The sequence below is a fragment of the Salinirubellus salinus genome, assembly GCF_025231485.1.
Classification (GTDB): Archaea; Halobacteriota; Halobacteria; order Halobacteriales; family Haloarculaceae; genus Salinirubellus; species Salinirubellus salinus.
Genome location: NZ_CP104003.1, coordinates 3315998 through 3372610 on the forward strand (window position 1 = coordinate 3315998; position 56613 = coordinate 3372610).

Genomic DNA, 56613 nt, shown 5'->3' on the forward strand with positions numbered 1-56613 from the left:
TGAGTCACCGATACTCGTCGAGCGTCTCGATGGGGACGGTGTTCGGACGCGCCCGCTGGATAGCGGGGGTGAGTCGGTCACGCACCCGTCGGCGTCTCGCGAGGTCCCGGAGGTGAGAGACCGTCGTCCGGGTTAGATATCGCCGGTGACGATGTCTGCGACGCGCTGACGGTCGAACAGCTGTTCGGACTCCGGCGTCTCGCCCAGCCCTCGCCAGGGCCCGAACTCGTCGGGGTAGAGCTGCTTGGCGAGCATCTCGGTCTGGAAGAGGTTGATTATGGGTCCCTGAGAGCCCGTCCCACCGGGGTAGAGCCGGTCGTTCTGAACCGCCGTGAGTCGTTTGCCGACCTCGTCGGTCTGGAGCACGTCGAGCGTCTGCTGGTAGGCGTCGGCGTTCCCGTAGACGTTCTGCCCGCCGAGCGCGTTGACCGCCTCACTGAACACGAGGACGTCGGGGTCGATATCGAGCAGCCCCTCGAAGTCGGTCTTCAGGTCGTAATGCCCACTATCGTCCGGGTAGTGCCCTTCGAAGGCGTCGACAACGCCCAGAGCCCCGTACTGTCTGAGCTCGTGGGTCACGTCCAGTGCGGGAATCGGTTTGTTCACCCCGAAGAAACCCCTGTTCTCCGGGTTCGTGAACGCGCTCAGGAGCCCTACCGTCGGTCGCTCCGACTTCGCGGGCACCCGTGAGGTGATGTCCTCGATCGTCGTCTCGTAGAGGTCGATCATCGCCTCGGCACGAGCCTCCTCGCGGAAGACCCTGCCGTACCGAGCGAGGAACTCGGGGATCCCGTAGTACGAGTACGGCTCCCCGTCGGGCCAGTTGGGCCAGCCCGGTGACCGCTTCGAGCGGCTCTCGTTCCCGAAGAACGGAGCGATGTCCTCGCGGATCCGCTCCACCGTCGCCGGTTCGAGCCGGTACCACGCGATGAACCGGTTGGGGTCGGTCGCGAGCAGGTCCGGATCGAGTTCGTACAGCAACTCCTCTTCGACGGTGTAACTCTTCGAGACGGTGGCTGGAATCTCGCCCGTCTTCCGCATCGATACGCCCGGGAGGAGATCGTAGAACCCCTGGTACCAGAACCCGGGTCGAGCCATCCCGACGATCGAGTCGGCCCGACCGAGGGCCATCAGCACGTCACCGACGAACCCCCACCCGCAAACGACGGTCTCGGGGGGCTCCTCGAACGTGACCTCCCCGGCTGGCTCGATCGTCGCGCTGTGCGGTCCTGGGGTATCCGTTTGTGTCGGTTCGGGCGTCTCGGTCGCAGTGGGCGACGGAGTCGGCGTCGGTGACGCCTCACCTGGGGCCCCTCCGGACCTGCTCCCACCGATACAGCCCGCCAGTGCCAGACTGGTGACGAGCCCGCCGCCGTATTTCACGCACTCACGCCGTGTCGAACGCTTTTGCTGATCTCGGGACACGTGTTTTAGGCCCACCTAAAGATACGAAAGCGTTTCGAATTTTAGGCCGGCCGAAAAATGGTGCAGTGTCTCGATTCGGGTCTCGGTCGGCGCCGAACCCTGTACTGGCCGGTCGGGTACGTTCAGGGACAGCGGACGACCGCTGGTGAGATGGTCTCTGTCCACCGACCAGCCGTTTCGAGCCGTCGTCGCTCGTCGATGCCTCTCCTGTCGCCGACTACCCCCTCCGTAGCTCGCACGGCACTCCCGACTGCCCCCGGTAGTCCGTCGGGTCGGTACTGCGAACCGGGTGCCCATCGCCCACCCGTGTCCGCACCTCCCCGACACTCGCTCTCTCGGTCCGGTCGCGCGGTGTCGTCCGCACCGTCCCGCTGTCACTCGCCGCGAGCCACGGTCGGCGTCACCCGGCGTGCGAGGCCGTCGGGGAGTCAGTCGTGGCCGTCCGCGTCTGCCAGTAGAGATACGCGAGTACCACGACGAGGACGACCTGGACGGCCTTGTCGACGTACCCGATCGTCGTGAACTCGCCGGCCTTGACGACGTACCAGAGGGGAATCTGGATGGCCGTGTAGACGACCCCGACGAGGTAGAGCAGGGGGCGGCGATAGTCCGCCAGATACAGCCCGATCGCGGCGAGGAACCCGACGCCCGCGAGCGCCACCGGGATCCGCCCCTCGACGACCCCTGCGTAGACGTGGATGACACCCGTCACGGCGACGAGGGCCACCGCGAGCCAACCGAGCCGACTGACGGACTGCCCCTCGAGCACGCTCGATTTTGAACTGGACATACAATACTGTGGACGCTCGCTCGACAATAAGTGGGCGCACGAGTCTCGCCGACCGGGATTCAGTGTGGTGAGGAGTGCACTTTAGACACGGATCTGCCTCCGTGGCGCCGAGCAGTTCCGGTCCGAAAGAGTCGGTTACTCCTCTTCCTCCGCTTCCTCGTCGGCGTCCTCGGCGGCCTCCTTGAGCGCCGACCGGAGCTCCGGGACGGTCTTCGCGAGGTCCGAGACCTTCTCGTGGGCCTCGGTGATGGTCGCCATCAGTTCCTCGACCGCCTCGATGGCCTCGGCGAGGTCGTCGGCGTCCTCGAACGCGTCGGCTCGCTCGCCCATCACGTACGTCTTCTTGGCAGCCCGGAGGTGGTCCTCGGCGTCGCCGAGGTCGAGCGCCGAGCGCAGCCCGTTCAGGACCCCGAGCGTGTTGTCCGCCTCGGCGTCCCACACGTCGTCGGCGTCGGGGAGCGCGGCCCGGGCCTCGGCGAGCGACTCCTCGACCTCCGCACGCATCTCGCTGGCCGCCTCGCCGAACAGTTCGTCGTCGTCGAACGTGGACTGACTCATAGCGTGCGATTCAGCCGCACCGTGTATAAAAGCGTGCCCGAAACTGGAAGTGAAATACGTCGGTTCGGGCCCGTTCAGGCCGACTCAGCGCCGGATGCGTCGTCGGGCGTCTCCGGTCCCTCGTCGCTCCCCACCGCCCGGATGCGGCTCCGGCGCTCCGGGATGGGGTCGAGTTCGGTCTCCGTGTCGCCCAGCACCAGCATCGCGTAGTACCGGAAGTAGGTGACGACGGGCACCCGGACGATGGCCGCGACGAACAGCACCGCGAGGCCCGCGACGAGGCCGATACCGACGACGACGGCCAGCAACACCGGCGATCCGGTGACAGCGCTGGCGATGCCGGCGACGACGACCGGGCCGACGAGCAGTAGGCCGACGATGCCGACGACGAACCCGACGGCCGTCGCGGCCACCAGCGTCAACACCGCCGTCAGCACGACGAACACGAGGTACTCCTTCCAGTCGCCCTTCAGGACGCCCCAGAACCGTCCCCACGCCGAGAGGACGCCGCGGTCCTCGACGAGCATCACGGGGACGACGAAGAACGTCGTGAACCCGTCTATCAGACTGAACACCGTCCCGAACACGACGGCCAGGGGGACCGCCACGAGGACGAGGCCGACCACCCGACCGGGACCGAACGTCTCCGGCCCACCGCCGGCGAACAGGAGTGCCAGTATCGGCCCGGCGATGAGCAGGAGCGCCAGCAGGCCCATCGCGAACCGGAAGCCGAACAGCCGCAGGCCGGCCCCGAGGTGCTCGCGGAAGTACCGTCGGACGTGGACCTCCTCCTCGCGGAGCGAGGTTATCAGGACGAACTCCATCACGCTCCCGACGACGCCGAACAGGAGCGCCAGCAGGATGCCCACCGCGACGGCAACGGCGACCAGCGCGAACACGTCACCGGCGTCGGCGAGCGTTATCGGGCCGAGGTCGATGGGGAACGTCGCCCCGTCGGTCGGGAACTGGCCCGCGTCGGTCGAGACGTTGGTCCCGGACGTCGGGAAACTCCCGCCGACGCCACCGACGAACAGTACCACCACCGCGAGCTTCAGCCAGCGGCTGGCGTCGAACGGCCAGAGGAACGCCTTCGTGGCCTCGAACGCCTCTCCGAGGTCGTCGACCGCGTGTAGCGCCATACCGACCCGGTGACCGTCCGTCGGCTTAACCTCACGGTCGGCGTGTGCCCGAGTCACGCACCATCCCCGACTCTCGCGACGCCCGACCCACTCAGCGCTCGGGCCGGCGGACTCGTTCGACCGACATCAGCGGGTAGTCACCCGCCATCGCCATCCGGGTCGAGACCTCACAGCCCTCGTACTCGACCTCCATCTCCACCTCGGCGAACTTCCCGGTCCACTCCGTGTAGTCGGCCGACTGCTCGGCCAGCGCCGCCTCGATGGCGTCGACCCGGGGCCTGACCGTCACCGACTCGCAGTGGGGCTGGTTCTCGATGGCCGCCTCCATCGCGCGGGCCAGCGAGTCGGCGCTCGCCGGCGAGAGCGGCGTCCCCGCGAACTGGTGATAGAGGGTGCCGAACTTCACGCCCGCTTCGAAACAGGCCACCTCGGCGTCGGTCGGCGACTCGTCGCCGTCGCCCGTCGGTCCCCGGTCGGTCGCTCGGTCCGCACCGCTCGCCTCGTCGCTCGACTCGCTCATGGCCCCGCTTCGTCCGCCCACGGGTAAACCGTGCCGGCCACGTCCGTCGGTCTCGCCACACGCGCTCGCCCGCGGCTGGCGCTGTCACACAACGGGGTCGGCCACTCGCGGTAACCGCACTCCCCCGGCGTCGTCGGGGCGACCGGGACGACGCGGACGACGACCGCCGGACCGACCGAGCCCCCGCGAACGGCGCGTAGGCCCGTTCTCACGTGTCAATCCACGTCACGACACCCCTTTACGGTTCCACTTCTTTCGGACGGTATGGATTACGAAGCGAGTCTCACCCGCGCGATGGACGCGCTCCCCGAGCGCTCCACGAGCGGCGAGCGACTCAGCGTGCCCGACGCCACCGCACAGCCCGACGGCGCGTTCACCCGACTCACCAACCTCGACAGCATCGCCGACACCATCTCCCGCGAACCGGACCACGTCCACTCGTTCATCCAGCGAGCCCTCGGTACCGCCGGGAAGCTCGAGGAGGGCGTCGGCCGCTACAACGGCCGCTTCTCGGGGTCGGACTTCGACGCCGTCCTCGAGGACTACATGGAGGAGTACGTCCTCTGTTCGGAGTGTGGCCTGCCGGACACCCGCCTCGTCCGCGAGAACCGCACCCCGATGCTCCGCTGTGACGCCTGTGGTGCGTTCCGTCCGGTGGCCAAGCGCAAGCGCTCGACCACCACCCAGCGCGACCAGGTGAAGAAGGGTTCGACCTACACCGTCGAGATCACCGGCACCGGCCGCAAGGGCGACGGCGTCGCCGAGCGCGGCAAGTACACCATCTTCGTCCCCGGCGCGCAGGAGGGCGAGGTCGTGGACGTCTACATCGAGAACGTCTCCGGGGAGCTGGCGTTCGCCCGGAAGGCGTAAGCGGTCCGTCCGCGGCTCGTCTGGTCCGAAGCACGTCTTCCCGTCGTCTCTCACCGACCGCACTGGCGAGCGCCAGCGCCGCCGCTCTCGGGTGGTAGAGAGACGGGGTAGGCCGCCGGCGTTGACTACGCGTGCAGAGTACGCGCGTCGAAAGGTAGCCACCGACCGTGCCGTCTACCGAACCGTCGTCGGGCACGCTACAAGAGGGCTCCGCTTGGCCGGCGCGGTCCCGGCTCAGTCGGCCGTCGACGCCGGGCGCTCCGGACCGGTCTTCGCGGCCAGCCAGTCACCGACTCTCCCCCCCAGCGCACCCACGAGCCCCAGGAGACAGACCACGATCGCGAGGACGACGACGACGCCGACAGCCTGCACGACGGCGAACCACGCCGGCTGTGACAACCCGGCGATGTACGCGAAGATGTCGTGGGAGGAGAAGGCCGGAATCGCCGCGACGCCGGCGACGAGTCCGGTCCGCAGTCCGACTCGGGTGCTCGCGCCGGTGCCGTGGAACAGGGCGCCACCGAGGAGTCCGGCGAGGAACACGGCGGTGGCGTCGACTGGCTCCGAGGGGGTGGACGACTGCCAGTACCGGGCCGCGATGGACGCGCCGGCGACGAGGCCGGCGAGCAGCGGGTAGCGCCACTCGCGGCTGGTCGGCACTTCACGGAGGGCGTGGAGGGACGGCATACGCGGGACGTGTCGGGTCGGCCACCTAAGCCTGTCGCGCGCCGTCCCGGCACCCTCGCTTCGGGTCGAACGGCCTACGCCGGTGTCCGCACGTCGCGCAGGTCCGCCCGCGTCGGGGCGTTCACCACCGTCACCGTCCGGCCCTCCAGTTCGACCCGGAAGGCGTCGGCGTAGCTCCCCTCGTCTATCACGTAGACGCCGTCGCGCACCTCGCGAGCGTCCCTCGACTCGAGCACCTGCCGGTAGGCCGTGTGGAACTCGCGGGCGTCGGCGGTGGTGTCCCACTCGACGCGCCAGACGTAGCCGTACTGCTCCCCGTCGTCCGTCGCCTTCCGGTAGGGGACCAGCGTGTCGCCGCCCCACCCGTCGCTCGCCTCGAAGTCGTAGCGGTACGGCGAGCGGTTCTCGTCGGGGACGACGCCGTTGGCCCAGAGCATCGCGTAGATGGACGCCTCGCCGACCGTGTCGGCGTCCTGTTCGAGGTCGAACCGCGCCCAGCCGTTCCGGGTCCGGTCCTCGACGCGCACCTCGACCGGCTCCTCGTCCGGGTACGCCTCGGGGTGGATGACCTGCTCGGTCGAGGCGGGGAACGCCTCGTAGGCGTCGTTCACGGCCGACCAGTCGCCGCCGGCGCGCTCGCGGAGGTCGTCGACCAGCCCCGGCCCGGCCGCGTAGGGGGTGAAGATGGTGAGGAACACGCCGTCGAGCGTCCCGCCACCACCGCCGCTCGGGGGGCGCTCCAGACACTCCCACTCGCCACGACAGCGCGCGCCGTACTCGCGTTCGACGTAGTTCGCGTCGCCCTCGACGATGCCGTCGACGGCGAGCTGGGTGTCCTGCGTGTCGGGGCTGCCGCCCAGCGAGAGGTGCTGGTCCTGCAGCGCGTGGACGAGCTCGTGGGCGAGCGTCGCCCGGTCGATCGTCGGCGTCTCGGAGTCGCTGACGATGACGATCTCGTCGCGCCCCGGCGAGTAGAACCCGACCACCGACTCGGAGAAGACGGCGTCGAACCGGTCGGCGATGGACTCGTCCTCGCCGTTCAGGAACAGCGCCTCCCACACCTGCTCGTTCCACCGGTCGTACATCGACGGCTCCCCCGGCGTGTCGGTCCCGTCGCTCTGTCGGCGCTCGCGGTACTCCTCTCGGCTGATGACCTCGACGGGGACCGTCTGCTCGAACTCCAGCCCGCGTATCTCCTCGACGCGGGCCATCGTCCGGGCGACGACGGCCTCGCGCTCGGTCTCGTTCAGGCCGTCCTCGGTCGTCACCGAGAGCGGGTCGTCGTACCAGTAGCCGTCCTCCCAGCCCAGCTGGTCGTCGCCGGGGTCCTCGCGGAACCCCGGCAACAGCCCGGTACAGCCGCTCGTGACGAGGAGCAGCGCCAGCACCACCGCGGCTGCCACGCGTCTCACTCGCCGCCCACCTCCGAGAGCGCCGCCACGTCGGGGGCGTTCACCACGGTCACGGTGTCCCCGTCGAGCGTCACCCGGAAGGCGTCGGCGAACGGGCCGTCGGGCACGACGTAGGTCCGCCCGCCACGACGCTCGGCGTCGAGGCGCAGCCGGAGCATCCGGGTGTACCCCTCGTGGAACTCCGCGGCCTCCGCGGGGGAGTCCCAGACCAGCCGCCAGACGTACGCCGACTCGTTCGTCTCGGCGTGCCGGTAGGCGACGAGACGGTCGTTCCCCCACCCGGCAGAGAGGCGGTGGTCGTAGTTGGTCCGGATGGCGTCGTCCGGCCGTGGGACGAACCGCTGCTTCCAGAACATCACGTGTACCTGCGCCTCGCCGAGCGTGTCGTTCCCGACGGCCTGCCAGTCGGCCGTCGAGCGGTCCTCGACGCGCAGGTTCGTCGGGTCGTCCTCTGGGTACGCATCGGGGTGGATGACCTGCTCGGTGGAGGTCGGGACGTCCCCGAACGCCTCGTTCACGGCGTCCCAGCCGCCGTCGGAGCGGTCGCGGAGCGTCGCGACGAACTGCGGCCCCTCGATGTACGGTTGAATCAGCGTGAGGTAGACGCCGGGGTTCCGGGCGATGGCGCCGGCGGGCGGGGCGCCGCCGCTCGGCCGGTCGATACAGTTCCAGTCCACGCCACAGCGGGCCTGGTACTCGCGCTCGACGGTGACGGCGTCGCCCTCGACGAGTCCTTGCCCGGCCAGTCGCGCGTCGCTGGTCGGCGCCCGGTACGAGAGGGTCAACTGCTGGTCCTGCAGGGCGTGGACGAGTTCGTGGGCCAGCGTCCCGCGGCTCACCTGTGGGGTGGGCGAGTCGCTCACGAGGACGATCCCCTCGCCGGGCGAGTAGTAGCCGACGACGCCCGACCCGGTGAGTTCCGAGAGCACCTCGTCCGTGGTCCGGTCCTCGCCGACGAGGAACAGCGCCTCGTAGGCCTGCTCGGCGACCGGGTCGGTCCCGTCGCTCTCGAAGACACCGCGCTCGCGGTACGCCTCGCGGCTGACGACCTCGACGGGGACCGGCTCCTCGAACTCCAGCCCGCGTATCAGTTCGACGCGAGCCATCGCGCGGGCGACGACGGCCTCACGTTCGCTCTCGTTCAGGCCGTCCGTCGCGTTCACCGCGAGCGTGGCGTTCGCGTCGTAGCCAGCCTCCCAGCCGAGGCGGTCGGGGTCGGGCGTCGGGGACGGGGTCCCGGCATCGTCTGTCGGCGTGGTGCCGGGTGTCACCGGTCCGGTCGTGTCCGTCCCGACCCCCTGGTACCCGACGCTACAGCCGGCGAGGAGGAGCAATCCGACGAGCGCCAACGTGGCCGGCCACCGGCGCACGGCTCAGTTCCCCGCGCTCGGTGGCTCGTAGTCGGCGTACACGTCGCCGAGGTCCGACTCACTCGGCGCGTTCACGATGGTGACGGTGTCGCCCTCGACCTCGATGTAGAAGGCGTCCTGGAACGGGCCACGGGTCACCTCCCAGTGGTTCGGCGAGCCGACGCGCTCGCCGCCCCAGTGGCTCAGCAGGTCGCGGTAGCCGGCGGCGAACTCCTCGGCCTCTGCGGGGGAGTCCCAGACGCTCCGCCAGACGTACGCCGTCTCGTTGTCGTCGCCTGGCGTGTCGTAGATGTGTAGCCGGTCACCGTCCCAGCCGTCCGCGTAGTCGATGGCGTAGTTCAGGGGGTCCGTGCTGTTCACCTGGCCGCCCTCGAGGTTGAGGAACTCGTCCGGCTCGACCACGCGCGAGCGGTTCGCCGAGTCGTAGAGCGTGTAGGCGAACATCGCCACCATCCCCGACTGGCCGAACGAGGCGTAGGCCGGCCGCGTCTGCGAGGGTCGCGGGGCGTCGGGCCGCACGCGCTCCCAGTCGCCGCTGTTCGAGTCGGTCAGCGAGACGTTCGTCGGGGCGTCCTCGCCGTACTTCTCGGGGTGGATGACCTGCTCGGCGGAGGCCGGCGGCGCGTCGTACATCGCGTTCACGGCGTCCCAGCCGCCGCGGTTCTCGTGGTAGCCGACGAAGCCGGGCCCGTCGGCGTACGGGAAGTAGTTGAGGATGTAGACGCCGAAGTGGAGGTCACCGCCGCCGCCGCTCCCCTCGCTCGGGACGGAGAGGCAGTCCCACTCGACCCCGCAGCGCTCCTGGTAGCGAAGTTCGACGTTCCGGGCGTCGCCCTCGATGAGACCGTTGTACGCGTTGTACACCTCGCGGGTGGGCCGGTCGTAGCGCGAGATGTCGAACTGCTGGTCCTGCAGGGCGTGGACGAGTTCGTGGCCGAGGGTCAACTCGTCGTTGAGCACGGGCTGGTCCGACTCCGAGACGACGACGATGGTGTCGTTCGCGGGTGAGTAGAAGCCGAGCACGTTCGAGCCGCGGTTCGTGTTCTGGACCGCCAGCGAGTCCTGTCGCTCGCCGATGAGGAACAGGGTCTCGAACTTCACGTTGTCGAAGGTGCGGAACGACTCGGTGTAGTTCGCGCCGCCGTCGACGTACTGCTCGCGGTACGTCGAGCGGTTGATGACGGTGACCGGCACCGTCTCCTCGAACTCGAGTTGTCGGATGTGCTCGACGCGAGCCATCGCGCGGCCGACGACGGCCGACAGCTCGGACTCGTTCAGCCCGTCGGTCCCGTTCACGGACAGGGTCTCGTTGTACCAGTAGCCGTCCTCCCAGCCCAGCCGGTCGGTCGGCGGGTCCGCGAGGTCGGACTGCATCGTCGCGTTCGGTGCGGCCGTCGGCGTCGACGCGGGCGTCGCGGTCGTCGTCCCGCCGCCGGTCGTCGTGGCGGTCGGCGTGTCCGTGGCGGGCGTCGCTGTCTGTCCCGGGGTGGAGGCGGGTGGGGGCGTGGGCGTGTCGCCCTGCTGGAGCCCGACGCTACACCCGGCGAGGACGAGCATCAGGGCGAGGGCGACGGCCGCGAGGGGTCGCATGCCCGGACCGAGGGGCGGACGGACCAAAAGCCCCGCGGCGGTGGGGCCGTCCGCCGCCTCCGATGCCGGACGAGTTTTCCCGCGTCGGCTCCTCCCTCCGCCATGGGCTACGAGTGTCCCGTCTGTTCCACCCCACAGGCCGACGCCCGCCACCTCGCCAACCACATGGCCATCGTGGCCATGATGGGGCGCGAGGAACACGCCGCGTGGCTCGACGAACACGCCCCCGGCTGGGCGGACGCCGGCGAGGCCGAGCTCGCCCCGCGGGTCGCCGAACACGCCACGGAGAAGGAGTTCCCACAGGTGTTCGAGGACACCGTGGGCGGACTGGAGGAGGGCGAGGACCCGGACGACCCGCTCTCAGAGCGCGGCGGCGCGCTGTTCGACGACGTCCCGCACGACCACGACCACGCGGGGGCCCACGGCCACCAGCACACGCCCCCCGAAGCACACCTCGCGGGGGCGGGCGTGGACAGCGAGAACCTCGACGACGAGACTCGAGCGGCGCTGGAGGAGGCCCGCGAGATGACACGGACGATGTTAGGTGACGAGGCGGACGAGGATGGCGACGCCGACGACGAGGCCACCGACGAGGAACCGGCCGCGAGCGACGGCGATAACAACGCCTAACGGCCGTCGCCGGCTACTCGAGGTATGGACAGCGACGGGAGGTTCGCCCCGGCCTCGGTCGCGGCGGCCCGCGAGCGCTACGCCGACCTCGCCGGGACGGCCAGACAGGTGGTCCGCGAGACGGCCCGTGCGATGGATCTCGACCGCGAGGAGTACCGCGACCGGGTGGACGCCGACGTGGTCGCCACCGCGCGAGACGCCCTCTTCGCCGCCGAACTCGAGGTGCGCGTCGGGACCCGCGAGGAGTTCGACGACTGGTGCGACTCGTTCGACGGCGAGGTCCACGTCGTCGGGAGCGAGCACGTCGACAACGTGGCGTGGCACGCCTTCGACGGCGCGGCCGTCGCCGCGACGTTCCAGAACGAACCCGACGCGGCCGTCTCGACGCTCCGCCGGCAGGCGTTCGGGCGGCTCTACCGCGAGCACCTCTACGAGGAGCGCGAGCCGCCGGAGGTGACCGAGGAGTGAGGCCGGTCACGCGCAACACCATCCTCGCCATCCTCGTCGTGGTGGTGCTGTTGCTCGCACTCGGGGCGTTCCCCTCGCTCCTCCGGAGCGGCGACCCGTACTACGTCACGGCCGAGGCGACGAACGAGACTGGCCCGAGCGTGAACGCCACGGAGCTCCCGCCGCGCCAGTACCGGTACATCGACGCCGCCCTCGCCGACGGCCGCTCGAACGCCTACTACGAGGGGCCGTTCGGCTTCAAGGAGGGGTTCAGCCACTCACCGTTCGACGAGTTCGACGCCATCGGCCAGCGGTACGTGGACGCCACCGCCGAGGACGGGTCGGTGGTGTACGTCAGCGAGAACGGCACTCGCTACCGACTGGAGATAATCAGGGAGGCGAGCGGATGACGGGCGAGGGGTCACCCGACCGTCGCCCGGACGGGACCGACCACGACTGGAACGTCGTCGAGTCCCGGACGGAGTACGAGACCGGCTGGTACACCGGCGGCTACGACCTCGTGGAACTCCCGGACGGTCGGACGAAGAAGTACTACTGGGCGGAGTTGCCGCCCGCGGCCGTCATCGTGGCCGTCGTCGACAGCGCGGAACTCCGTTCTGCGGGCCGTCGGACGCAGTCCGACGACGACCAGGTCCTGATGGTCGAGCAGTTCCGCCCCACCATCCGCGAACTCTGCTACGAACTGCCCGCCGGCATCGTCGAGGACGGCGAGTCGTTCACCACCGCCGGCGCGCGCGAACTCCGCGAGGAGACGGGCTTCGAGCCCAACTCGACCGCGCTACTCGAGGAGTTCTGGTGTTCGACGGGCGTGCTCCGGCACAAGCGGGGCATCGTCTGGGCCGAGGGGCTCGAACCGGCGAAGCGGAAACTCGACGGCAACGAGTTCCTCGCCGTGCGGACGGTGCCCGTGGCGGAGGCGCTCGAACTGGCCCGTCGACCGCCCGCGAACGACGCGACCATCGAGGGGCTGTTGCTGGCCGAGGAGGCCGGCCTTATCTGACCCGGCGGCGAGGAGCCGGTCACGGGAAGACTGTCGTCTCTCGCCCCACGACAGCTCGATGGTTCGGGTCTCGCTCCCCGGCCCCGCCGTCGTCCGTCTCCTCGGCTACCTGCTCGTGCTCTGCCCGAGGGGGCCACTACGGCTGTACGGTATCCACCAGCGTGCTCACCCGCCGTGAGCGGCCGAAGGCCGCGAACGGCGCAGGTTTTTCTCCGTGTTCTCTGCAAGGAGTGGTTCGCGCCGTAGGCGCGGACCCGACGCAGTACAAAAGAGGTGGTGCCGTCTCGCTCTCCGGTACCGCGCGCCTTTTTCAGGTCCACCCCCCAAGCCCGGGTATGGAGGTGTTCGCCGTCCCCGGACTGCCCGAGATACGCGAGGGTGACGACCTCGCGGCGCTCGTCGCCGAGCGCGTCGATCTGCGCCCGGACGACGTGGTCTGCGTGGCGAGCACCGTCGTCTCGAAGGCCGAGGGCCGGGGGGCGGCACTCGACGACTTCCCGGCCTCCGAACGCGCCCACGAGGTCGCCCGGCGACTCTCGGAGCTCGCGGGCGAGGAGAAGGACCCCCGGTTCGCACAGGCCATCCTCGAAGAGAGCGAGGAGGTGATCCTCGACGCGCCGTTCGTCCTCGCAGTGACCCGGTTCGGCCACATCACGGTCAACGCCGGCATCGATCAGTCGAACGTGCCGGACCACGACCTGCTGCTGTTGCCCGAGGACCCGACCGCGAGCGCCGAGGCGCTCTCCGGGTCGCTGGGCTGTCCCGTCGTCGTCACGGACACGTCGGGCCGGCCGTTCCGCCACGGCCAGCGTGGCGTCGCGCTCGGGTGGGCCGGGATGCCCGCCGCCCGCGACTGGCGCGGCGAGTCCGACCGCGACGGGCGCGAACTCGGCGTCACCGTGCAGGCCGTCGTCGACGAGCTCGCGGGTGCCGCCAACCTCGTCACCGGCGAGGGCGACGGCGGCACCCCGGTCGCCGTCGTCCGTGGCTTCGCGTTCGGCGACCACGAGGGAAGCGACCTGCTGTTCCGGAGCACGGACCGCGACGTGGTCCGGTCCGCGCTCCGCGAGTGGACCTGGACCCCGGACCACACGACACACCACGAAGGATGATGCTCGGCATCGAACTCACCCCCGAACACCCCGTCTCCCGTATCGCCGACCTCGGCGCCCGTGCCGAGGAGAGCGGCTTCGACACCGCGTTCGTCTCCTGTCACCACTTCAACCGAGACCCGTGGGTCGCACTGGACCGCATCGCCCAGCGGACCGACGCGATGCGGGTCGGCCCGGGCACGGTCAACCCGCTCGAGACCCACCCCGTCACCCTCGCCGCCCGGACGGCCTCGCTACAGGAGGCCAGCGGCGGCCGCGCGGTCTACGGCATCGGGCCGGGCGACCCATCCTCGCTCGGGACGCTCGGCCTCGCCGAGGACCGTGGCCTCCGGCCGGTGCTGGAGGCGTTCGAGACCGCTCGGCGGCTCTGGGCGGGCGAGACGGTCAGCCACGAGGGCACCTTCGAGGCCGACCGCGCCGAGTTGAAGTTCGACGTCGAGGGCAACATCCCGGTCCACGTGGGCGGCGAGGGCCCGCACATGTGTCGGATGGCGGGCAAGCACGCCGACGGCCTGCTGTTCAACGGCTCGCACCCGGACGACCTCGCGTGGGCTCGCGACCGCGTCGAGGAGGGGAAGGCCGACCGCCCCGACTCGCGTGGGACGTTCACGCTCTCGGCGTACGCCGCCGTCTCGGTGGCGGAGGACGGCGACGCGGCCCGCGAGGCTGCCCGTGCACCCGTCGCGTTCATCGTCAGCGGGGCCGCCCCGCCCGTCCTCGACCGTCACGGCATCGACTCGGCGGCGGTCGAATCGGTCAGGGAGGCGCTCGCGGACAGTCGGTTCGGCGACGCCTACGCCGCGGTGACGCCCGCGATGGTCGAGGCGTTCTGCATCGCGGGGACGCCCGACGCCGTCACCGAGCGGATGGCGGCGCTACGCGAGTACGTCGACGGGCTCGTCGTCGGGTCGCCGCTGGGGCCGTCGCTCGACGAGGCGGTGGAACTGGCCGGCGAGGCGGCGCGAGAAGCGGGGTTCTGAGTCGAAGCCTGGCTACCGCCGGTCGCTCGGCGGCTGTCGGCTGGACGGGACGAGCGAGACGAGCGCGTCGACGACGGCGCCCAGCGTGAGGTAGCCGAACACCGCGACCGAGACGGTGACGAATATCGCGCCGGAGGTGAGCATCGCGGCGACGACGGGGTCGACCATCGCCACCTCGCTGAACCGCTGGACCATCATCTGCAGGCTCTCCAGTATCCCGGCGGGCGTGACTGCCATACCCTCACGTTCGGGCCGTGCCACTTGTGTCTACCCTTCTCCCGTGGGGCGTCACGGCTAAGGGAGCGGCGCCCGGAGACCGGGTATGCCGAACCGCTCGCTCGACGACTTCGTCGGGGGGACCGAGACGGACGAGGACCCGACGAGCGATGCGGACGAGGTGGCCGAGTCCGAGGCCGAGTCCGAACTGGACGCGACCGAGACGGAGGTCGACGAGGGCGACGCCGACGCTGCGGTCGAATCCGACACCGATGCCGAGACGGACACGGGGGACTCGACCGACGACGAACCCACGCTCACCGTCGAGGAAGCCACGCCGACCTACGACTTCTCGCCCGAGGGGGCGACCTGCGAGTCGTGTGGCGAGACGGTCGAGACGCGGTGGCACGACCCCGAGGTGGGGATGGTGTGCGCCGAGTGCAAGGGGTGGTAGCTCCACGCTCGGTCCACGACGCGTCCGGCCAGCGGGAGGACCGCCCCCCCAACGTTATGACAGCCGGGCGCGACACCGCGTGTCATGGGTGTCGATAGCGCGACACGACGTCGGTCGCTGGGGGAGTGGTCACCGCGGTTGTTCCTCGCTGGCGGTCTCCTGCTGGTGGGCCACGCGGCGATGCTGGCCGTCGAGACGTTCGGGGCGGTGGCGGTGCCGCCGGACGTGTTCGCCCCCACCGGCCACCTGCTCGCCGTCCTCGGACTCGTCGGCCTCGCGGGGACCGTCGGCCGCCGCTGGCGTCGCGGACTCCGTGCCCTCGGGTTCGCGTCACTCGCTGGGTGGACCTTCCTCACCGGTACCCAGGCCAGCAAGCTCCTCGGTATCGCACCGGAGACGGGGCCGCTCCCCGATGCCGCGGCGATGGCGCTGCTCGCCCTGACGACGCTCACCTACGGACTCGTCGCGTTCGCGGGGTACCGGGCCGGCACGTACGGGCCGGTGGTGGCCAGCCTGGTCGCCGCACCGGCGGGCATGCTGGTCGCACTGGTGGTCAACGGGGCGGTGTTCGGTGCGCCGCCGGTGGGGACGCTGCTGGTCGCCACCGGGTTGGCGGTGGCGCAACTGGGGCTGGGGACCGCACTTCGACACCGGGAGCCGACGGGCCGTAGGGCCACTGCCCCCGGTGCCGTCCGGGGGTGACTGCTCGTGAGCGACACCGGGTCGGGAGCCCAGCCCCACGCCGCGGCGACCCGCCCCCACGACAGCGCCGTCACCGACGCCTTCGGGCTGCTCGGTGACGGGACGCGACTGGCCGTCCTCCTCGCCATCTGGGAGGCACACGACCCGGCCGACGAGGACAACAGCCTCTCGTTCTCGGAGATATTCGAACGGGTCGACTACGACGACCCCGGCAACCTCCGCTACCACCTCGGGAAACTGGAGGGGCAGTTCATCGAACGGGCGCCTGAGCACGACGGCTACGCACTCCGCGTTCCCGCCCAGAAGCTCGTGCGGGACATCGTCGCGGGCGTCGGCGACCACGACGAACGACTCGAACCGACCCCCATCGACCAGCGGTGTCCGTTCTGTGGTGCGGGGACGAAGGTGAGCTACCGCGAGGGAATCCTGTTCTGGGCCTGTCACGAGTGCGACGGGATGACCCCCGGCCGCGACTTCGCCTCCTTCGACCCGCCCGGACCGCTGGCTGCGGTCTCGTTCGACCCGGCCGGCCTCGACGAGTGGACCGCCGAGGAGCTCCGGGCCGCGCTGGCGGTCCGTGGACGGCGGCGCACCCGAGAACAGTTCGAGGGGCTGTGTCCCACCTGCTCCGGCCAGGTCGACGCCCGCTTCGACTGGTGTGACGACCACGACCCCGACGGTTGTCACGCGTGTGGGCTCCGCTGGCGGGTCGGCGCACGGTTCCGGTGTCGCACCTGCGAGAACTACGGCGGGGCCTCCCCCCGGCGACTCGCCCTGTTTCACCCCGCCGTCGTCTCGTTCTACGACGACCACGGGGTCTCGACCCGGTTCCGGGCCGACGAGTACGAGCGAGCGAAGGCCGTCTACGACCTCGTGCTCGACCACGAGGTCGAACTCGTCGCCGAGGACCCCGTCCGGGTCGCGGTCACCGCCAGACACGACGGCGACGCCATCCGGGTGACGTTCGACGAGGACGTCCAGTTCGTGGACGCGACACGCGGGTGAGCGCGCCGACCAGTCGACTGGCCACCGACTGTCGCCGCCCAGAACGTGTCAACTCGATTGTTGTATTGTCGTACAAATTACACTTATCCCCGGGCCTCTCCACGCTCCCGGTGTCCCGCGCCGGACTGACGCGGGGGACGGTTCGACCCATGACACGCACGACGACACCGACCGACGTATCGACGGACGACCGGCCGACGAGCGGCGCCACCGGGGGTGGTCGCCCGTGACCGCCGGGAGCGCGTTCGCGCGACTCCGACCGTGGAGCCCACGACTGTTCTTGCTGGCGGGTGTCGGCGCGTTCGCCTTCGCGATCGACAACGCCCTCACGGCCTTCACCGGCACGTCGTACCCGCTCGTCGGCATACTCGTCGCGCCCGCCGCGTTCCTGCTCGCTGTGGTCGGCCTGCTCGGGCTCTCGGCCGACCTCGTGGGGCCCGGCGGGACGCTCGCTCGTGTCGCGCGAGGGATTGCGCTGCTCCCCGTCGTGACCTGGACACTCATCATCGTCGGGGGAACCGCCGAGTACGCCGGGCTCCTCTCCGGTGCGGGCGGCCTCCCGCCCCTCCTCTCGCTCGTCACTATCGTGCTGATGATACTCACCTACCTGCTGTTCGGCGCGACGACGCTCCGGACCGACGTACTCCCCACGGCCGTGGGCGTGCTGATGCTGCTGGAGGTCGCCGCCTTCCTGCTCGTCGCCACCCGACTCGTCCCCCCGTACGCCATCGACCTCCTGCACACGGGCATCAATCTCGGCATCGGGGGCCTCCTCGTCTCGCTGGGAACCGACCGGGCGGGAACCGACGTGCCCGCCGACTCCACGGCATGACTCGCCGGCGGACCGAGGAGGGGTGGACAGCGGTCTCCCGGCGTTCCGCACTCGCCACTGCAGTCGGCGTCGTCGGCAGTCTCGCCGGCTGTCTCGGCCAGCCGTCGGTTCCCGACGCCGACGTCGTCGCTGGTCCGGACCGACGGCTCAGGTTCGAGCCGGCTGACCTCACCGCCTCGGTCGGTGACACGGTCCGCTGGGGATTCGAGAGCGCCGGACACAACGTCTGCGGTCGGCCGAGCGACGCCAGTACGGCCTCGGTCCCCGAGGACGGGGCCCCGTTCGCCAGCTACGCTCCCGACGAGTCCCCCGCCCGGCAGCTCGTCCCCCGCGGTGAGACCTACGAACACACGTTCGAGACGCCCGGCGAGTTCGTCTACGTCTGCTACCCGCACCGCCAGTCGGGGATGGAGGGTACGGTTCGGGTGACGGAGTGAGCAGGCGGTCCCACTGCCGCGTGTTCGGAGTCGGTCGGCGTGCCGTGCCGGCCAGTCCACCGTCTCGTGGCCCCTGCCCAACGTACCCGAACGTCCCACTCGATACCGTTCCTGCCCCGCTCACGCTCCCACCCAGCAAACTTACACTCCCCGCGCCCGTACCGAGACGCGTGTCAATCGCTTTCACGCCTCTCCGGGCGCCGGAAAGCACTTGTCCGGGCCGCCGCTCGCTCCGCGTAGCCGCCGCCCTCCCCCACGCCACATGACCGACGCCAACTCTACCTCGGAAGCCGCAGCGTCGCCCGACGACGAGACCGACCTCGACGCCCTCAGCGTCGACGAGGCGGGACGTATCGCCCGCCGCGTCGTCGAGAACACGGAGGAGGTCATCGTCGGGCACCACGACGCTATCGAGCACCTGATCTGTGCCCTGCTCGGCCGTGGCCACGTCCTGCTGGAGGACGTCCCCGGCGTCGGGAAGACGATGCTCGCCCGCTCCATCGCCCAGTCGCTCGAGTGTCAGTTCAAACGCGTCCAGTTCACCCCCGACCTCCTACCGGCGGACATCACCGGGACGAACGTCTACAACCAGGAGACCCGCGAGTTCGAGTTCCGCCCCGGCCCGGTGTTCGGGAACGTCGTCCTCGGCGACGAGATCAACCGCGCCCCGCCGAAGACGCAGGCCGCCCTGCTGGAGGCGATGGAGGAGGAGACGGTGACCGTCGACGGGACCACCCACCGGGTGCCGGACCCGTTCTTCGTCGTGGCGACGCAGAACTCCGTCGAGCGCGACCGGACGTACGAACTCCCGGCCGCCGAACTCGACCGCTTCCAGATGAAACTCGAACTCGGCTACCCGAACGCCGAGGAGGAGTCCCGCGTCCTCGCGAACGTCGTCGGGGACCACCCCATCGACACGCTCGAACCCGTCGCCACCGTCGCGGACCTCCGGGCCGCCCGCCGGACAACCGCGAGCGTCACCGTCGAGGAACCCGTCCGCGACTACGTCACCGCGCTGGCGAACTACACCCGCGAGCGGGCCCAACTGGGCGTCTCGCCCCGTGGCTCCATCTCCCTGCTGCGGGCCGCGCAGGCCCGTGCGGTCCTCGACGGCCGTGACTTCGTCCTCCCCGACGACGTGCAGGCCGAGGCGCTCACCGTCCTCCCCCACCGCGTCCGGACCGCCGCGGGCGCCCAGAGCGCACGGGAACTGGTCGACGCGGCGCTCACCAGCGTCGACGTCCCCTGAGATGCGCCCGACCCGACGCGGCTACGGTCTCGCGCTCGTCACGCTCGTCGCCATCGCGATGGGCGCGCAGTTCGGCGCCCGGTCGCTCGACGCGCTCGTCGTCCCCGCCATCGCGGCGCTCGCGGTCGGGGCCGCACAGGTCTACCGCCGGACCGAGCCCTCCGTGGTCCGGAGCCACCCGCTCCCCGGTTTCCCCGGCGAGACGCGGACGGTGACGCTGACGGTGAAGTCGAACCTCTCGTGCGACGTCCACGAGCGAGTCGGCCCCGGCCTGCGCGCGCCCGACGCCGACGCCCAGCTCCCCGAGGGCACCGAGTACGAGTACGACGTGGAGCTACTCGACCGCGGCGAGCGCACCCTCGGACCGGCGACGGTCAGCCAGCGCGACACGCTGGGGCTGGTGTCCCACGCCACCGACTCGGCCCGCACCACGCCCGTGCTGGTCTACCCCGCAGTCAGGCCCATCACCGACCGGGCGGCGTTCTCGGGACTGGTCGAGCGGGCCGGCAGCCGCGACCGGGACGCGTTCGACCGCCTGCGCGAGTACAGTTCGAGCGACTCGCTGCGCGACATCAACTGGAAAGCCTCGGCCCGCCGCGCCGACGCGGAGTTCGTCGTCACCGAGTTCGCCGCCGAGGACGAGGGCGGTATCAGCGTCGTCTGCGAGGCCGAGCCGGGCCACGGCGACGCGATGGCGAGCGCCGCCGCGAGCGTCGCCGTCTACCTGCTGAACGCCGACCTCGTCGTGGACGTGGCCGCGCCCGACGGCGTCGTCGACGAGGGCCGCGGCGACGAGCAGCGCGACGCGGTGCTCGGGTTGCTCGCCCGGACAGACGCCGGCGAGGTGAGCGACGCCCAGCGTGACCGGGCGGACGTCCACGTCGTCGCCGGCCCCGACGGGACGAGGGTCGCCGTCGACGGCGTCGAGCACCCGTTCGAGGGCCTGGTCGACGCCGAGCGAGCGCCGTACACGACCCCGTCGCGCACGGAGGTGGTCGCGTGAGCACCCTCTCGGGTCGGCTCGGTGGCGGGGAGAGCCGACTCGCGTCGCTCGCCGACCGACTCGGCGTCGACCCGGTCCGGGTGCTGGCGGTGACCGGCGTCGCCGTCGTCCTGCTGGCGCCGCTGTCGGTGCTCTGGTTCGTCTCGAACGTCGCCGGCGACCCGACCGTGTTCGCGGCCATCGTCGTCGCCTCGGTGCTCGGGGCGGTCGTCGTCGCCCGGTTCCTCTCGGTCGTCCCGGCGTTCCTGCTCGCGGCCGGTCTGCTGGTCGGCGGCGGGGTGCTGTACGTCCTGACGCTGCCGGGCGGGTTCGACGTCGTTGCACAGGGCGAGACCGTCGTCGAGGACAGCATCTCGCTGCTGACCGGCCTGTCGGTCATCCGTATCGTCAACGCGGGCGTCTGGGCGCAGGCCGCCGCCCCCGCCCCGACGTTCCTCACGGTCTACCTCGCGCTCCGGCGGCGCTACGTCTTGGCCGTCGCCGTGGCCGGTGCCACGCTGTCGGTGTTCGTCCTCACCGGGGACGCGACCGTCCCGACGGTGCTGTTCGGCGTCCTCGGCGGGGCGGCCGCGGTGGGGCTCGGCGACGCCGAGCACCGCGGCGGTGGTCTGCGGGCCGCCGAGGCCGTCGCCATCGTCCTCGCGGTCGTGGTGGTCGTCTCGCTCACGCTCTCGGTCGTGCCCGTCGTCGCCGGTACGGTCACGGGCGGCGGCGGTGGCAGCAGTCCGCTCCTGGGTGGCGAGGGCGGCGACGGCACCGTCGAGGCGAGCCTCATCAGCGCCGGGTCCAACATCGGCATCCTCGGCTCCATCGAACTCTCGCCGGAGGTGCGGTTCACCGTCACGAGCGAGCGCGAGTCCTACTGGCGCGTCGGGTCCTACGACCGGTTCACCGGGGCGGGGTGGGTACGGACCGGCCCCTCGCGGCCGTACGACGGCACCCTCCAGACCCCGCCGGGGTCCTCGCGCACCGTCGTCCAGACGGTGCGGGCCGAGGGCCCACTCGACGTGATGCCGGCGGCGTGGAAGCCACGGCGGGTCCGCGCCTCGGACGTGCCGGTGAGCGTCACGTCGGCGGGTGGGCTGGAGCCCGCACAGTCGCTCTCGGCCGGTGATACGTTCACCGTCGAGTCGCGCGTCGTCGTCGCCTCGCCGGGCGAACTCCGCACGGCGGGGACGGACTATCCCGGTGGGCTGCAGGAGCGCTACACGCAGTTGCCGGCGAACCAGCCCGATCGGGTGGCCGAACGGACTGCCCGCATCACGGCGAACGCGCAGAATCCCTACGACACCGCCCGCGTCGTCGAGCAGTGGCTGGAGAACAACCGCGAGTACTCGCTCTCCGTGGAACGGCCGTCCGGGAACATCGCCGACGCGTTCCTCTTCGACATGGAGGCGGGCTACTGTACCTACTACGCGACGACGATGGTGTCGATGCTCCGCACGCAGGACATCCCCGCCCGACTGGTCGTGGGGTACACGCCCGGCCAGCAGGTGGCCGAGGACCGCTGGGTCGCTCGCGGACTCGACTCGCACGCGTGGGTCGAGGTGTACTTCCCGGACGTCGGCTGGGTCCGGTTCGACCCGACGCCCGCTGGCCCGCGCGAGGCGGCCGAGCAGTCACGCATCGACACGGCCCGCGACGGGGGCGAGCAGTCGGTCGACATCCCGGACACACAGAACGAGTCGCTCACGCCGACGCCGACGCCGCCGTCGTTCGAGTCGGCCGACGACGTCCAGAACGGCAACGTCACGGTTCAGACGGCGACGCCGGACATCCGTCAGCGGCAGTTGCAGTCGGCCGCCGTCAACGGGACGGCGGCGCCCGCCGGGGGCGACGACGGCGGGTTCAGCCTCCCCGACCTCAGCCGCGAGCAGATGGGGTTCGGCGCCATCGTGCTGTTCGGCGCGGCCGTCGCCGCCCGGCGCTCCGGGCTGACCGGCCGGGCCTACCGCGAGGTGTGGCTCCGCTACCAGCCACGGACCGACCCGACCCGCGACGTGGAACGGGCGTACGAGCGGCTGGTCTACCTGCTCGAACGCGAGGGGCCGTCCAGACAGCCCGGCCAGACCCCCCGAGAGTTCCTCGGGGGCGTGACCGACGAGCGGGCGCGCCGGGTGCTCGAACTCTACGAGCGGAGCCACTACGCCGGCGAGGCGAGCGAGGCGACGGCCGACGAGGCGGTCGACCTCGTCGACGACATCGTGGCCGAGCGCCCGGCGCTCCGGTAGTCCCACCCCACCGCCGGCACTGACTCCGCTTCGGAACCGGCCGTAACGACGCTCTCCTCGTTCGGAACCCCCGATGTGGGTTCCCGACAGGGTTTAATAGGGAGGCCACGGTACCTTCGAATCGTAATGTCGGAAGTCTGCTCGACGTGCGGGCTGCCCGAGGAACTCTGCGTCTGCGAGGACGTCGCGAAGGAGTCCCAGGAGATCAGCATCCGCATCGACGAGCGCCGATACGGTAAGGAGGTAACGGTCATCGAGGGGTTCGACCCCAAGGACGTGGACATGGACAGCCTGTCCAGCGACCTCAAGTCGAAGTTCGCCTGTGGCGGCACCGTGGAGGACGATTCCATCGAACTCCAGGGGAACCACACAGGCCGCGTGGAGGACTTCCTCCGCGACAAGGGGTTCAACGTCGCCTGACCGTCGCGTCGAGCAGTCGCATCCTCACCGTTTCTCACCCGTCGAGCGACCGCTCCGGACCCACGTGGCGGCCTTCGAGGGCCTCGGCCACCAGTCGCGCCTCCGCCCGCCGGAGGAGTCTCGACGCCGTCCCCTCGCCGCAGTCGAGCGCAGCCGCGACGGCCACCAGCCCCGCCTCGCGCGGCACCTCGTAGTAGCCCAGTTCGTGGGCGGCGGCGACGGCCTCGCGCTGGCGGTCGGTGAGCGACCGCCCCGGCTCGCCCGCGTACTCGCCGACGTAGTCGATACGGACGGCGAGTTCGTCGGGGAGCGCCCCGAGCGACGCCTGCAACTGGTCGCCGTGGCCGATGACCGTCAGCCGCATCGTCTGGTCGGGGAGGAACGCGACGGGCGGGACGACCACCACGGTCTCGCGCTGGAACGCCTCGAATATCGCCCGGTCGGTGTCGGCGCTCGCCTCCCGGACGTAGAGGAAGAAGCCGTCGCCGTCGGCCGGTGTGATGTCGTACTCGGCCAGCGCCGGCACCCCGTCCAGCACCGCCTCGTACGCCTCGCAGTCCCCCTCGACGTAGAAGAGGAACGTCTCCGGGTCGTCCGTCGTGTTCCCCTGGAGCAGCAGCTCGCGCTCGACGGCGTCGGACTCGCAGACGAACCGGTGGACCGGGTGGATGGTCTCGGCCGTGTGTTCGACGGTCAGCCGGAGCGACTTCACGGCCGGGCACAGCACACGGCGACTCATAAGTCCCCTAGCCAGTTGGCGACAACCGGCTTCGACGGCCGCGGCGTGGTCCCGTCCATGAGCGACACCGACGACACCGACGCGACGGGCGACGGGCCGACGGGTGCGGTCCCACCGGCCGTGGACGGGTGGCCCGTCGTCGGCAACACCGTCCAGTTCATGCGCGACCCGTTCGGCTTCTACGACCGGGCCGGGACGTACGGCGACGTGGTCCGGATGGAGGCGTTCGGTCGCGAGGTCGTCCAGATACGGCACCCGGAGGCGATACGGCGGATACTCGTCGAGGACCAGGACCGCTACCGGAAGTCCGCGCTGCTCCGGGACGCGACGGGCGAGATCGCCCCGGAGGGGCTGTTCGCCGTCGAGGGCGAGCAGTGGCGCCGCATCCGCGAGGTGGTCCAGCCGGCGTTCACCGCGCGGGCCGTCCAGTCGTACGCCGACGTGGTCGTCGAGGAGGCGGCCACGCTCGCCGACGGCCTCGAGGACGGCCAGCGCATCGACGTGGCGGCGGCCACGAGGTCCCTGACGCTGGACGTGCTCGGCCGGGCGATGTTCGGCCGGGACTTCCGCGACGTGGCCAGCGAGGTGGCCGAGGCGACAGAGGCCATCGACGACCGCCTGGACGTCGGGTCGGTCTCGCGGCTGTTCCCCCCGTGGGTTCCGACGCCGACGAACCGCCGGTTCCGGCGGACGATGGACGCCCTCGACGACGTCATCGCGGACCTCGTGAGGGAGCGCCGCGACCGCGACGCGCCGGGTGAGGACCTGTTCGGCCGCCTCGTCGCGGCCCGCGAGCAGGGGGCGCTGGACGACGCGGAACTCCGCGATCAGGTGTTCACCTTCCTGTTCGCCGGCCACGAGACCACGTCGATGGCGCTCGCGTACACGCTCTGCTCGCTGGCGGGGTCGCCGTCGGCGTACGGCCGACTGCTCGCGGAGGCCGACGCCCTCGACGGTGACCCGACCGTCGCCGACCTCCCCTCGCTCGACCACACCGAGCGCGTCGTCGACGAGGGGATGCGCCTCTACCCACCCGTGTTCGCCCTGTTCCGCGAACCGACCGAGGACGTGCGGATTCGCGGGTACCACCTGCCGGCGGGGACCGAACTCTCGCTCCCGTCGTACTCCGTCCACCGCGACGAGCGGTGGTGGGACGACCCGTCGACGTTCGACCCGGACCGGTGGCGCGACGACGGCGACCGCCCGGAGTACGCCTACTTCCCGTTCGGCGGCGGCCCACGGGCCTGCATCGGGTCCCGGTTCGCCACGCTGGAACTCCGGCTGGCGCTGGCGACGCTCGCCCGCCGGGTCCGGTTCGACCTGCCGGCCGACCAGTCGGCCCACCCGGACCTGCGGATGAGCGTCACGCTCCAGCCCGCCGAGCCCATCGAACTCGTGGCCCGGGATCGCTGACCCGACCGGCCGTCGCGTGGTCGCCACGCTCGGACCGCCCACGGGCCGCCGCAGTCCCCGGATGTCACGGCCACAAGCCGTATCCACACACCCTCTGAGCCTCGGGCATGCCCATCCAACTCGGCCCGGACGGACGAGATGTACCACCCCGTCCGCCGGGCTATCGAGGACGCGGTCTGGAACGTACTGCACACCGTCGCGCACGCCGTGCTGCTCTCGCTGCTGGCCCTCGCGGGTCTCGCGGCCGTCGTCGTCGCCCTCCTCGTCGGTCCCACGCTCCTCGGCCTCTCGGTGGGCGCGGTCGGCACGCTGGTCCTGCTGGTCGCGGTGCGTGAACTCGCGCACTCGTTCGACCTGCGCGGGGTGCTGGTGGGGCCGCGCCGTCGGCAGTGACGCCCGGTCGGTGCCGACTCAGAAGGGGGGTTCCGGTCCCTCGTCGGGCTCGCCCTCACTCCCGCCGTCGGGGGCCGTCGTCTCCGTCCCGACCGCCAGTTCGTACGTCTGCGACCAGCCCTGCAGCCCCGGTTTCAGCGAGACGACCCGCCCGTCGAACCCCTCGTAGGAGCCGATGAGGCGGGCGGCCTGCTGGCTCGCCTGCCCGTGCGGACAGACGGTGACGACGTACTCCGCGCCGTCGAACGACTCGATGCGGCTCGTCAACTCCCCGAACGGCACGTTCTCGCTGCCGGGGATGTGGCCGTGTTCGAACGCGGCGGGCGACCGGATGTCGACGACCCGGACCGGGTCGCCCGAGTCGAGGAGTTCGCGTAACTCCTCGGCGGATATCTCCTCGTCCATATCCGGTTCTGGGGTCTCTCCGGCATAAGGGGTCGGGGTGTGGGCGAGCGCCACACGGCCCCGGGTTGACGGACAGCTATTTCACGGGTCCACCCCCCTCCACGGTATGTTCCGCAGTGGGTCGTTCGTCGCCGAGCACGTCACGCCAGTCACGGACGAGCAGGTCCAGCCGAACGGCGTCGACCTGACGCTGGAGGCGGTGTACGACCAGCGCGACCCCGGCCGCATCGGCATCGACGGCAAGGAGATTGGCGACCGCCAGCACCGGATGGGGAACCCGGTCGTCGAGGACGAACACGACGTCGAGGCCATCGAGGACCTCGAGAAACCGGGTGGCGGGAACGACGTCTACTACCTCCCGCCCGACGCGTACGTCGTCCAGTACGCCGAGATCGTGACCATCCCGGAGGACCACGTCGGGTTCCTCTACCCGCGCTCGTCGCTGTTGCGCAACTCCTGTATGCTGAACACGGCCGTCTGGGACGCCGGCTACTCCGGCAAGGGCGAGGGGCTGTTGCAGGTCGGCCACGACATCGAGATCGAGGCGGGTGCCCGCATCGCCCAGCTGGTGCTCGCGCGCGCCGAGCACGAGGGGACATACGACGGCGACTACCAGAACGAACGGCTCTGAGCGCACCCGCCGGCGGGCCGTGGTGAGCCGTGCGCTCCGTTCGACGAACCGACCGCGAACAAAAACCCCCGCGTTGTGCCTGCAGTACGCCGATTAGGTCGTGGTCCACACGACCGGCCGATGGACGACCACAGCAGGCGGACGTTCGTACGGACCACTGGACTCGCGGGCGCGGCGCTGGCGCTCGGGACCGGGTCGGCAGCCGGCTACGAGGGCGGCGCCATCGACTCGGCGCTCGAGACCACGGGCGACCTCGCCCAGGAGGCCATCCTCGTCGTCGACCCCGACGCGGCCGTCGGGTCGGCGCTCTCCGCGCTGGGCCTCGAGTTCTACACCTACGAGGTCCTGCCGCTCGTCTACCTGTCGCTGCCGGCCTCGCTCGTCGAGGACGTGGCTCGCGTCGACGGCGTCGAGTACGTCGCCGCGAACCGCGACCTGGAGTACTTCAACGCGGACGTGCGTGACGTGACCGGCGTCGACTCGGTCCGCGCGGACACGGGCTACGACGGGAGCGGCGTGCACGTCGCCGTCGTCGACAGCGGCATCGCGGCGACGCACCCGGACATCGACACCGTCGAGCACAACTACCAGTGGGTCGGCAACCCGGTCGGCTCGCCCACCCTCTGGGTCCCGGCGGACGACCTCGACACGGACGAGGTCGGCCACGGCACGCACTGCTCCGGCACCATCGCCGGGCAGGGCGAGACCGACGGCGGGATGGCCCCCGGCGCGACGCTGACGGGCTACTCGACCGGGGCCGCCGTCTCCGTCCTCAAGTCCACGGCCGCCTACGACCACCTGCTCGCCAACCACGTCGACGACGTGGACGTCGTGAGCAACTCCTACGGTGCGGCGAGCGCCGACGACTTCGACCCGAGTCTCCCGCAGAACGTCGCCACCGAGACGGCCTACGAGCAGGGGCTGCTCTCCGTGTTCGCGATGGGCAACAGCGGTCCCGGCCCGGACACGATGAACGACTACGCGAAGGCGCCGTGGGTCCTCGGCGTCGCCGCGACGGACGACGCGACGGCCATCACGGGCTTCTCCTCGCGGGGCCGCCCCGGCGGTGCTCACGACCGGCAGACGGCGCTGGCGAACCGCACCGGCCTCTACCGCCCTGGCGTCGCCGCCCCCGGGAACCAGGTCCGCTCGACGATGTCGCCGGGCGACGTCCTGCAGGCCACCGCACTCGACACCGACCTGTTCTACGCCTCCATCTCGGGGACGTCGATGTCGACGCCGGCCGTCTCCGGCATCGCGGCGCTGCTGTACGAGGCCGCTGGCGGGGACGCCGACCCCCTCGACGTCCTGCTGACCATCGAGGCGACGGCACGGAACGACGGCGACTACGACGCGTTCAACGCGGGTGCGGGCTTCGTCGACGCGGTCGACGCCGTCTCTCGTGCCGAGGCCGGCGACTGGGCCGACTTCGGCGAGGTCTCGCTGAACTAGCCCACCCGTCGTCCGCGCCTCCCGTCCCCTCGTCCGCAGGCCCGTGCGACCCGTCCCCGTGTGACCGACGTTTTGACGAGTTTGCCAGAATCCCATTACGTGCAGGGACGGCAGGCTCTCGCATGGACCTGGACCGCCGAACGATGCTGAAGACGACCGGTGCGGCCGCCGGTGCCTCCCTGCTGCCCACGAGTAGCGCCGGTGCGGCCGCCGCCGGCCCGCTGAGTTACCTCGACGACGCGTTCGACCTCGACGGGGGACCACAGGAGGCGCTCGTCGTGTTCCGCCGGGGGGCGGACATGGCCGGACTGCTCGAGGGGTTCGACCTCGACGCGACGTTCGAGCTGTCGAGCGTCCGCACCACCTACACCGTCGCGCCCCCGGCCGTCCTGAAGCAGCTCGCCTCGCTCGACGCCGTCCAGTTCGTCGAGAAGAACGAGCGACTCGCGTGGGACAACGGCGACGCGGCGACGGCCGCCCGGGTCGAGAACCGGAACGACGCCGACCGGTTCGGCGACGGCGTCCAGGACGACCTCGGGATGGGGTACACCGGCGACGGCGTCCACGTCGCGGTCATCGACAGCGGCATCGACGAGTACCACCCCGACCTGCAGGACCGGGTCGTCCACAACTACCGCTTCGTCGACCCGCTCGATGAGGGGACGATGTGGGTCGACCTCCACCGGGCCGGTGGGGTGGCCGACACCGACGACATCGGCCACGGGACTCACTGTGCCGGCTCGGTCGCCGGCGAGGGGAACCGGAACCCGCAGCACGCGGGGATGGCGCCCGACGCTCGGCTGACCGCCTACTCCACCGGCGCGGCCATCTCCATCCTCCAGGCGGTCGGCGCGTACAACCACCTCCTGGAGAACCACACGCGCGAGACCGCCGTCGACGACGACGAGGTCGTCCACATCACCTCCAACTCCTACGGCGGGGCCGGTGGGAACGACTTCAACCCGGCCGGCGCACAGGAGACGGCGACGTTCGAGGCCTACGACGCGGGCATCCTCGTCGTCTCCTCGGCGGGCAACAGTGGGCCCGGCACGAACACGCTCGGCGGGGCGAAGACGGCCCCACACATCCTCTGCGTGGCCGCGAGCCACGACAGTTTCGGGTCCGAGGGGGCGCCGGTCGAGTCGCCGCTCGAGAGCCGTGCCGAGACGCTGCGGCCGACGAGTTTCTCCTCGCGCGGCCGGACAGCCGTCTACACCGACGGCGAGGGCGCGCGGTGGAATGAGTTCCCCGACGGGAACGGTGGGTTCACTGCCGAGGACCGCGAGAGCGCGCTCCGGAACGTCGAAGCGTTCCACGACCCGGACGACGGGGCCGACTCGTTCGAGCAGGTCGCCGACCCCGAACCCATCTCGTTCACCGCGGGGCCGGGCGTCGACGCGGGCATCGCCGCGGAGGGGCTCTCGGCGGGTGAGCCGACGTACGTCCCCTTCCAGACGCACGCCGACGCGGCGTTCCTCGAGGCGACCATCTCGTGGACGCCGCAGGGGCAGGACCTCGACGTGAACCTCCTGAGAGGCGGCGACGACGGGACGGTGGTCGCCAGCGCCGCGTCGCTGTCGAACCCCGAGGAACTCTCCACGTCGGTCGAGCCGGGGACCGAGTACACGTTCGAGATCGTCCCGTTCGCCGCGGCGCAGGCGACGGGGACCATCGACGTGACGGAGTTCTCCGTCCCCGAGGACGGCCCGTCCGGCCCCTACGGCGTCTACCGGCCGTCGGTCGTCGCGCCGGGGAACGCGGTCGTCTCGACGCAGGGCGCCTCCGCGCTGAAGGCGCTCGAGGCCACCTACGGCCCGACGCCGGCCGAGACCGGCGCGCTCTACGCGGCCGTCTCGGGCACCTCGATGTCCTGTCCGGTCACCTCCGGGAGCTGTGCGGTGGTGATGGAGGCGTTCCTCCAGACGTACGAGCGGTACCCCGAACCAGAGGAGATGATCCGGCTGATGGAGGGTGGCGCGACCCGTAACGCGGAGCCGGCGTACACGCCGTACAACGCCGGTGCCGGGTTCGTGAACGCCCGGCGCTCCGTCGAGTACGTCCAGATGGGCTACGTCCCGCCGTACGACGAGATCGGCCTCGCGACGCTCGGTGACGAACCCGAACTGCTGGACGTGCTCGGGACCCGGACCGACGACGGGCAGGTGTTCACCGCCGGCCAGACCAACGAGGTCACCATCACTATCACCGACCTCTCACACGACGTGACGGCGCTCTACGACGTGATACCGGAGACGTGGGCAGTCGTCGGTGGCGACGGCTCCGTCGCCACCGACGAGGGCGAGGACGGCATCACGGCGGTCTACTACGACGCGAACGGGGACGGCGTGGCCGACCCCATCACCACGGAACAGGTGGCCGGCGAGGGGTCCGTCTCGTTCACCTACTTCGTGGAGGCGCCGGCTGGCAACGGCTCGCACGAGTTCGGCCCCGCCCGGGTCCTCACCGCCGAGACCAACGACGGCGGCACGGACGTCGGCGTGGAGGCGATGGTCCAGGTCGGCGGCACCGCGAGCACCGAGTACGTCGTCGGCGCGAGTCAGTCGGACCTGCCGCTCTGAGTCCGGGCGCGAACACCGGACTCGCTCGGCTGCCCAGTTCCGGGATAAACTGCCGGGCATCGACTGGACAACCGCTTTGGCCGGTCGAACGAAACACGAGTCGACTTCACGGTTCCACTTCGAATGTCAGGACGAACGACGCGTCTCCGGACGGTAGTGCTGGCCACGCTCTGTGTCCTCAGCCTGCTCGCCGCCCCGACGACAGCCGTGGCGACGCCGGAGAACCCGTTCGACGGCGACAGCACCGACGGGACGAGTTCCGAGGGCGGCCTCGGTGACGCGCTGGACGGTTCCGACGACACCTCCTCGAGCGACGGCGGCGGCGCGGGCGACGCCACGTCGGCCGACGGCGACGATGCTACGTCGGACACCGACTCGGACGACGGGACGAGTTCCGACGACGGCGCGGACGGGGACGATGACTCCGCGACGCTCCCCGGAGCCGAGGACGACTCGCTGCTCCGCTCGACGCTGGCGACGAGCGTGAACACGACGGTCGGGACGGCGACCGACACCGTCGCGGCGACGACGGATGCGGGCGACAGGCCGGACTGGTCGTCGCTCGACGACCGGGCCGACGGCTCCGGGACCGACGGGACGACGGCCACCGACCCCACCGGGGCGTCGGCGCTGTCCGACACGGGAGCGTCCCCGGCGCTCGGCACCGACTGGTCCGAGGTCTCGCTCTCCGAGTCGACCGAGCGTAGGACGGACGGGACGCAGACCCTCTCTGGTGCTCTCTCCGGGGCCGTATCCGGCGCTACGGACGGCGTGGTGACCGGGCTGACGGCCGTCGTCGACGCCGAGTCCGTCGCGGTGACCACGACCGGTTCGGTGCCGGCCGGCACCGACGGGGCCGCGCCACCGGTCGACGTCGACGCGCCGTCCGCCGGCCCGGCCGAGGCGCCGGCAGAGACGCCTGTGCGATCCGCACTCGTCCCCGCCGACGGGCTCGTCGACACCGGTGCAGGACTGGGTGCGGCCGGTTCCGGGACGCCGCTTCCGGCCGACTCGAGTCCGGTGACCGGGTTCGCGGTCGGGCTCGGGGGTGTCGCGGCGCTCGCCGCCGTCAGGCAGGGGCTGTTCGCGACGGCCGGCACCGGTGCCGTCACGACGGTCTCGACGGTGGCGGCGAGCGTCGCGCCGGCGCTGCCGGGTCGCTCCACCGCGCTGGAGCGACTGGTCCGGATGCTCACTGCGTTCCGCTACTCGCGCTACGACGACTCCGACCCGCTGGAACACGAGGCTCGCGCCGACGTGTTCGACGTCGTCCAGGAGACGCCCGGCACGTACCTCTCGGAGGTGGCCGAGCGCGCCGACCTCCCGCTGTCGACGGTCCGCCACCACGTCCGCGTGCTGGAGCGCGAGGAACTGCTGATGGGCGCGAAGGTGCGCGGCAAGCGCCGGTTCTACCCAGCCTACTCCAGCGACATCGAACTAGCGGCGGCACTCAACGACGACGCCACGGCCGTCGTCCTCGACGCGCTCTCGCGGCTGGGTGGCGCCTCGGTGTCGGAACTCGCCGACGAGCTGGAGCGGCACCCCTCGACCGTGACCCACCACCTCCAGCGGCTGGAGGAGGACGGCCTCGTCGTCCGCGAGCGCGAGGGACGTGCGGTCGTCAACCGCCTCTCGGCGCAGACACGGGCCGCGCTCGACCCGGAGACGGAGGCCACCGCCACCGCCGAGGCGTCCGGCGTCGTCGCGAGCGACTGACCCGTTCACCGCAAACGCCCCGTTTTTGCGCGGTCGGCCACTACGCTCGGTATGAGTCAGTGGACCGTCGCGGACGCCCCCGACCAGTCCGGCCGGGTCGCCGTCGTCACCGGCGCGAACAGCGGCCTCGGGTACGAGGTGACGAAGGGACTGGCCGACCTCGGCGCCGAGGTGGTCATGGCCTGTCGGAGCATCGACCGCGGTGAGTCGGCGCGACGCGACCTCGAACGCGAGGTGCCGGGCGCCTCGCTCTCCGTGCTCGAACTCGACCTCGCCGACCTCGACTCCGTCGCGGCGTTCGCCGACGCGTTCCGCGAGGCGCACGACGACCTCCACCTGCTGGTGAACAACGCGGGCGTGATGGCGCTCCCGCGGCGTGAGACGGCCGACGGCTTCGAGATGCAGTTCGGCACGAACCACCTCGGCCACTTCGCGCTGACCGGTCACCTCCTGCCGGCCATCGAGGGGGCCGACGAGCCGCGGGTGGCGACGATGTCCTCGGGCATCCACGAACGGGGCCACATCGACTTCGACGACCTGCAGCGCGAACGCGACTACGACAAGTGGGCGGCCTACGGCCAGTCGAAACTGGCGAACCTGCTGTTCGCGTACGAACTCGACCGGCGCGCCGACGCCGTGCTGAGCGTCGGTGCGCACCCCGGGTACGCGGCGACGAACCTCCAGACCGCTGGCCCGGAGATGGCCGGGAGCACCGTCCGGAAGGTGGCGATGGAGGCGGCCAACGCCGTCTTCGCACAGGACGCCGACGACGGGGCACTCCCGATGCTCTACGCGCTGACGATGCCGGACGTCCGCGGCGGCGAGTACTACGGTCCCGGCGGGTTCATGGGGATGCGCGGCGGCCCGGAGCGCCAGCGCTCCAGCGAGCGCTCGTACGACCGCGAGACCGCCCGCAGACTGTGGGCCGTGAGCGAGGACCTGACCGGCGTCTCCTACCTCTCGAGGTAACGTCCACCGCCGATTTCCGGTGGCAGAGGGCCTTTGCACCGCGCGCCGGAACCTCGGGCCATGTCGACCCTGCAGACCGACGCGGACGTCGACGTCCTCGAGGAACTGGCCAGCCTTCCGTCGTTCTTCCACCAGACCGTCTCGCCCGATGGCTCGAAGGTGGCGTACTACTACGACGGCACCGGCCGGAACGAACTCTACGTCCAGGACCTGACGACCGGCGAGCGCGAGCGGTGGAGCGACGGCGACGTCCCCCGGGACGCCACCTGGCACCTGAAGTGGGGCGGGAACGACGAGGTGTTCGTCCACGTGGACGACGACGGCAACGAGCAGAACGACGTCCACGTCCTCACGGCCGACGGCGAGGTCGAACCGGTCGTCGAGATGGACGGACAGGTCGCGCTGGCCGACGTGACCGCCGACGGCGAGCGACTGCTGCTGGCGTCCTCGCGCGACGGCCAGATGAACCTCTACGTCCACGACCGGAACGGGGGCGATGGGGGCGAGACGGAGAAGGTGACCGAGTACGAGCGGGCGGTCGGGGCGGCCTGCTTCTCCCCCGACGGCGAGCGCATCGCCTACGCCACGAACGAGACGGACGTCTACGAGAACACGGACGTCTACGTGGCGAACACCGACGGCTCGGACCCGGAGCGCCTCGACGTCGCGGAGACGGGTGCCGAGACCGCCCCCGTCGAGTTCTCGCCCGAGGGCGACCGCCTCCTGGTTCAGGACAACAGTACGGACCTCGGTCGCTCGGGTGTCTACGACCTCGGAGCGGGCGAGGTGACGTGGTACGCGAGCGACGCCGAGGAGTCACCACGGGCGTTCCTCCCCGACGGCGAGCGGTTCCTCGCCACCCGCGAGCAGGAGATGGCCGTCACCAAGGCCGTCTACGACCTGGAGACGGGCGACAGCGAGGCGTTCGACCTCCCCGACGGGGTGACGGGCTTCTCGATGGCAGGGAACCCTGTCGTCGACGACGAACGCGTCGTCGTCTCGCAGTCGACGCCCTCCACCCGACCATCGCTCCTGACCTACGACCTGACCGACGGGTCGACCGAGACGCTCCACGCCGCCGAGTACGGCCCCTTCTCGTCCGACGCGTTCGCCGACGCCGAGTTCTTCACGTTCGCCTCCGACGGCGTCCCCGAGACGCCCGCTCGGGCGACCGAGGTCGGCCCATCCGACGAACTCGACGTCGAGGCGCTGCTGTACGACCCCGGCGAGGACGTCCGACCGGCCCCGCTCGTCGTCAAGGTCCACGGCGGCCCCCGTGCGGCCGATATGCGGACGTTCGACCTCTACACGCAGTTCCTCGTCTCGCAGGGGTACGCGGTCTTGCTCGTGAACTACCGCGGCTCCTCGGGCCGGGGCCGCGAGTTCGCCCGCGAGATCTACGAGGACTGGGGCGGCGCCGAGCAGGGTGACGTGGCCACCGGCGTCGAACACGTCCTCGACGAGTACGACTGGCTGGACGACGACCGCGTCTGCGTGTTCGGCGGCTCGTACGGCGGCTACAGCGCCTACTGGCAGGCGGTGCAGTACCCGGACCGCTACGACGCGAGCGTGGCGTGGATCGGCCTGACGGACCTCCGCGAGATGTTCGAGACCACGATGCCACACTTCCGGACCGAGTTGATGGAGAAGAACCTCGGGACGCCCGAGACGAATCCAGACCTGTATCGGGAGCGCTCGCCGATAGAGCACGCCGAGAACGTGGATAGCCCGATGCTGATGATCCACGGTGTCAACGACCGCCGGGTGCCGGTCTCGCAGGCGCGGCTGTTCCGTGACGAACTGCTCGAGTTGGCCTACTCCGTCGACGAACGCGACCCGGACGCGGACGGTGACTCGAGCGCCGACGTGGAGTACGTCGAACTCGGGAAGGAGGGCCACGCCTCGACGGACGCGAGCCAGAAGCTACGGATGTTCCGGGTGCTGCAGGGGTTCCTCGACCGGCGGCTGTGAGGTGATCGCCGGCGGCTCCGGTGGGGTTCGATGTGCGGTCGGACGTGCTCGCTTCGCTGCGCCCCCCCCCTGGTTCAAATCCTCCGGCGTGCGGTTGCGGTCACTCCTCGAGCGACACGCAACACGAGCCCGGAGGGGGACAATCATAAGGGTATCTGTGCCCGAATTTAACCCGTTCTGCCATCATGTAACGTGACGCACAGCCGGACTTTGTCCGCCAAGTCGTCACGGACCATGTCCGGCAACCCCCCGCCTTCGGGTCGAACGGGCACCGGACGAGGTCGCAGTGCGCGTGGTTCGAGAACAAACAATGAACCTCGAACCAATCGAACCAGAACACGCCGTAGAACTGTACCTCGACGACCGCCGCGAGGAGCTCGCCGACCTCACTTACAGTACTCACCGCTCTCGACTCAGCCACTTCATCCAGTGGTGCGATGAGCGAGACATCGACAACCTGAACGAACTGACCGGGCGGCTGCTCTACGAGTACCGGGTCTGGCGTCGACGAGACGGTAACCTCTCGAAACCCAGCCTCAAGTCCCAGATGGACACACTCAGAGTATTCATCCGCTGGCTGGAATCCATCGAAGGCGTTGCCCCCGACCTGCATATGAAAGTGCGGGCTGTCACGCTGACCGCCGAGGAGAACAGTCGTGACGTGCTTCTGACGCCGGCCGAAGCAGACGGCATCCTCGAATACCTCGGGAAGTATAGCTACGCCTCACTCCAACACGTTACCATCGCGCTGCTGTGGCACACGATGCTACGGCGCGGGTCCGCCCGAGCCCTCGACCTCTCTGACTACGATGCTGAGGAGCAGTCCATCGCTGTCCAGCACAGACCCGACTCTGACACCCCGCTCAAGAACGGACACAACGGCGAGCGACTTGTCGCCCTCTCAGACTGGATGTGCGACCTGCTTGACGACTGGATAGCGATGCAGAGACCAAACGTCGAAGACGAGTTTGGACGGGAACCCCTACTGGCGACAACCCACGGTAGAATTCATCAGAGTACCATCTCGACCTACGTGTATCGGCTCTCCCGACCGTGCGTGTACTCTGGCGCGTGTCCACACGACCGCGACATCGACAGCTGCGAAGCCACCGGCCCCGACTCGGCCTCCAAGTGTCCGTCGAGCGTGTCCTCGCACGCGATTCGTCGTGGGGCGATTACACACCACCTGAACTCGAATGTCCCGGAGAACGTAGTCGGAGGCCGCGCAGATGTCTCACAGGATGTACTGGAACAGCACTACGACCGTCGGAGCGACCGAGAGAAGATGGAGCAGCGTCGTAAGTTCTTGGACAGTCTCTAGATAGCCAGCCGAGAGCGACTGAGCAGTAAGCGCTGTGGCTATGAACGAGCCACAGACTACTCTTTTGGGTTAGCTACTAACCGAATTAGTAGGCGACGGCTCCGTTGAGACCCTTTGGAATTGATACAACCGGCTTGCGAGATATAGAGGGTGTATACAGCACGGCTCCGCGCTCCCGGAAGCGACGGGCCATCCTGAATCTCCTGCCGTGTTGATTCTCACTGCATAGTCAGTTTCCCGTGAGAAATCATTATACATCTGCATGTCAATCAGGCTATACTCTGGAGAGCGGAAGCGGCCCGCCGCTGGAGGAATCTCATGCAGCCAACTCGAACCGGACCAACAGCCGTATCGCCAGCCACCACCCCACGGTCGAGACCCACTCGGCGCTCGGAGGTGACCAAACAGCGAGGCACCCGCCTCTTCGTGATCGCGCTCGCCGTCGCGCTCGTCCTCACCCCACTCGCCATGGTCACGCCTGTGGCCGCGCAAGTTGGTAACGCTCCAGACATCGAATGGGAAACACTGGAGTCAGGAATTTCCTTCTTCGGAGCGGTTGCGGCGACACAGGACGGCGGCGTCGTTACCGTGAGTCAAACCACGACCCGCACAAGTGATGGACGATTCCTCTATGACGCGCTGGTCGTGAAGTACGCGAGTGACGGGACCGAACTCTGGCGGACCACGCTGTCCGAAAACGACCGGGATATTGTGTGGGACATCACGGAAACGAGTGACGGAGACATCGTCATCACCGGCTATACAGTCGCTCAAACAGCGGATGGAACCAGTACCCAACTTGATGGCTGGGTCGTCCGCCTCGACGCGTCCGGAACTGAACTCTGGAGTCGGACGTACACCGCTGATACCACCGCCGAACGATCAGACGGATTCCGTGGGGTGACTGCCACGAGCGACGGTGGCGTCGTGCTGGCGGGTGTCACTAGAACAGCTACTAACGATGATGATGCGTGGGTGGTCAAACTGGATACATCTGGAGACGTTGTGTGGAGTACCACTGCTGGCGGCGAGGGATTTGACCAAGCCGTTGATGTGGAGGCGCTGAGTGACGATAGCGTCGTCTTCTACGGGTCAAAGCAAGTCGAAACGGACTCGGGACTCTTCCAGACGAAGCCGTGGCTGGTTCGGGTCGATGCGACCGGGAACATCCTCTGGCAACAGACCTATGATTTCCCTCTGGGATTCTTCGCTCCACAGCCGTTGGCCGTGACGAGTGACGACCGCCTTGCAGTGCTATCGTCACAAATCGACCAATCGACCTTCAACAGGGACGTGCGGGTCGTGACGTTCGACAGTGATGGTGTTGTACAGTGGAGCCAGACTTACGGCGACGACTTCGTTGACTCCGCATTCGATATTGGGAGGTCTATCATCGGAACGAGTGACGGTGGGTTCGCGTTTACTGGATCTACACCGGAACCGTTGCCGACCAGCTCCTCCGCAGAGCCCGATATGTGGGTCGTCAAACTCGATTCCACTGGAGGCGTCGAATGGAGTGAAATCTACGGTGACCTGTACAGGGATTCACCGTTTTTCGATGCAGGGTTCTCAATCGCAGAGATGACTGACGGGGGATATGCCGTCAAGGGCCAGACCACCACGGAGGAGTCTGGCTTTGAGCCGTGGCTGGTGAAGTTGGAGGCACTCGAGACCACCATCCCGGCCGAGGTTGACGTGCTGCCGGGCAGTGAGGAGAACCCCGTCGAACTGGACCGCCCCGGACGCCTTCCCGTGGCCATCCTCGGCTCGGCGGAATTCGACGTGACGACTATCGACACGAGTTCGCTCGCCGTCGAGGGCGTCGCGCCAGTGCGCGTGACCACGGACGACGTGAACGAGGACGGTTACGCCGACCTCGTGCTGTTCGTCGAGGTCGAGACCCTCGTGGATGCGGGCGTGCTGACCGAATCGACGACGGAGTTGGTCGTGACCGGCGAGCTCACCGACGGGACACCCATCGAGGGAGCTGATTCGGTGACCCCGCTCGTCACGTAGACTACCTGACGGACACGGAGCTACACGTCTTCCTTATTCGAGCGTCCAATCGGTGCCATCCGGGAAGCCACCGCAATCGGGTGCGTAGTCGATTGTTGGGGCCCATGGACTGGCCATCACTCAACTGGGGAAGACTGCTGAATATGCGCCCTGTATTCAGCACGGTCGCCGGAACCTGCTCTGATTCTGGCAGAACCAGCGTACGAGATACAGAGGGTGTATTCAGCACGGGGCGCTGAGTGTGGTTTCCTCGCCCGAGGTCGATAACGCTCGTCTCAACGCCAGTAAGCCGTGAACCGCTACCATCTCGGCCCACTCTCTGCCGGCTCAGGCCATCTCGACGTTCGCGAACTCGAAGCGTGCTCCACCGTCTGTGGCCTCCAGCAACTCGACACGCCAGCCGTGCGCCTCGGCGATGCGCTCAACGATGGCTAACCCCTGCCCCGTCCCGACACCGCCCGAGTACCCCGTCTCGAATACCGCCTCACGCTCGGATTCCGAGATGCCAACGCCGTCGTCTTCGACGTAGAACCCACCGTCCGTGGAGCCGACCCTGACCGTGATACCGGAGCCAGCGTGCTCGACCACGTTACAAAACAGGTTCTCGAACAGTTCTTGGAGCCGGGTCTTATCCGCCATGAGTGTCCGTGTTGATGTGACCTCCAGCGTCACGTCGCCGGTTGGGACGGCACGCCACGCCGCTCTCGCCAGTACTGCTATGTCGGCGGGTTCTGGGTCGGCGACCATTCGCCCCTCGCTGGACAGTTCCTGAAGATGGGTGAGCAATTGGTTGGCTCGGTTGAGGGCTTCGGTAGCGCTGTGGAGATGCGATAGGTCTCCCGTCTCGCGAGCCAGTTCGATGTAGCCACCAGCCACCGAGAGTGGCCCCCGAAGGTCGTGTGCGATATCCGCATCGAACGTCTGGCTTTGCTCGCTCTGTTGGGATGGTTCGTCAGCGTCACCTCCGAGAGAGATACCAGAGCCGTTGGCCGACAGAACGAGTCCACCCGTTCCGTCGTCTTCCGGCTCCGAAAACGGGTCGTCAACGACAGATATCGTCTCGATAGTGACCGCCTCGGGGGTATCCCGTATGAACTCGCGGATGCGTGCTTCGAGTGTCTCGTCCGTGACGCGGATGATAGTAACGTCGGGCATGGGATGCGTGGGCTGACTGGGGTGTGTTCTCGCATGGCGCCACGCGAAGAGAAACGAGGACCAACATCGGCTGCTGGTGCCCCGGTAAGCGGTCCCTGTGCGACCGGGACCGAACTCACTTATTGTCAAATTGACAAGGTGGCCACCGGGGATAAAACCGTCGCCTGTAGGACTGGCTGGGACACTCCTGCGTAGGATACACTCGCGCTATGTATTCAGCACGCTCGTAGAAACGTCACCAGTCTCTGTCAGAAGTCCCGTGCAACACTTAGAGGCTGAGTTCAGCACGAGGTGATGGTGTGTTACTCGTTCAGATTACGGCATCTCTGTGTGGCGTAGTTGACGCAACCGTCGAGAATTCGCCAGAATGCTTTTGCGCGGCGCATACAGGGGTGAGGTATGGAGCGCCATCGCCGGGAAACGATTGCGACAATCGCTGTCGCCTCGCTCTTTCTCGGTACTGGATTGATTTTGTATGGGGTTGTCGCCGTCGAATGTACAAGTCCAGCGATAGAGGGACGCTCGGTGACCTACTGTTCATCGAATACGCCGGTTTTGCTCCTTGGGCTCTTGCTGGTCGCTAGTGGTGTTGGAGGGGTGTACCGGTACGCGCCGTTGGAGACGTTTCTTGAGGACTCTTGACCGAACGAGCCGCGCCTGCATCGACCGCCCCAATCGGCTCGTAAGTGGCTCTCGCTCGTGGCCGAATCGCGCACTGTATCAATCACGCCAATCGGGTTGGTTCTGACCTCCTGCTCGTGACCGACTCGCGCCCTCTATTCAGCACGGGTAAAGAAACCCCTCAACACTTGATGATTTCAATACGAGCCTGACACTCAAACAGTTGCGGCGGGAGCTGCCCCCTCGTCGCCATCGGACCCGTCATCCGGGGAATCCTCGGCAGATGTCTCCCCGTATGTGGGCTTGTTGTTTTGTGAGCGGCGTTCGTGCCGTCCAGTCAACTTCTGCTCTTTCGTGGCTCGGTTGTAGTGCTTCTCCATCACGTCAATTGAGACATCACACTCGTCGCTGATGTCGTGGAGGGCTGTCCCAACAGTCGCTTCGTGCGTAATGTAACCCCGACGAACCGGGTGCGGCGAGCGGCTTTCAGGACACTTCGACGCCTTTGCGTTGTCTATGGCTTCGCAAGTTGCCGGTTTGCGACCAATGGGGCACTCCCCTGAGACAACACACGGGCGAGTCCACATGTAACTGTACTTTCGGATGGTAGAGCCACTGATTCGACCATGAGATGTCGTGATGAGCGGGTCCCGACCGTGCTCGTCCTTAACCTTCGTCCGGTTCTTATCCCTGTAGTCGCGTATCAGGCTGACACCTTTCTCGGAGAGTGCAACATACCGCTCTCCCTCTTTATCGTTTTTAAGCGGCGTGCCCTCCTCCGGTCGATGGTTGAACTCCAACCGTGGCGGCTCACTACTGAAGTTCACGTCACAGAGGTCCAAGGCACGGACATCTCCGAGTCGACCTCCCGATAACGCAATCAAGGCCATCACCACATGCTCTCTGCTCGCGTAGTGGTATTGTTCAAGATATTCGAGTATCTCAACCGCTCGTTCGGGCTCAAGTATCGTGCTACGTGCATCACCATCGTCTTTCAGCCGAAGTTTCGATATCACCTCGGGGAAGCCCTCAGCCACGTGCCCTTCCCGTTCACAGTACTGTAAGAACGTTTTAACCCGCTTCATCTGGGTGTTGACCGACGTGATGTCCAGCTCATCAACCCGAACTGGGGCCTCATAGCGCCGCCAGTTTCGATACTGCTTCAAACTCTCGTAAGTCAGCCCTGCCGTCGTTTGTACTCCGACCTCGGCGCACCAACGGCTGAAGAAGCCCAATGAGCTTCGGTGGTCGTTTACTGACCGGTAGCCTTCCTCGCTTCGAGCGGTGAGGAACTCTTCTACCGCTGAGTCAATGTGCTTGGGCTCCAGACCAGTGGCCCGGAACCAGATTCGACGTGCCCACTCTCCGAGCGGGCCGTGTGCGCTACTGCGTTTGACCATACCGCAACTGGGGCGAGCTGCGTAAATATACCTTCGTGTTGAAGTGTACATATAAGCAGTAGTATGGTCCACATACAATATTTTGTCCAATTTAGTGGGCTTAGTAGTGGTGTTTCCATACAATGGCCAATCTAAGGTGGTGTGCGGTCTGAGGAGGCGATGCAGAACCACTGGCCGAAGAATGCTCCAGCTGTGTGTAGTACTGCGGCTTGCCCCGGAGCACTCACTTGCTCCTAACAGTGCGTATAAAGTAGTAATATATTGACTAGACAACATCACCGAATTACCGAAATCAGAACAGTTAGGAACGCTAAACCCCTATCTCATACATGGTTCTAGTTGTCGATGATGAGGAAAAGAGATGCGTATACGAGTCTAATAGCCCAGCAGTCCGCATCCAGTGTGGGTCGACAGCAGTCGAAGTAATCGGACGCGAAACCGACGACCTTCGGACAGTCGTCCACGCCGCGCATAACGAGTTCAAATGGCTGCGTGACCAGCAGCGGGCCCGTATTTTTGAGAAGCACCGGTAAATTAGCCGAACCGGTTAGTCGAGCCTGCCTGTTCAAAACGAGTGTAGTGCCAGAGTTTACTGTCTCTGTTTCAAGACTGTTATCTTTGATAATATGTCGAACTTGTGTACATATTTATTATCCAACAATCTGATATTGGTACGTGAAAGGAATAGACCGGCGTCAGTTGCTCACAGTAGCAGGTGTCTCTATCGTGACCGGATTGGCAGGCTGCCTCGGCGGAGGAGAAGACGAAGCAGCACCAGAAGCATCCGCGGAACCAACCCCGAACAGGGATTCATCAGGGGCAGGTACTTCGACAGAGGCCTCAGTCAATCAAACACCAACGGCTACGCCGAACAGTAGTGGGTTCGTTAATGAGATTCCAACTCCGGCCCCCGGTGAAGTATATACGCGGACAGGAATCGAATCCAGTGTTGATACGTCCTGTACTGGAAATTTTGACGAGTTTGATTCTCAACTTGCGCGAGTCTCGTCCAAGCCTCAGTTGGTGATGCTCGCGTACGTCTCTGCGCCAGCCAACTCCGTTGAGCTATCAGACATCGAGGAGTCGTACGATGATGAGGCGAACACGTTTGACCTCCTCCTGAACTTTGCTGTAGATGAGAGTGCCGACACGTGTACCACTACTCACGAATTTGTGGCCATCTACGCGTTTGACAAAGACATTAGTGGAATGGTGGGCACACTCAGTATGAGCGTGAACGATGGCGCACCTGAGCAGTACGTGGAAACGACCATGTAACCCAATTCCGTCTCCTCCTACCCTGCGATTGGTTCTTGGGTATTCGCTCCGTGAGCGTAAGTTGTGCTTTAGCTAGACACTCGTCGTCTACCCTCCTCGTCCCTGAGAATACAAAAGGCCGAGTAGCTCCGTTACACTACACTACTCTCCACAAAACATACCCGTCGCTCCGAATACTAGTTCGATGTGGGTGTATAAATATATTGCCACAACACGAGTGTAACCAACTACTCGCTAAACCCGCTTGTACACACTCTGCGGTCGTGTGGCTTGACAAAAAACGAGCCGCCCGCTAGACGACTATCGTCTACTCTTCGTCCAGTGAAGCCGACTCAAGTTCACGGTTGATACGCTCTTGCAGCTGCTCACGGCTCCAGACCATCTCGTCATAGTATTCAGACAGGATTATTAGTCGGTTACGACCGTCTTTGCTCTTGTCGCGCCGTGCCTTGCCATCGCTCAACTCCACGAAGGCGTCAAACGCTCTTACAATCTGCTTGTTCGATATCTGAATATCGTCCCTGTGCCGAGCTTGACGCTCAGCACGCTGGATGACTGCTTTAAGACCGTTCTCACCCATTTTAATCCCGTGGCCCATTTCAGTCTTCGTCCCTCCTCCCTGCTCGAACAACTGGGCGATGAGATACGCTCGTGAGTTACTCGTCCCGGGCTCTGGTTCATCGTCAATACCGCACAGCATACGCTCCAGCCGGCTTAATTTTGACTCGATACCAATACTCGAATTCAAAGCCCTGTTCTCTAATGTGTTGATTCGCTTACGGTTCTGTGCTATTTGCTGAAGGGCGCTATCACGCACATCTCTCAGCTCATTTGATAGCTCCTCCAGCTCGGACTCCAATTCCGAGACTCGCGCTTTGAGGCCGCTCATTGACTCGCTCTCACTCATCGACATCACCCAGCGGCTCGTCGGCGTAGCACTCGATGGCCTCACGTGGCATCATTACTGGCTGACTGTCCATCCACAGTAGGTCTGCCAGCGTCCGGCCCAGCCAGTACACCGACGCGTCGGGACCTGACCGGACAACCCAATCCCGCTGTTCGAGGTCGTACAAGGCGCTCCGTGCTGTTACCCAGCCGACCTCCTTTTGCAATTCCCGCACGGTTATTCGACCGCGATTCTGTACCTGTCCGACCGCTACGCGCGTTGCGTCATTGTGAGCTCTATTGCTCATACAGTCCGCCAACCATGCATCCGAGTATATGGCTTTGTCAAGGCCAGACAGCAACCCGAATCTGTGCGAACGCGTCATTGGTAGAAGTCTTCGCGGAGGTTGATGCCCTCACTGTAGCGCGATTCAACGTGGTCGTACACGTCGCCCATGTACTCGATAGAGACGCCCAGCTCCTCCAGCACAACCCGGAGCATCGCGACTTCAAAGTACAGTTCTTGGACGATGAAATCTGAGAGCAGGTCGTACTCTTCGAGGTGCTCGGACTGTCTCTCGGCGAGCTGGTCGAACCGACCCCGGAGGCGATACAGCTCCATACTGAGTTCCTCTATCTGCTCCCGGTCGAGCACAACCTCGGTAGGCCCCTCGTCTTCTGCGTCGTAGAGGAACCCGTACTGCATCGCTTCGCGTGCGTACTCGGTCAAATCGAGGACTTTTGGAGCTGTACTGAAGCGTGTGTTCTCGTCGTAGCCGACGACCTCGACGAGCCCAGCTCGTGTTAAGATTCCATCCGCCCGGACTCGGTTTTCAATCAGGTGCTTTTCGAGTCCTGTTTCGCGCCGAAGCACATGCGAGTTTATCGGTCCTCTGACCGCGAGCGCTCGTAGTATCGATAGTGAGTACTCGTCGTACATCGAGTTCGTCAACTGGCTCGGTTCCATCCCGTCTGTGTCAGTGAGATTGACCATATGTACCCGAGCGCAGACTGACTGCTTTGGTGCTGTGGCGACACCCGTGGCAGCCTCGTGGCGGCCCTGTTCAAGCAATCCGGGTGCACAGTCGACAACAGCGTGATGGCGGCCTCTACGACCCCTCTCTATGAGGGACCCCACTCAATCCCTCTCCCCGAACGTTCATATCGAGAGTTACCGACTCGAACCCAGTGACCCGGAACCTACGCACTAGGGTATCGCTCGTCCCCACCAGTTGCGTCAAGATACGGGCTGACGATGAGCCACGAATGTCTGTCAGAAGTCGCGCCGCACTCGTGACACGCAGCTTCGATACGCCCTATCCCGGGGATTACCTGTAGGCGCACGTAATGCGGCAGGTCACACGATGGACAGCTGAGCCACTCTCTGTGCGGAAACTCCTCGATACCTCCGGAGTCGGTGCGACTACACGCTAAACACTGGTACGTCTCCACCCCATCCCCAATGGCCTGTCCCGGCGTGAGTGATATCTTGATATCGGCAGTTTCCTCGCAGTCTGGGCATCTTACCCACTCCTCGGTAGTCATGCGGTTAGTTAGGGGTCGAGAAGCCAATGTGTTTCGAGCCCCTGTCAACGAGTCTAACTCACCGGAGTCGCCTCAACAACTCTGCGCGAAAGTATCCGAGACGCTGCGGATTCGCCACTCCCATTTTTTCGGCGACGTTCGCTGGAACCTCTTCATTCGAGACGTGGACCCCAACAAGTCCCTCACCGAGGACCGGGGAACCGCTGAGACCCGAGTAGCCACCGGCTGCCTCAAGGTCCAGACCAATACCTGCACTTATTCCGAAATCGTCCATCCCTCTCAGACTATTTTCGAACGGCACTATCCGTGGACCGTCTATCCCCTCTCGGTACGTACTGACCGCGTATTTGGTAACCTCGGGAAACGATGCTCCATCGAATCCGATGAGCATGAGCTCCTCGCCCTCCGTCTCGGGGGTGCCGATGTCGTCAATGGTCCATATACGATAGTCGTATGCAGAAGGGTCGAAATCAACTCTGAGCGCGACAACGTCGGTGTCCACAGCATTCAGAGTACTATCAAGCCGGTCGTCTACGCTGAGGTTCTCACAATGCCATCCGTCATCTGCCCTGAGGTAGACATCAACTTCGGAAAATCGGTCTCCTAATGAGTACCTGAGAATCCGGTTGCCGTACGGGGTCTTCACCTCAACTACGGTCGGCCGTAGATTGTGCCGTGCCGTGATGAGGTATTTGCCTGAACCAGATTCAAAAAAGAACCCGCTCGCACGCATAGACTGCCCGCAGACGACTGGACAGCTCACCTTTGGGTCATGTCTCGGTCGAATGGGGTCTGGCTGTGTACGCTCTGAAGCTGTTCCGTCGTTATTCACGCTCATCTCCGCATAACTGTATGCTTGGTGAATATATCAGTTTTATTTGTATGCTAATACCACTAGTGGTCGAGTGAACGACTCCCCTCACGGTGAAATGACAATTAAAAATAAAATGGTCCATTCCGGTGGTTTCCCAGATGAGAGAGGAAATTCGATACTGATGTACGATTAAATGGTCTACCTGTTGATGTCTTGTGATTCTTATTAGTGATTGCCGCAACGGTTCGCTTGGGTGCCGGGGCGTCCCGCACGCTTTTGACGATTCGTTGTAAATTCCCGTTGTGACAAACCGGGATGAAGCAAGAGCATCTGGTTGAGGAGGAATTCGACCCTGTCTTCTTCTACTACAAGGAGATACAATCTGAGAGTCTCAACAGCTGGACAATTGACAGCGCCGAGCGCGTCCGGAACATCTACGATGTCATCGAGGGGCTTGACCGTCAGACCTCCGTTCATCCCGTCGATGAACTCGATATCGACCAAAACCCCCGGATGTTTGCGGACAATCTACTGGAGAACTATCCCGACCACGAAGAGGCCTTCTGCACTTCCCTAATCAACGACTTCAGCAGCAGTATGAAGACGCGTGCACGCGAGGAGGGGAAGTACGCCGTCCTCGTCCTTTACGAAGATTCTCTCGTTCTGTGCCACACCGACTCCGAAGAGAAGACCATCACCAAAGACGCGGAAGTCCTCGAACGGTTGCTGGACACCGACAACGTCGACAAATACGCTCGGTTCCGCCAGAGTGAGGATACAACCGAGGTGTTACATTTCGAGCGTAGCTCGTCGAAATCGTTCGCTGAGTTTCTCGGCCTCAACCCGGAGGAAATCGCGTACGAGGAAGCGGGTGACATCAAAATTTTCACCGAGATAGACGGGTCAACGGCCCGGTTCGAGTTTACTCAGGACGAATTTGAAGAAAAATTCATCACAGGCGACGACCATCGGCTGCTCACCGAGATACTCGAAACGCCGAACGACCAGTACCCAGTGAACCACATCAAGATGGGGCGGCGGCGATACGACACCGTCGACGAGTTTGAACAGCAGTTCTATGCACTCTACTACGACCTCAACACGCTGAAGAGTCAGTACAAGACCATCGCTGAATCGATGACTCCCCACACGACGACCGTCGTGGACCACGCAGACAAGGTCACGACTGGCGGACCAAACGGGCCGAAAAAGGTCGTGAAGGGTAATGACTCCGAATTCACCGTCGTCTTCGCCGACAAGAACATCGAACTTTCCGCCAAGTGGCGGCTACAGCTTTCGAAGAAACTCCGGGCTGGAGAGACGGCTCAATTACACCACGTCGGGAATGATTTCACCGAGGAACCGGTACAGGTGGGCCCGTTCGAGGTCTACAACCCCCTCGATATTGATGCGGAGTATCTGAACCGTCTCTACAGCGTCACGCAGGAAGCCGGGACGGGAGACCAGCTCTCGAATATCATCTTCTGTGTTATGTTCCATACTCTCTCCGAGTGGTGCTCAGGCCCGATTGGCCACTTCTTCGGACAGATGACTAGCCGCTTCGAAGACGAACTGAGTGCAGAAGGGATGATTCTGCGTGACGAGGACCGTTTGATGGAGCTCAAGGGACGAGAATGGCTGGCTGACGTGGACGACGATGACGACATCGCCACGAAAATCTCCGGAGAGATTCAATCAGAGTCCAAGCTGCTGCTCGTTGGGGTCGAAGAAGAAGAACAGCGGATTCGTCCCCTCTCTCGGAATAAATGGGACTCGGAGCGGAACGGTCGTATCCGTGACTCCGTTCGGGACATGAACGGACACCATGAGTCAATCCAGCTGTCTTCGCTGCAGCTGGGCAATGGCGAGTGTTTGCTGTTCGTGTACTCTGTTCGTGGTGACCAGTCGTTTAATCTGGATATGGCGGCACCCTAAGCTAGTATGGCATACTCCGATGCCCGTAGAGTCATTCTGTAGCCCGGGTTGCTGAATAATATGGTCAGAAGGTTCACCGAAGGCGACCGTGTTCGGCTCGACATACCTGACGAAACCGACCCCGACCACGACCGACTTCACGGCGCGACTGGTACGATTACAAGCATCACAGAAGACGACGCTGCCGACTATTCGGGTGATTCCCGCGACAATTATCGATTTGCGGTGGAGCTTGATACCGGTGCAAGCGTGACTGTCCGGTGGCGAGACCTCCGGCCTATCTGAAGTTCTCGGGCCCCAACCGGGCGTCAGAAAAGTACAACTGAGAGGCGATACATGAACGTGACACTTGTGCTATGAGTGAGGCAGATATCCATTTCGAATTCTACCGCCATCTCACGAACGGGATTACTTCTCAGGCACAACGGGGGAGCACCGAATACGGTGCTGTTCGCCCTGAGTACAGTGACGGTCTTAGCGGAAGAGCTGACCTCGTTGTATTCGACTCCTCGAACGAGCCAATAGCCGTCATCGAAGCGAAGCAGCCCGGTGAGGACTCTTCTAGAGACATCGACCCTTACTCTCCTGCTGTTATCGAACAGGCACTCGAATACGGTGCCAAAATTGGTGCGCCGTACTGTGCGACCTACAACGGTAATCGACTCGTCCTCTTCCGCACGCTTGAGCCCGGAAAAGCATTCCTCGAACGGTCGACCAAGTCCTACGAAATCACGAGTACGGAGAAGTTCGCAGACGAGTTCCTTGACGAGCTTGCCCGTTTCCAGCAGCAAGACGCCACGTGGGATAGCCTCGATGATGCATTTGTCAACCGGGTCCGGAGTTTCCACGACTACGTCACGCCACGGCTCGAAGAATCACTCACTGACTACCTCGAAGCGGATTCTGAGTTCCGCGATTCGTTCAGCCAGTGGGCGGCAAAGCAAGGAATCGAGTATGCAAGTGCGGACGATGACGCAAAGCGAGAAGTCATCTCAGAATTCTCCGAACAGGCCGCCTACCTGCTCATTAACAAGGTTCTATTCTACAAACTCCTTGAGAACTCTCCCGCTTACGAAGATGAGATACCACCACTAGCGGTCAGTATCCATCGGGTTCAGGAAGACTTGGAAGACCACTTCGACGTGGTCGTATCTGAGGTTGACTTCGAGGCCATCTTTGAGCACGACGACATCTTCGGTGAAATCCCGCTGGACCCGATTTCGGAGAAGCTACGCGAGTTCATCATCGAGCTGGACGACCAAGACCTCACCCAGTTCGATAGCGACGTTATCGGGCGTATCTACGAGGGAGTCATTCCGTATGAGCGGCGGCGTGAGATGGGGGAGTACTACACCCCCCCTGCAGTCTGCGACCTCATCACTCGGCTAACAGTCGACAGCGCGTCTGACTCCGTTCTGGACCCTGCCTGCGGGAGCGGGGGCTTTCTGGTGAGTGCGTACCACCGCCTGCAGGAACTCTTACCGGAACCAGCAGGGAGCCACTCGCGCATTCTGAACCAACTCCACGGGATAGACATCAACCGATTCCCGGCCCACTTGACGGCAATCAACCTCGCTATCCAAGACCTCTCTTCGTACACCGAGAGCGTCAACGTGGAGATTAACGATTTCTTCAACATTCAGCCAGACACACTACGGTTCTCCCGTGAGATAGCCGACGCAGAAGGTGGGGGCAGTGAAGATGGTCTCGTCGACAGTTTGGGTGGACTTGACGCTGTTGTCGGTAACCCTCCGTACATCCGGTCGCGGAATATCGATGAAAAAGGACGTGTTCGAGAGCACCTCTCGAACGTTGATGGTGAGTTCATCTCGAAACGGATGGACATCTACGGCTATTTCATCACTCATAGCACCCAGTTCCTTCGAGATGGGGGCCGACTCGGCGTCATCACGAGTGACCGCTGGCTAGACACCGGGTACGGTGCAGACCTCCAGCAGTTCATCCTTGACCACTACAAGCTTGATGCCGTCATCCGGTTCGACCGCCAGACGTTCTCGGATGCACTCGTCGGTGCAAGCGTTGTGATAATGACGAAAGAGGAGGACCCGTCGCAACGCCAGCAGAATGTGGTCAAGTTCCTACGAGTCAGAGAATCGCTGGGGATTGACGACATCGAATCACTTGTGAAGGACGACGTACCCGCGAACCAGATGGTTGACGACCCGGAATACCGTCTGATTACGCAATCCCAGCGTGACTTACGTGAACAGGATAAATGGAGCGTACATTTCCTCGCTCCACCGCTGTACTTTGACGCTGCTGGTCATAGCGACGTGATTGAACTTCAGGACGTAGCTGATGTGAACAGAGGACTGACCAGTGGAGCTAACGATTTCTACTACGCTCGCCGGGAAGAGTGGGAAGAACTTGGTCTTACGCAATACACAACGCCCCTACTCAAAGCGACCGGCCAACTCAGTCGTATCCGATTTGACGATGAAGACGCTGAGGAGTGGGGGGTGTTAGATATTCATAAACTGGTGGAACAGGCGCTAGACGAAGTTGCTGACCAGTATGCGGATATTGACCGAACTGAACAGGTGAAAGAGTGGCTGGGTAAGAACGGGCACAATTCGCTCGTTGAGTACATCGAATGGGGTGAGGACAACGGATATCATGACCGCCCGACGACCTCCGCCCGTGATATCTGGTTTGACCTCGGAGAACTGGAGCGGCCATCACTCTTGATGACTGACTTCACTTGGCGCATATACCGAGCCGTTTGGAATGAAGCAAGTGCCACTTCCGACGCTCAATTCTACAATATCACCTGTTCTGATGAGGTTGACGAGAAGCTGTTGGGTGGGTTACTCAACTCACGCTTGTCGTGGCTGATGGTTGAGCTCCGAGGTCGATGGGCTGGTGGACAGGGCATGACCAGAGCCCGAATCAAGGTCTACGAAGCTGAAGAGCTCCCTCTCCCTGACCCATCAGAGATGTCTGCTGAAGAACAGCAGCGGATTCGAGAAGCGTTTGAGGCGCTAATGGAGCGTGAGGACGCTTTGGACGAGGATGAGCGTACAGTCGCCAACACCGAGGAGGCACGCGACCAGCTCGACCGAGCAGTACTTGCTACCCTTGGGATGAGCGACCGTCTGGATGAACTGAAACGTGCAATCGAGGGGTTGGTCGCAATGCGGGAGCGGGACGCTGGTGACAATACTGAAGTTCTAGTCACTCGCCCAGACGAGCGAGAAGTGATTGAATTGGAGGGGGTTTCGGAGGCGCGAGAAAGCACGACACTGAGTGATTTCTGAATGACTAATGTCTATCTCATCCCTGTTGGAGACAACTGGATTGACCACTTCGAACGAACGGTCGAACAACCGCTGACTATCGGGGACAGCGATGCTCCTGCGGAGCTTGACGATTTTCAAGAGGTTCGAATCTGGGCAACTACGGAGAGTTCCAAGAAAGAGTCTGCCTACGAGGCGATGCGCTCTGGCGACCTCCTGATGTTCTATCGTCAAGGTGAATTCTTCGCTGCTGGCCGAGTCGGGCGCACGTTCCGGAGCTCAGCAGCTGGTGACTGGATATGGGATAACAGCGAAAGCAGCTTCATATTCACCGTTACTGATTACGAGCCCATCTCGATTAGCAGAGACCAGCTGTGGGATGTTCTCGGGTACAGTAGCGGCTACTTCGTACGTGGTTTCTCTCGGGTTTCAGACGACGCCCTCGATACGCTTCGACAGCAATACCCCTCCGTTGAGGTCGCGTATCAAGAGCTGAAAGATGGTTCCGAGGATACCGGCGGCGGTGAAGAGGAAACAGGGGAAGATGATGTCCGAGAGCATGTTGAGATTCAGTGGAGCCTCATTCAACTGGGTCTGATGCATGACTACGATGTCTACGTGGCTAAGAACGACCAGTCCGAGACGTACCAGAATGAGACTTTAGGAGAGGATTGCATCGAGAATCTTCCTCTAACAGGATTCAGCGCGGCGGCACGCAGCATCATCGAGTACGTAGATGTCATCTGGCTTGATGGCGAGTACATCGTGAAGATGTTCGAAGTAGAGAGCACGACCAGCATCTATAGCGGGATTCTCAGGATGACTGATTTCATCGTCAAAGTCCCGAACCTCGCTGTCGATATGTATATCGTCGCCGCAGAAGACGACGAGGCACTGGTTCGGAAACAAATAGACCGCCCAACGTTTCAGCACATCTTGGAGCCTGCCAAATATTCCTCGTTGAATTACCTGTCGTTCGAACGTGTCCGCGAACGATTCGACCTAGTGCAACAGGCGGGCCCACTGAAAACCGTCTTCGAATAACCGTCTTGTCGAGTGAACTGCCGACGCCGTTGGCATGTTGTTACGCTTTCTTTCTGATATCCACTATCTCGCCCTCCGGCTCGTACTCCATCTCTGCCGCCTCGCTGAGTGACTGTCCCTCCTCAAGTTCTCCTGAGAAGGTACTCCTGACCCACCGCTGAAGTTCCTCATCGAATGGCTTCGGTAAGTCTGGACGATGCTCTGTGACGACACCAAAAACCTCTGTCCCACCGCTCTCTGCGCGGTCACAGACTACATCGATGCTGACGAGCCGGGTCATTATTTCCTATGACTCCCTGTTCTGGCGTCAAATCTTCGATGAAGGGGGCTGTTGAGGATGACAGATACCTCGACGCTCACAACTCTATTTGAGCTGAACCACACTACGTGTATAAGTCAAATGACGCTGTAGTTCCACCTAACCACGCGACGCAAGCGACCACCGTGATGTAACAGGACGAGTTCAGAACGCTGCTCGGTAGACATCTTATATACAATGTACTGCCGTCTATTGGTTCTGAACTGTCACGCAGCGTGACGAGCCCGGAGGGATTTGAACCCCCGACAACCAGGTCCGGAACCTGGCACTCTGTCCACTGAGCTACGGGCCCTCACCCGAGATACCGCCGAGTCGGTTTTGTGTCTGTCGGTCTCCGCCTCGGCGGGGGTCGCGCCGGTCGTCTCAGTGCTTGGCGCCGCCGTCCGTGACGCTCTCGCTCGGCGGCTCGGGACCGGGCCCGTCAGCCGGCGTCACCTCGTCCTCCTCCGCTTCCTCGACGACACTCTCCTTCCACGTCCCCCGGGTGAACCACGCACCCGCGGCGACGGCACCGAGGACGTTCCCGGCAGCCATCCCGACCCAGATGCCGGTGACGCCCCAGCCCAGGACGAACGTCAGGAGGTAGACCGTCGCGACGCGGCCGACCCAGAGCGAGAGCAGGGAGAAGACGAGCGCGGTCCGGGTGTTGCCCGCGCCGCGGTAGGCGCCCAGCACCACCTGGAGGACGCCGATGAACGCGAACTCCACCGCGCGGATACGGAGGTACTCGATGCCGAACTCGATGGTCTGGGCGGCCTCGGCGGTGCCCGTGGCCATGAACACGCTGACGATGGGGCGGGCGGCGACGACGGCGACGATGGCGACGCCGAACATCACGCCCGCGCCGACGCCGGCGGCGAGCTTCACGGCCCGCTCGGCCCGCTCGGCCTTCCGCGCCCCGAGGTTCTGTCCGACCATCGTGTTCGTCGCCCGACCCAGCCCCATCGCGGGGAGGAAGACGAGCGAGATGAGCCGATTCCCGAGGCCGAACGCGGCGACGACGGGCGGCGAGAACGTGACGACCATCGCCGTCAGCGTGAGCATCGCGAGCGCGGAGGTGGACTGTTCCAGCGCCGAGGGGACGCCGATGTCGACGATCTTCTTGATGGCCTCGGGGTCCGGGCGGAGGTGGCCGAGTTCGATGTTCGGCCCGGTCGGCATGTAGAACAGGACGTAGAGCCCGACGGCGGTGGCGACGGCTCGCGAGATAAGGGTGGCGAGCGCGGCCCCCTCGACGCCCAGTCCGGGGATGCCCAGCGGCGCCCACCCGAAGATGAGGACGGGGTCGAGGACGACGTTGAGCGTCACCGAGAGCAGCATCACGCGCATCGGGGTGCGGGTGTTGCCGTAGCCACGCATCAGCGCCGAGAAGATGAAGAAGCCGAAGAGGAACGGCGTCCCGAGGAAGAACACGCGCATGTAGTCGGCAGCGAGCGGGACGACGTCGAGCGCCGTCTCGGGGTCCGTCGGGAGCAGCGAGAGCAGTGGGCCGGTCACGAGGAAGCCCAGCGCACCGAGGACGACGGCCAGCAGCGTCACGAACGAGAGCGTCTGGCCGGCCGCCCTGCCGGCGCTCTTCTCGCCGCCGGCGCCGGTGTACTGCGCGACGAGGGTGGAGCCGGCGACGGTGAAGCCGCCGCCGACCGAGAGCAGGAGGAAGATGATGGGGAACGCGAGGCTCAGCGCGCCAACCGCCGCCGTCGACAGACGGCCCAGCCAGATGGTGTCGGCGATGTTGTACGCCACCTGCAGCAGCTGGGTGACGACGATGGGCCACGCGAGGGTGAACAGCGGACGGACCAGGCTCCCCTGCGTGATGCTGCTCTCGGTCTCGGTTCCAGTCACTTGCCTGACGGACGTCAGCGGGCGTGAAGTGTTCTCCGTTCCGGTCGTGTGCTGGACGTTCTCACGCAGAGCCGAGGGAGTGCCCACCGGTCGATGCGCTTCTCCTCGCGTGCCCGTCCGACAATCACAACGCTATTGTCGGCGCTTTCCATACCCGTCGGTATGGTTGACCCACTCGGAGTCGGGTTGGGGCTCGCCCTGACGCTCGTGGTGGTCGTCCTGCACTTCTCGCAGGGTGCCGAGCGGCCCATCCCCGACGACATCTCACAGCAGGTCATCGAGCGGCGGGCGGCGACGGTGCCGGAGACCGACTTCCCCGAGCCGATGAACCGCTCCATCGGGGGCGGTGCCGTGGCCGCGGGTGCCGTGACCGCTGGCGGCGCCGAGGCCGAGGGCGAACTCGGCGAGGCCGCGGAAGAGGAGGTCGACGACGACCCCGCTGCCATCCCGGACGACGAGGCCGAGGTCTTCGAGGTCGAGTACGTCAAGGAGGGTACCACCATCGAGGTCAAGGAGAACGAGACGCTCCTCGAGGCCGGCGAGGACGAGGGCTGGGACCTCCCCTACGCCTGCCGCGAGGGCCAGTGTATCTCGTGTGCCGGCCACATCGCCGACGGCGGCAACTCCGAACAGTACGTCAAGCACTACACGAACCAGATGCTCGGCGAACCCGAACTCGACGACGGGTACACGCTGACCTGCGTGGCCTACCCCATCAGCGACCTGTCGCTCGAGACGCGCGAGTCGCCGTAGGCACTCCCTCGTTCCTGTTCTCCCCCGTCCTCCGTTCTTGCTCCCGCTCCCGTCTTCCACCGCACCGAGAGGGTCGACCGCCGGTCAGGCCGTCTGCTGGCCGACCGTCTGTCGCTCCACGAGGTCGAGGTACGTGATGTCGACGTCCGACATCCCTGCCGCGTCCATGTCGTCCTGTTCGCGCAGGTACGACTCCCAGCGCCGTGCGTTCTCGGCCGTGTCGAACTCCATCAGGACCGTTATCTCGTCCGGGTCGTCGCTCCCACGGAAGAGGTGGTACCCCTCGCTCCCGTGTTCCTCGCGGGCCGTGTGGTTCTCCTCGAAGGCGGCCTTCCACCGTTCGAACGCCGCCACCGTCGCCGTCACCATCTGGTAGGCCATGTCCTACACCAACGTTCGTGTAGGATGCGGTGCGTGATAGTCGGGGTGGTTTCCGGACCTCCCCCGGTACGGGGAGGTACGCGCCCGTGCTGGCCGGGGTGACGCTGGCGAGCGCTCTCCCGAGGAGCCTCCGAGTGACCCATCGAGGAGTCGCGACGGGGCCGTCACAGTGCCGACCGGATGGTCTCGGCTCGCGACTCGCCGACGCCCTTGACGCTCGCCAGTTCCTCGAGGCTCGCGGCTCGCACGCCTTCGACGCTCCCGAACCGCCGGAGCAGTCGCTTCCGCAACGCCGGCCCGACGCCCGGCACCTCGTCCAGCGCCGTCTTCACCTCGTCGCGCACCTGCTGGTGGTACTGGACGGCGAAGCGGTGTGACTCGTCGCGCACCCGCTGGAGCAGGTGGAGGTGTGGGGCGTCGTCCGGCCAGTCTCTGACCCCGTCGGGCGTCACCACGAGCTCCTCCTGCTTGGCCAGCGCCACCGCGGGCACGTCCCAGCCAACCTCGTCCAGCGCGTCCAGCGCGGCGCCGAGTTGCCCCTCGCCGCCGTCGATCAGGAGGAGGTCGGGGTCCGACCGGTCGTCTCTACCCTCGACGGCCCGCAGGGCGCGCCACCGGACCAGCTGGCGCATGTTGGCGTAGTCGTCGTTCTCGTCGGTGAGGCGTCGCCGCCGGT

Annotated in this window: 56 protein-coding genes and 1 tRNA gene (2 of these 57 only partly in view); 34 read left to right on the top strand and 23 right to left on the bottom strand. The window is 66.0% G+C overall.

Annotated elements, in window-relative coordinates; all coding sequences use genetic code 11:
- On the top strand, positions 1–3 hold the final stretch of the coding sequence (locus tag N0B31_RS17505; protein ID WP_260592905.1) for an FAD-binding oxidoreductase. It extends 1422 nt beyond the left edge of the window; only the last 3 of its 1425 coding nucleotides appear in the window; the start codon falls outside the window, past its left edge; it ends in the stop codon at positions 1–3.
- A gap of 129 nt (positions 4–132) precedes the next feature.
- Here N0B31_RS17505 and N0B31_RS17510 read toward each other — a convergent pair whose 3' ends face one another.
- The 5 genes from N0B31_RS17510 to N0B31_RS17530 form a co-directional block, all read right to left on the bottom strand.
- Positions 133–1212 carry an ABC transporter substrate-binding protein gene (locus N0B31_RS17510; protein WP_380628482.1) on the bottom strand — a complete coding sequence of 360 codons (1080 nt, stop codon included), beginning with the start codon at positions 1210–1212 and terminating at the stop codon, positions 133–135.
- Between the two features lie 613 nt (positions 1213–1825).
- Entirely contained in the window at positions 1826–2215 is a 390-nt protein-coding gene (locus tag N0B31_RS17515; protein ID WP_260592907.1) for a DUF7475 family protein, read from the bottom strand.
- A 135-nt stretch (positions 2216–2350) separates the two neighbouring features.
- Positions 2351–2773, bottom strand: coding sequence for a DUF5790 family protein (locus N0B31_RS17520; RefSeq protein ID WP_260592908.1), 423 nt, complete (start codon positions 2771–2773; stop codon positions 2351–2353).
- A 74-nt stretch (positions 2774–2847) separates the two neighbouring features.
- Positions 2848–3912, bottom strand: a complete 1065-nt coding sequence (locus tag N0B31_RS17525) for a DUF7544 domain-containing protein (protein ID WP_260592909.1) — start codon at positions 3910–3912, stop codon at positions 2848–2850.
- A gap of 91 nt (positions 3913–4003) precedes the next feature.
- A complete protein-coding gene (locus tag N0B31_RS17530; RefSeq protein ID WP_260592910.1) occupies positions 4004–4432 on the bottom strand; it encodes a dihydroneopterin aldolase family protein in 429 nt (142 codons plus the stop codon).
- 264 nt (positions 4433–4696) lie between these two features.
- Here N0B31_RS17530 and N0B31_RS17535 point away from each other — a divergent pair, with 264 nt between their 5' ends.
- Entirely contained in the window at positions 4697–5302 is a 606-nt protein-coding gene (locus N0B31_RS17535) for a translation initiation factor IF-2 subunit beta (protein WP_260592911.1), read from the top strand.
- A gap of 234 nt (positions 5303–5536) precedes the next feature.
- Here N0B31_RS17535 and N0B31_RS17540 read toward each other — a convergent pair whose 3' ends face one another.
- From N0B31_RS17540 to N0B31_RS17555, 4 genes are all read right to left on the bottom strand, one after another.
- Entirely contained in the window at positions 5537–5989 is a 453-nt protein-coding gene (locus N0B31_RS17540) for a DUF5518 domain-containing protein (RefSeq protein WP_260592912.1), read from the bottom strand.
- Between the two features lie 74 nt (positions 5990–6063).
- The gene (locus tag N0B31_RS17545) at positions 6064–7401 is read right to left on the bottom strand and encodes an Hvo_1808 family surface protein (RefSeq protein ID WP_368389198.1); all 1338 of its coding nucleotides are present in this window, start codon (positions 7399–7401) and stop codon (positions 6064–6066) included.
- A complete protein-coding gene (locus tag N0B31_RS17550; protein ID WP_260592913.1) occupies positions 7398–8750 on the bottom strand; it encodes an Hvo_1808 family surface protein in 1353 nt (450 codons plus the stop codon). Before N0B31_RS17550 ends, N0B31_RS17545 begins: the two co-directional genes overlap by 4 nt.
- A 24-nt stretch (positions 8751–8774) precedes the next feature.
- Positions 8775–10361, bottom strand: a complete 1587-nt coding sequence (locus tag N0B31_RS17555; RefSeq protein WP_260592914.1) for an Hvo_1808 family surface protein — start codon at positions 10359–10361, stop codon at positions 8775–8777.
- Between the two features lie 102 nt (positions 10362–10463).
- Between N0B31_RS17555 and N0B31_RS17560 the strand changes: the two genes are divergently transcribed.
- From N0B31_RS17560 to N0B31_RS17585, 6 genes are all read left to right on the top strand, one after another.
- The gene (locus N0B31_RS17560) at positions 10464–10991 is read left to right on the top strand and encodes a DUF5810 domain-containing protein (protein ID WP_260592915.1); all 528 of its coding nucleotides are present in this window, start codon (positions 10464–10466) and stop codon (positions 10989–10991) included.
- Between the two features lie 24 nt (positions 10992–11015).
- Positions 11016–11459: a DUF5809 family protein gene (locus tag N0B31_RS17565; RefSeq protein WP_260592916.1), complete on the top strand. Its 444-nt coding sequence runs from the start codon at positions 11016–11018 to the stop codon at positions 11457–11459.
- Entirely contained in the window at positions 11456–11848 is a 393-nt protein-coding gene (locus tag N0B31_RS17570) for a hypothetical protein (RefSeq protein WP_260592917.1), read from the top strand. The genes N0B31_RS17565 and N0B31_RS17570 overlap by 4 nt, the downstream gene beginning before the upstream one ends.
- Positions 11845–12459, top strand: coding sequence for an NUDIX hydrolase (locus N0B31_RS17575; protein WP_260592918.1), 615 nt, complete (start codon positions 11845–11847; stop codon positions 12457–12459). The genes N0B31_RS17570 and N0B31_RS17575 overlap by 4 nt, the downstream gene beginning before the upstream one ends.
- 335 nt (positions 12460–12794) lie before the next feature.
- Positions 12795–13571: a coenzyme F420-0:L-glutamate ligase gene (locus tag N0B31_RS17580; protein ID WP_260592919.1), complete on the top strand. Its 777-nt coding sequence runs from the start codon at positions 12795–12797 to the stop codon at positions 13569–13571.
- Complete coding sequence (locus N0B31_RS17585; protein WP_260644014.1) at positions 13571–14551, top strand: 5,10-methylenetetrahydromethanopterin reductase; 981 nt, start codon at positions 13571–13573, stop codon at positions 14549–14551. Before N0B31_RS17580 ends, N0B31_RS17585 begins: the two co-directional genes overlap by 1 nt.
- 12 nt (positions 14552–14563) lie before the next feature.
- On the opposite strand, the gene N0B31_RS17590 is transcribed toward N0B31_RS17585, so the two are convergent.
- On the bottom strand, positions 14564–14788 hold the full coding sequence (locus N0B31_RS17590) for a DUF8024 family protein (RefSeq protein ID WP_260592920.1): 225 nt from the start codon (positions 14786–14788) through the stop codon (positions 14564–14566).
- Positions 14789–14873: 85 nt separating this feature from the next.
- Between N0B31_RS17590 and N0B31_RS17595 the strand changes: the two genes are divergently transcribed.
- The 9 genes from N0B31_RS17595 to yciH all read left to right on the top strand — a co-directional run bounded on the left by N0B31_RS17595 (position 14874) and on the right by yciH (position 23100).
- Positions 14874–15221, top strand: coding sequence for a DUF7573 domain-containing protein (locus tag N0B31_RS17595; protein ID WP_260592921.1), 348 nt, complete (start codon positions 14874–14876; stop codon positions 15219–15221).
- Between the two features lie 84 nt (positions 15222–15305).
- Positions 15306–15923 (top strand): hypothetical protein, encoded by a 618-nt coding sequence (locus tag N0B31_RS17600; RefSeq protein WP_260592922.1) that lies wholly within the window; start codon positions 15306–15308, stop codon positions 15921–15923.
- 6 nt (positions 15924–15929) lie between these two features.
- Positions 15930–16928 (top strand): winged helix-turn-helix domain-containing protein, encoded by a 999-nt coding sequence (locus N0B31_RS17605; RefSeq protein ID WP_260592923.1) that lies wholly within the window; start codon positions 15930–15932, stop codon positions 16926–16928.
- A gap of 226 nt (positions 16929–17154) precedes the next feature.
- Positions 17155–17760, top strand: coding sequence for a hypothetical protein (locus tag N0B31_RS17610; protein ID WP_260592924.1), 606 nt, complete (start codon positions 17155–17157; stop codon positions 17758–17760).
- The gene (locus tag N0B31_RS17615; protein WP_260592925.1) at positions 17757–18197 is read left to right on the top strand and encodes a plastocyanin/azurin family copper-binding protein; all 441 of its coding nucleotides are present in this window, start codon (positions 17757–17759) and stop codon (positions 18195–18197) included. Before N0B31_RS17610 ends, N0B31_RS17615 begins: the two co-directional genes overlap by 4 nt.
- Positions 18198–18459: 262 nt before the next feature.
- Positions 18460–19446, top strand: coding sequence for an AAA family ATPase (locus N0B31_RS17620; RefSeq protein WP_260592926.1), 987 nt, complete (start codon positions 18460–18462; stop codon positions 19444–19446).
- Position 19447: 1 nt separating this feature from the next.
- Positions 19448–20449 (top strand): DUF58 domain-containing protein, encoded by a 1002-nt coding sequence (locus tag N0B31_RS17625; RefSeq protein WP_260592927.1) that lies wholly within the window; start codon positions 19448–19450, stop codon positions 20447–20449.
- Positions 20446–22680, top strand: a complete 2235-nt coding sequence (locus tag N0B31_RS17630) for a transglutaminase TgpA family protein (RefSeq protein WP_260592928.1) — start codon at positions 20446–20448, stop codon at positions 22678–22680. The genes N0B31_RS17625 and N0B31_RS17630 overlap by 4 nt, the downstream gene beginning before the upstream one ends.
- Positions 22681–22806: 126 nt before the next feature.
- Positions 22807–23100, top strand: a complete 294-nt coding sequence (yciH, locus tag N0B31_RS17635) for a stress response translation initiation inhibitor YciH (RefSeq protein WP_260592929.1) — start codon at positions 22807–22809, stop codon at positions 23098–23100.
- 34 nt (positions 23101–23134) lie between these two features.
- Here the strand turns inward: yciH and N0B31_RS22565 are convergent, their stop codons facing one another.
- Entirely contained in the window at positions 23135–23812 is a 678-nt protein-coding gene (locus N0B31_RS22565) for a helix-turn-helix domain-containing protein (RefSeq protein ID WP_303655781.1), read from the bottom strand.
- Between the two features lie 84 nt (positions 23813–23896).
- Between N0B31_RS22565 and N0B31_RS17645 the strand changes: the two genes are divergently transcribed.
- Both N0B31_RS17645 and N0B31_RS17650 read left to right on the top strand, forming a co-directional pair.
- Positions 23897–25252, top strand: coding sequence for a cytochrome P450 (locus tag N0B31_RS17645; RefSeq protein WP_260592930.1), 1356 nt, complete (start codon positions 23897–23899; stop codon positions 25250–25252).
- Between the two features lie 138 nt (positions 25253–25390).
- Complete coding sequence (locus tag N0B31_RS17650) at positions 25391–25645, top strand: hypothetical protein (RefSeq protein WP_260592931.1); 255 nt, start codon at positions 25391–25393, stop codon at positions 25643–25645.
- Positions 25646–25663: 18 nt separating this feature from the next.
- Here N0B31_RS17650 and N0B31_RS17655 read toward each other — a convergent pair whose 3' ends face one another.
- Entirely contained in the window at positions 25664–26050 is a 387-nt protein-coding gene (locus N0B31_RS17655) for a rhodanese-like domain-containing protein (protein WP_260592932.1), read from the bottom strand.
- Between the two features lie 106 nt (positions 26051–26156).
- Here N0B31_RS17655 and N0B31_RS17660 point away from each other — a divergent pair, with 106 nt between their 5' ends.
- From N0B31_RS17660 to N0B31_RS17695, 8 genes are all read left to right on the top strand, one after another.
- Positions 26157–26681, top strand: a complete 525-nt coding sequence (locus N0B31_RS17660; protein ID WP_380628152.1) for a deoxyuridine 5'-triphosphate nucleotidohydrolase — start codon at positions 26157–26159, stop codon at positions 26679–26681.
- Between the two features lie 120 nt (positions 26682–26801).
- Positions 26802–28133 (top strand): S8 family peptidase, encoded by a 1332-nt coding sequence (locus tag N0B31_RS17665; protein WP_260592934.1) that lies wholly within the window; start codon positions 26802–26804, stop codon positions 28131–28133.
- A gap of 122 nt (positions 28134–28255) precedes the next feature.
- On the top strand, positions 28256–30712 hold the full coding sequence (locus tag N0B31_RS17670) for a S8 family serine peptidase (RefSeq protein WP_260592935.1): 2457 nt from the start codon (positions 28256–28258) through the stop codon (positions 30710–30712).
- 123 nt (positions 30713–30835) lie between these two features.
- Complete coding sequence (locus tag N0B31_RS17675) at positions 30836–32428, top strand: helix-turn-helix domain-containing protein (RefSeq protein WP_260592936.1); 1593 nt, start codon at positions 30836–30838, stop codon at positions 32426–32428.
- Between the two features lie 51 nt (positions 32429–32479).
- Positions 32480–33397, top strand: coding sequence for an oxidoreductase (locus N0B31_RS17680; protein WP_260592937.1), 918 nt, complete (start codon positions 32480–32482; stop codon positions 33395–33397).
- Positions 33398–33457: 60 nt separating this feature from the next.
- Positions 33458–35368, top strand: coding sequence for a S9 family peptidase (locus N0B31_RS17685; RefSeq protein WP_260592938.1), 1911 nt, complete (start codon positions 33458–33460; stop codon positions 35366–35368).
- A gap of 310 nt (positions 35369–35678) precedes the next feature.
- Positions 35679–36689 (top strand): tyrosine-type recombinase/integrase, encoded by a 1011-nt coding sequence (locus N0B31_RS17690; protein ID WP_260592939.1) that lies wholly within the window; start codon positions 35679–35681, stop codon positions 36687–36689.
- 426 nt (positions 36690–37115) lie between these two features.
- A complete protein-coding gene (locus N0B31_RS17695) occupies positions 37116–38705 on the top strand; it encodes a PQQ-binding-like beta-propeller repeat protein (protein WP_260592940.1) in 1590 nt (529 codons plus the stop codon).
- A gap of 327 nt (positions 38706–39032) precedes the next feature.
- On the opposite strand, the gene N0B31_RS17700 is transcribed toward N0B31_RS17695, so the two are convergent.
- The gene (locus tag N0B31_RS17700) at positions 39033–39860 is read right to left on the bottom strand and encodes a sensor histidine kinase (protein ID WP_260592941.1); all 828 of its coding nucleotides are present in this window, start codon (positions 39858–39860) and stop codon (positions 39033–39035) included.
- Positions 39861–40259: 399 nt separating this feature from the next.
- Here N0B31_RS17700 and N0B31_RS17705 point away from each other — a divergent pair, with 399 nt between their 5' ends.
- Positions 40260–40502, top strand: a complete 243-nt coding sequence (locus tag N0B31_RS17705) for a hypothetical protein (RefSeq protein ID WP_260592942.1) — start codon at positions 40260–40262, stop codon at positions 40500–40502.
- Between the two features lie 194 nt (positions 40503–40696).
- On the opposite strand, the gene N0B31_RS17710 is transcribed toward N0B31_RS17705, so the two are convergent.
- Positions 40697–41881, bottom strand: a complete 1185-nt coding sequence (locus N0B31_RS17710; protein WP_260592943.1) for a tyrosine-type recombinase/integrase — start codon at positions 41879–41881, stop codon at positions 40697–40699.
- Between the two features lie 675 nt (positions 41882–42556).
- Here N0B31_RS17710 and N0B31_RS17715 point away from each other — a divergent pair.
- Positions 42557–43159, top strand: a complete 603-nt coding sequence (locus tag N0B31_RS17715) for a hypothetical protein (RefSeq protein WP_260592944.1) — start codon at positions 42557–42559, stop codon at positions 43157–43159.
- Between the two features lie 307 nt (positions 43160–43466).
- On the opposite strand, the gene N0B31_RS17720 is transcribed toward N0B31_RS17715, so the two are convergent.
- The 4 genes from N0B31_RS17720 to N0B31_RS17735 all read right to left on the bottom strand — a co-directional run bounded on the left by N0B31_RS17720 (position 43467) and on the right by N0B31_RS17735 (position 46427).
- Positions 43467–44066: a hypothetical protein gene (locus N0B31_RS17720; protein ID WP_260592945.1), complete on the bottom strand. Its 600-nt coding sequence runs from the start codon at positions 44064–44066 to the stop codon at positions 43467–43469.
- Positions 44059–44352 (bottom strand): hypothetical protein, encoded by a 294-nt coding sequence (locus N0B31_RS17725; RefSeq protein WP_260592946.1) that lies wholly within the window; start codon positions 44350–44352, stop codon positions 44059–44061. The genes N0B31_RS17720 and N0B31_RS17725 overlap by 8 nt, the downstream gene beginning before the upstream one ends.
- Positions 44353–44426: 74 nt before the next feature.
- A complete protein-coding gene (locus N0B31_RS17730) occupies positions 44427–44984 on the bottom strand; it encodes a hypothetical protein (RefSeq protein ID WP_260592947.1) in 558 nt (185 codons plus the stop codon).
- A 663-nt stretch (positions 44985–45647) separates the two neighbouring features.
- Positions 45648–46427 carry a hypothetical protein gene (locus N0B31_RS17735; RefSeq protein WP_260592948.1) on the bottom strand — a complete coding sequence of 260 codons (780 nt, stop codon included), beginning with the start codon at positions 46425–46427 and terminating at the stop codon, positions 45648–45650.
- Positions 46428–46718: 291 nt separating this feature from the next.
- Here N0B31_RS17735 and N0B31_RS17740 point away from each other — a divergent pair, with 291 nt between their 5' ends.
- The 4 genes from N0B31_RS17740 (at position 46719) to N0B31_RS17755 (ending at position 52639) form a co-directional block, all read left to right on the top strand.
- Positions 46719–48338 carry a hypothetical protein gene (locus N0B31_RS17740; RefSeq protein ID WP_260592949.1) on the top strand — a complete coding sequence of 540 codons (1620 nt, stop codon included), beginning with the start codon at positions 46719–46721 and terminating at the stop codon, positions 48336–48338.
- 60 nt (positions 48339–48398) lie between these two features.
- Positions 48399–48623, top strand: coding sequence for a DUF8139 family protein (locus N0B31_RS17745; RefSeq protein WP_260592950.1), 225 nt, complete (start codon positions 48399–48401; stop codon positions 48621–48623).
- Between the two features lie 71 nt (positions 48624–48694).
- Complete coding sequence (locus tag N0B31_RS17750; RefSeq protein ID WP_260592951.1) at positions 48695–51616, top strand: N-6 DNA methylase; 2922 nt, start codon at positions 48695–48697, stop codon at positions 51614–51616.
- The gene (locus tag N0B31_RS17755; RefSeq protein ID WP_260592952.1) at positions 51617–52639 is read left to right on the top strand and encodes a type II restriction enzyme NmeDI-related protein; all 1023 of its coding nucleotides are present in this window, start codon (positions 51617–51619) and stop codon (positions 52637–52639) included. It begins immediately after the preceding gene.
- A gap of 40 nt (positions 52640–52679) precedes the next feature.
- Here the strand turns inward: N0B31_RS17755 and N0B31_RS17760 are convergent, their stop codons facing one another.
- The 3 genes from N0B31_RS17760 to N0B31_RS17770 form a co-directional block, all read right to left on the bottom strand.
- Positions 52680–52919 (bottom strand): hypothetical protein, encoded by a 240-nt coding sequence (locus N0B31_RS17760; RefSeq protein WP_260592953.1) that lies wholly within the window; start codon positions 52917–52919, stop codon positions 52680–52682.
- A gap of 258 nt (positions 52920–53177) precedes the next feature.
- Positions 53178–53250: transfer RNA gene (locus N0B31_RS17765), tRNA-Arg, on the bottom strand.
- Between the two features lie 71 nt (positions 53251–53321).
- Entirely contained in the window at positions 53322–54821 is a 1500-nt protein-coding gene (locus tag N0B31_RS17770; protein WP_380628485.1) for an MATE family efflux transporter, read from the bottom strand.
- 144 nt (positions 54822–54965) lie between these two features.
- Between N0B31_RS17770 and N0B31_RS17775 the strand changes: the two genes are divergently transcribed.
- Positions 54966–55556 carry a 2Fe-2S iron-sulfur cluster-binding protein gene (locus N0B31_RS17775; RefSeq protein WP_260592955.1) on the top strand — a complete coding sequence of 197 codons (591 nt, stop codon included), beginning with the start codon at positions 54966–54968 and terminating at the stop codon, positions 55554–55556.
- An 84-nt stretch (positions 55557–55640) separates the two neighbouring features.
- Here the strand turns inward: N0B31_RS17775 and N0B31_RS17780 are convergent, their stop codons facing one another.
- On the bottom strand, positions 55641–55937 hold the full coding sequence (locus N0B31_RS17780; protein ID WP_260592956.1) for an antibiotic biosynthesis monooxygenase: 297 nt from the start codon (positions 55935–55937) through the stop codon (positions 55641–55643).
- A gap of 164 nt (positions 55938–56101) precedes the next feature.
- On the bottom strand, positions 56102–56613 hold the final stretch of the coding sequence (locus N0B31_RS17785) for an excinuclease ABC subunit C (RefSeq protein WP_260592957.1). The gene runs 1243 nt beyond the window's last position; only the last 512 of its 1755 coding nucleotides appear in the window; its start codon lies beyond the right edge, outside the window; the stop codon is at positions 56102–56104.

Excerpts from the sequence above, each read along its gene's own strand:
- N0B31_RS17620 (WP_260592926.1), top strand. The coding sequence starts at position 18,460 with ATGACCGACGCCAACTCTACCTCGGAAGCCGCAGCGTCGCCCGACGAC.
- N0B31_RS17645 (WP_260592930.1), top strand. The coding sequence starts at position 23,897 with ATGAGCGACACCGACGACACCGACGCGACGGGCGACGGGCCGACGGGT.
- N0B31_RS17740 (WP_260592949.1), top strand. The coding sequence starts at position 46,719 with ATGAAGCAAGAGCATCTGGTTGAGGAGGAATTCGACCCTGTCTTCTTC.
- N0B31_RS17530 (WP_260592910.1), bottom strand. The coding sequence starts at position 4,432 with ATGAGCGAGTCGAGCGACGAGGCGAGCGGTGCGGACCGAGCGACCGAC.
- N0B31_RS17720 (WP_260592945.1), bottom strand. The coding sequence starts at position 44,066 with ATGAGTGAGAGCGAGTCAATGAGCGGCCTCAAAGCGCGAGTCTCGGAA.
- N0B31_RS17670 (WP_260592935.1), top strand. The coding sequence starts at position 28,256 with ATGGACCTGGACCGCCGAACGATGCTGAAGACGACCGGTGCGGCCGCC.
- N0B31_RS17595 (WP_260592921.1), top strand. The coding sequence starts at position 14,874 with ATGCCGAACCGCTCGCTCGACGACTTCGTCGGGGGGACCGAGACGGAC.
- N0B31_RS17680 (WP_260592937.1), top strand. The coding sequence starts at position 32,480 with ATGAGTCAGTGGACCGTCGCGGACGCCCCCGACCAGTCCGGCCGGGTC.
- N0B31_RS17575 (WP_260592918.1), top strand. The coding sequence starts at position 11,845 with ATGACGGGCGAGGGGTCACCCGACCGTCGCCCGGACGGGACCGACCAC.
- yciH (WP_260592929.1), top strand. The coding sequence starts at position 22,807 with ATGTCGGAAGTCTGCTCGACGTGCGGGCTGCCCGAGGAACTCTGCGTC.
- N0B31_RS17760 (WP_260592953.1), bottom strand. The coding sequence starts at position 52,919 with ATGACCCGGCTCGTCAGCATCGATGTAGTCTGTGACCGCGCAGAGAGC.
- N0B31_RS17600 (WP_260592922.1), top strand. The coding sequence starts at position 15,306 with ATGGGTGTCGATAGCGCGACACGACGTCGGTCGCTGGGGGAGTGGTCA.
- N0B31_RS17535 (WP_260592911.1), top strand. The coding sequence starts at position 4,697 with ATGGATTACGAAGCGAGTCTCACCCGCGCGATGGACGCGCTCCCCGAG.
- N0B31_RS17615 (WP_260592925.1), top strand. The coding sequence starts at position 17,757 with ATGACTCGCCGGCGGACCGAGGAGGGGTGGACAGCGGTCTCCCGGCGT.
- N0B31_RS17735 (WP_260592948.1), bottom strand. The coding sequence starts at position 46,427 with ATGAGCGTGAATAACGACGGAACAGCTTCAGAGCGTACACAGCCAGAC.
- N0B31_RS17700 (WP_260592941.1), bottom strand. The coding sequence starts at position 39,860 with ATGCCCGACGTTACTATCATCCGCGTCACGGACGAGACACTCGAAGCA.
- N0B31_RS17705 (WP_260592942.1), top strand. The coding sequence starts at position 40,260 with ATGGAGCGCCATCGCCGGGAAACGATTGCGACAATCGCTGTCGCCTCG.
- N0B31_RS17750 (WP_260592951.1), top strand. The coding sequence starts at position 48,695 with ATGAGTGAGGCAGATATCCATTTCGAATTCTACCGCCATCTCACGAAC.
- N0B31_RS17555 (WP_260592914.1), bottom strand. The coding sequence starts at position 10,361 with ATGCGACCCCTCGCGGCCGTCGCCCTCGCCCTGATGCTCGTCCTCGCC.
- N0B31_RS17590 (WP_260592920.1), bottom strand. The coding sequence starts at position 14,788 with ATGGCAGTCACGCCCGCCGGGATACTGGAGAGCCTGCAGATGATGGTC.
- N0B31_RS17745 (WP_260592950.1), top strand. The coding sequence starts at position 48,399 with ATGGTCAGAAGGTTCACCGAAGGCGACCGTGTTCGGCTCGACATACCT.
- N0B31_RS17725 (WP_260592946.1), bottom strand. The coding sequence starts at position 44,352 with ATGAGCAATAGAGCTCACAATGACGCAACGCGCGTAGCGGTCGGACAG.
- N0B31_RS17730 (WP_260592947.1), bottom strand. The coding sequence starts at position 44,984 with ATGTACGACGAGTACTCACTATCGATACTACGAGCGCTCGCGGTCAGA.
- N0B31_RS17710 (WP_260592943.1), bottom strand. The coding sequence starts at position 41,881 with ATGGTCAAACGCAGTAGCGCACACGGCCCGCTCGGAGAGTGGGCACGT.
- N0B31_RS17560 (WP_260592915.1), top strand. The coding sequence starts at position 10,464 with ATGGGCTACGAGTGTCCCGTCTGTTCCACCCCACAGGCCGACGCCCGC.
- N0B31_RS17520 (WP_260592908.1), bottom strand. The coding sequence starts at position 2,773 with ATGAGTCAGTCCACGTTCGACGACGACGAACTGTTCGGCGAGGCGGCC.
- N0B31_RS17775 (WP_260592955.1), top strand. The coding sequence starts at position 54,966 with ATGGTTGACCCACTCGGAGTCGGGTTGGGGCTCGCCCTGACGCTCGTG.
- N0B31_RS17650 (WP_260592931.1), top strand. The coding sequence starts at position 25,391 with ATGTACCACCCCGTCCGCCGGGCTATCGAGGACGCGGTCTGGAACGTA.
- N0B31_RS17540 (WP_260592912.1), bottom strand. The coding sequence starts at position 5,989 with ATGCCGTCCCTCCACGCCCTCCGTGAAGTGCCGACCAGCCGCGAGTGG.
- N0B31_RS17690 (WP_260592939.1), top strand. The coding sequence starts at position 35,679 with ATGAACCTCGAACCAATCGAACCAGAACACGCCGTAGAACTGTACCTC.
- N0B31_RS17685 (WP_260592938.1), top strand. The coding sequence starts at position 33,458 with ATGTCGACCCTGCAGACCGACGCGGACGTCGACGTCCTCGAGGAACTG.
- N0B31_RS17565 (WP_260592916.1), top strand. The coding sequence starts at position 11,016 with ATGGACAGCGACGGGAGGTTCGCCCCGGCCTCGGTCGCGGCGGCCCGC.
- N0B31_RS17755 (WP_260592952.1), top strand. The coding sequence starts at position 51,617 with ATGACTAATGTCTATCTCATCCCTGTTGGAGACAACTGGATTGACCAC.
- N0B31_RS17625 (WP_260592927.1), top strand. The coding sequence starts at position 19,448 with ATGCGCCCGACCCGACGCGGCTACGGTCTCGCGCTCGTCACGCTCGTC.
- N0B31_RS17780 (WP_260592956.1), bottom strand. The coding sequence starts at position 55,937 with ATGGCCTACCAGATGGTGACGGCGACGGTGGCGGCGTTCGAACGGTGG.
- N0B31_RS17580 (WP_260592919.1), top strand. The coding sequence starts at position 12,795 with ATGGAGGTGTTCGCCGTCCCCGGACTGCCCGAGATACGCGAGGGTGAC.
- N0B31_RS17515 (WP_260592907.1), bottom strand. The coding sequence starts at position 2,215 with ATGTCCAGTTCAAAATCGAGCGTGCTCGAGGGGCAGTCCGTCAGTCGG.
- N0B31_RS17585 (WP_260644014.1), top strand. The coding sequence starts at position 13,571 with ATGCTCGGCATCGAACTCACCCCCGAACACCCCGTCTCCCGTATCGCC.
- N0B31_RS17665 (WP_260592934.1), top strand. The coding sequence starts at position 26,802 with ATGGACGACCACAGCAGGCGGACGTTCGTACGGACCACTGGACTCGCG.
- N0B31_RS17525 (WP_260592909.1), bottom strand. The coding sequence starts at position 3,912 with ATGGCGCTACACGCGGTCGACGACCTCGGAGAGGCGTTCGAGGCCACG.
- N0B31_RS17675 (WP_260592936.1), top strand. The coding sequence starts at position 30,836 with ATGTCAGGACGAACGACGCGTCTCCGGACGGTAGTGCTGGCCACGCTC.
- N0B31_RS17655 (WP_260592932.1), bottom strand. The coding sequence starts at position 26,050 with ATGGACGAGGAGATATCCGCCGAGGAGTTACGCGAACTCCTCGACTCG.
- N0B31_RS17660 (WP_380628152.1), top strand. The coding sequence starts at position 26,157 with ATGTTCCGCAGTGGGTCGTTCGTCGCCGAGCACGTCACGCCAGTCACG.